The sequence below is a fragment of the Desulfovibrio sp. genome, assembly GCF_041907885.1.
Classification (GTDB): domain Bacteria; phylum Desulfobacterota; class Desulfovibrionia; order Desulfovibrionales; family Desulfovibrionaceae; genus Desulfovibrio.
In genome coordinates, this window is the sequence record NZ_JAYRGM010000022.1 from 1 (window position 1) to 48,032 (window position 48,032).

The 48,032-nt window shown below is 60.1% G+C and carries 33 protein-coding genes; 13 read left to right on the forward strand and 20 right to left on the reverse strand.

Annotated features, from left to right (window positions below):
- Positions 1–180: 180 nt before the first annotated feature.
- Complete coding sequence (locus ACE3NW_RS10500) at positions 181–1,671, forward strand: YifB family Mg chelatase-like AAA ATPase (protein WP_374283198.1); 1,491 nt, start codon at positions 181–183, stop codon at positions 1,669–1,671.
- A gap of 108 nt (positions 1,672–1,779) precedes the next feature.
- Here ACE3NW_RS10500 and ACE3NW_RS10505 read toward each other — a convergent pair whose 3' ends face one another.
- Complete coding sequence (locus ACE3NW_RS10505) at positions 1,780–2,913, reverse strand: D-alanyl-D-alanine carboxypeptidase family protein (RefSeq protein ID WP_374283134.1); 1,134 nt, start codon at positions 2,911–2,913, stop codon at positions 1,780–1,782.
- A gap of 487 nt (positions 2,914–3,400) precedes the next feature.
- Here ACE3NW_RS10505 and ACE3NW_RS10510 point away from each other — a divergent pair, with 487 nt between their 5' ends.
- A complete protein-coding gene (locus ACE3NW_RS10510) occupies positions 3,401–4,228 on the forward strand; it encodes a cyclopropane-fatty-acyl-phospholipid synthase family protein (RefSeq protein ID WP_374283136.1) in 828 nt (275 codons plus the stop codon).
- An 81-nt stretch (positions 4,229–4,309) separates the two neighbouring features.
- On the opposite strand, the gene ACE3NW_RS10515 is transcribed toward ACE3NW_RS10510, so the two are convergent.
- The 6 genes from ACE3NW_RS10515 to recA all read right to left on the reverse strand — a co-directional run bounded on the left by ACE3NW_RS10515 (position 4,310) and on the right by recA (position 12,381).
- Entirely contained in the window at positions 4,310–4,765 is a 456-nt protein-coding gene (locus ACE3NW_RS10515) for an AsnC family transcriptional regulator (protein WP_374283200.1), read from the reverse strand.
- Positions 4,766–4,833: 68 nt separating this feature from the next.
- Complete coding sequence (gene ahbD, locus ACE3NW_RS10520; protein ID WP_374283138.1) at positions 4,834–6,075, reverse strand: heme b synthase; 1,242 nt, start codon at positions 6,073–6,075, stop codon at positions 4,834–4,836.
- Positions 6,075–7,061, reverse strand: coding sequence for a porphobilinogen synthase (hemB, locus tag ACE3NW_RS10525; RefSeq protein ID WP_374283140.1), 987 nt, complete (start codon positions 7,059–7,061; stop codon positions 6,075–6,077). The genes ahbD and hemB overlap by 1 nt, the downstream gene beginning before the upstream one ends.
- A 288-nt stretch (positions 7,062–7,349) precedes the next feature.
- Positions 7,350–8,534 (reverse strand): 12,18-didecarboxysiroheme deacetylase, encoded by a 1,185-nt coding sequence (gene ahbC / locus ACE3NW_RS10530; protein ID WP_374283142.1) that lies wholly within the window; start codon positions 8,532–8,534, stop codon positions 7,350–7,352.
- A 10-nt stretch (positions 8,535–8,544) separates the two neighbouring features.
- Positions 8,545–11,220 carry an alanine--tRNA ligase gene (alaS, locus tag ACE3NW_RS10535; protein ID WP_374283144.1) on the reverse strand — a complete coding sequence of 892 codons (2,676 nt, stop codon included), beginning with the start codon at positions 11,218–11,220 and terminating at the stop codon, positions 8,545–8,547.
- Positions 11,221–11,298: 78 nt separating this feature from the next.
- The gene (gene recA, locus ACE3NW_RS10540; protein WP_215648310.1) at positions 11,299–12,381 is read right to left on the reverse strand and encodes a recombinase RecA; all 1,083 of its coding nucleotides are present in this window, start codon (positions 12,379–12,381) and stop codon (positions 11,299–11,301) included.
- Positions 12,382–12,593: 212 nt separating this feature from the next.
- On the opposite strand from recA, the gene ACE3NW_RS10545 reads away from it, so the two are divergent.
- From ACE3NW_RS10545 to ACE3NW_RS10565, 5 genes are all read left to right on the forward strand, one after another.
- Positions 12,594–13,763, forward strand: coding sequence for a tRNA(5-methylaminomethyl-2-thiouridylate) methyltransferase (locus ACE3NW_RS10545; RefSeq protein WP_374283147.1), 1,170 nt, complete (start codon positions 12,594–12,596; stop codon positions 13,761–13,763).
- Between the two features lie 333 nt (positions 13,764–14,096).
- The gene (dksA, locus tag ACE3NW_RS10550; RefSeq protein ID WP_374283149.1) at positions 14,097–14,459 is read left to right on the forward strand and encodes an RNA polymerase-binding protein DksA; all 363 of its coding nucleotides are present in this window, start codon (positions 14,097–14,099) and stop codon (positions 14,457–14,459) included.
- A 454-nt stretch (positions 14,460–14,913) separates the two neighbouring features.
- Positions 14,914–16,632, forward strand: a complete 1,719-nt coding sequence (locus ACE3NW_RS10555; protein WP_374283151.1) for an NFACT RNA binding domain-containing protein — start codon at positions 14,914–14,916, stop codon at positions 16,630–16,632.
- A gap of 37 nt (positions 16,633–16,669) precedes the next feature.
- Positions 16,670–17,410 carry a hypothetical protein gene (locus ACE3NW_RS10560; RefSeq protein WP_374283153.1) on the forward strand — a complete coding sequence of 247 codons (741 nt, stop codon included), beginning with the start codon at positions 16,670–16,672 and terminating at the stop codon, positions 17,408–17,410.
- 342 nt (positions 17,411–17,752) lie between these two features.
- Entirely contained in the window at positions 17,753–19,183 is a 1,431-nt protein-coding gene (locus tag ACE3NW_RS10565; protein WP_374283155.1) for a hypothetical protein, read from the forward strand.
- A 172-nt stretch (positions 19,184–19,355) separates the two neighbouring features.
- Here the strand turns inward: ACE3NW_RS10565 and ACE3NW_RS10570 are convergent, their stop codons facing one another.
- The 10 genes from ACE3NW_RS10570 to ACE3NW_RS10615 form a co-directional block, all read right to left on the reverse strand.
- Positions 19,356–20,567 carry an acetate kinase gene (locus ACE3NW_RS10570; protein WP_374283157.1) on the reverse strand — a complete coding sequence of 404 codons (1,212 nt, stop codon included), beginning with the start codon at positions 20,565–20,567 and terminating at the stop codon, positions 19,356–19,358.
- Between the two features lie 173 nt (positions 20,568–20,740).
- Positions 20,741–22,855, reverse strand: coding sequence for a phosphate acetyltransferase (pta, locus tag ACE3NW_RS10575; RefSeq protein ID WP_374283159.1), 2,115 nt, complete (start codon positions 22,853–22,855; stop codon positions 20,741–20,743).
- A 191-nt stretch (positions 22,856–23,046) separates the two neighbouring features.
- Positions 23,047–26,583: a pyruvate:ferredoxin (flavodoxin) oxidoreductase gene (gene nifJ / locus ACE3NW_RS10580; RefSeq protein ID WP_374283161.1), complete on the reverse strand. Its 3,537-nt coding sequence runs from the start codon at positions 26,581–26,583 to the stop codon at positions 23,047–23,049.
- 625 nt (positions 26,584–27,208) lie between these two features.
- Positions 27,209–28,918, reverse strand: coding sequence for an FAD-dependent oxidoreductase (locus ACE3NW_RS10585; protein ID WP_374283163.1), 1,710 nt, complete (start codon positions 28,916–28,918; stop codon positions 27,209–27,211).
- A gap of 97 nt (positions 28,919–29,015) precedes the next feature.
- A complete protein-coding gene (gene selB / locus ACE3NW_RS10590; RefSeq protein WP_374283165.1) occupies positions 29,016–30,989 on the reverse strand; it encodes a selenocysteine-specific translation elongation factor in 1,974 nt (657 codons plus the stop codon).
- Positions 30,990–31,126: 137 nt separating this feature from the next.
- Positions 31,127–32,125 carry a chemotaxis protein gene (locus tag ACE3NW_RS10595; protein WP_374283167.1) on the reverse strand — a complete coding sequence of 333 codons (999 nt, stop codon included), beginning with the start codon at positions 32,123–32,125 and terminating at the stop codon, positions 31,127–31,129.
- Positions 32,126–32,164: 39 nt separating this feature from the next.
- Positions 32,165–33,022 carry a 4-hydroxy-3-methylbut-2-enyl diphosphate reductase gene (ispH, locus tag ACE3NW_RS10600; protein WP_374283170.1) on the reverse strand — a complete coding sequence of 286 codons (858 nt, stop codon included), beginning with the start codon at positions 33,020–33,022 and terminating at the stop codon, positions 32,165–32,167.
- A 114-nt stretch (positions 33,023–33,136) separates the two neighbouring features.
- A complete protein-coding gene (locus ACE3NW_RS10605; RefSeq protein WP_374283173.1) occupies positions 33,137–34,150 on the reverse strand; it encodes a tRNA dihydrouridine synthase in 1,014 nt (337 codons plus the stop codon).
- Positions 34,147–36,084, reverse strand: coding sequence for a SulP family inorganic anion transporter (locus ACE3NW_RS10610; protein ID WP_374283175.1), 1,938 nt, complete (start codon positions 36,082–36,084; stop codon positions 34,147–34,149). The genes ACE3NW_RS10605 and ACE3NW_RS10610 overlap by 4 nt, the downstream gene beginning before the upstream one ends.
- A gap of 2 nt (positions 36,085–36,086) precedes the next feature.
- On the reverse strand, positions 36,087–37,208 hold the full coding sequence (locus ACE3NW_RS10615; RefSeq protein WP_374283177.1) for a hypothetical protein: 1,122 nt from the start codon (positions 37,206–37,208) through the stop codon (positions 36,087–36,089).
- Between the two features lie 450 nt (positions 37,209–37,658).
- Here ACE3NW_RS10615 and ACE3NW_RS10620 point away from each other — a divergent pair, with 450 nt between their 5' ends.
- From ACE3NW_RS10620 to ACE3NW_RS10630, 3 genes are all read left to right on the forward strand, one after another.
- The gene (locus tag ACE3NW_RS10620; protein ID WP_374283179.1) at positions 37,659–38,840 is read left to right on the forward strand and encodes a transglycosylase SLT domain-containing protein; all 1,182 of its coding nucleotides are present in this window, start codon (positions 37,659–37,661) and stop codon (positions 38,838–38,840) included.
- A gap of 156 nt (positions 38,841–38,996) precedes the next feature.
- A complete protein-coding gene (locus tag ACE3NW_RS10625; RefSeq protein WP_374283181.1) occupies positions 38,997–39,575 on the forward strand; it encodes an OmpH family outer membrane protein in 579 nt (192 codons plus the stop codon).
- Between the two features lie 391 nt (positions 39,576–39,966).
- Positions 39,967–40,950: an AEC family transporter gene (locus ACE3NW_RS10630; RefSeq protein WP_374283184.1), complete on the forward strand. Its 984-nt coding sequence runs from the start codon at positions 39,967–39,969 to the stop codon at positions 40,948–40,950.
- A gap of 96 nt (positions 40,951–41,046) precedes the next feature.
- Here ACE3NW_RS10630 and lipA read toward each other — a convergent pair whose 3' ends face one another.
- The 3 genes from lipA to ACE3NW_RS10645 all read right to left on the reverse strand — a co-directional run bounded on the left by lipA (position 41,047) and on the right by ACE3NW_RS10645 (position 44,245).
- Positions 41,047–41,946 carry a lipoyl synthase gene (gene lipA, locus ACE3NW_RS10635; protein WP_374283186.1) on the reverse strand — a complete coding sequence of 300 codons (900 nt, stop codon included), beginning with the start codon at positions 41,944–41,946 and terminating at the stop codon, positions 41,047–41,049.
- A gap of 64 nt (positions 41,947–42,010) precedes the next feature.
- The gene (gene lipB / locus ACE3NW_RS10640) at positions 42,011–42,694 is read right to left on the reverse strand and encodes a lipoyl(octanoyl) transferase LipB (RefSeq protein WP_374283190.1); all 684 of its coding nucleotides are present in this window, start codon (positions 42,692–42,694) and stop codon (positions 42,011–42,013) included.
- Between the two features lie 165 nt (positions 42,695–42,859).
- Positions 42,860–44,245 carry a BPL-N domain-containing protein gene (locus ACE3NW_RS10645; protein WP_374283192.1) on the reverse strand — a complete coding sequence of 462 codons (1,386 nt, stop codon included), beginning with the start codon at positions 44,243–44,245 and terminating at the stop codon, positions 42,860–42,862.
- A gap of 95 nt (positions 44,246–44,340) precedes the next feature.
- Here ACE3NW_RS10645 and ACE3NW_RS10650 point away from each other — a divergent pair, with 95 nt between their 5' ends.
- From ACE3NW_RS10650 to rpsL, 3 genes are all read left to right on the forward strand, one after another.
- A complete protein-coding gene (locus tag ACE3NW_RS10650; RefSeq protein ID WP_374283194.1) occupies positions 44,341–47,004 on the forward strand; it encodes a valine--tRNA ligase in 2,664 nt (887 codons plus the stop codon).
- Between the two features lie 118 nt (positions 47,005–47,122).
- On the forward strand, positions 47,123–47,467 hold the full coding sequence (locus tag ACE3NW_RS10655; RefSeq protein ID WP_374283196.1) for an SMR family transporter: 345 nt from the start codon (positions 47,123–47,125) through the stop codon (positions 47,465–47,467).
- 186 nt (positions 47,468–47,653) lie between these two features.
- Positions 47,654–48,025 carry a 30S ribosomal protein S12 gene (gene rpsL / locus ACE3NW_RS10660; RefSeq protein ID WP_008683436.1) on the forward strand — a complete coding sequence of 124 codons (372 nt, stop codon included), beginning with the start codon at positions 47,654–47,656 and terminating at the stop codon, positions 48,023–48,025.
- The last annotated feature ends 7 nt before the right edge of the window (positions 48,026–48,032 follow it).

Consider the following 48,032-nt stretch of genomic DNA (forward strand, 5'->3'; position numbering starts at 1 on the left):
AGTGGGCAGTTTTCCGGATGGTCACGCTGCCCTGATGTTGGTGGCTGCCCGCCTGCGCTATATGGCAGGCCAAAAGTGGGGTACGCAACGGTATATGAACATGAACCAAGAGATATCGGTTTAAAACTAGGGCATTCGATGCCAGGTACATTCCAGGCTTCATCGATTGGCTGCTACAAAATGTGCGAAAAATTCTGGACACTACCGGAAGTGGACTTCGTGCGTCAGGGCCTGCCCGGCTTTACCATGGTGGGGCTGGCAGAAACCGCCGTGCGCGAGGCCAAGGACAGGGTTTTTGCGGCCCTGCGCTCCTGCGGTTTCAAACTGCCGCCTGCGCGTGTTACGGTAAACCTTGCGCCCGCGTGGCGGCGCAAAAGCGGCGCAAGCTATGATCTGCCCCTGGCCGTGGGCCTGCTGGCGGCGGCGGGCATCATACCCGCCGAGCCCTTGCAGGGCATGTACTTTGCCGGAGAGCTGTCGCTCAACGGGGCTTTGCGCCCGGTAAGCGGGGTGTTGCCCCTGGCCCTGCTGGCGCGCCAGCAGGGAGCCGCCGGGCTGGTGGTTCCTCCGGCAAACGGCGCGGAAGCAGCGGTGGTGCGCGGGCTTCAGGTTTTTGCGCCAGAGGGGCTGGGGCGCTGCGCGGCCTTTCTGGCTGGCGCAGAACCGCTGGAACCCCTGTGCGAACCCGTGGCCGATACGCTTGCCCCCCCGGCTTACAGTCAGGATTATGCCGAAGTCAAAGGGCAGGAGGCCGCCAAGCGCGCGCTGGAAGTGGCGGCGGCGGGCGGTCACAATGTACTGCTTATCGGCCCGCCCGGCAGCGGCAAGACCATGCTGGCCCAGCGGCTGCCATCCATTCTTCCCCCGCTGGATTTTGAGGAATCACTGGAAGTTACAAAAATTTACAGTGTTTCTGGCAAATTACCGCCCGAAGCCGGGCTTATCCGTGTGCGGCCCTTCCGCGCGCCACACCACACCATTTCTGATGTTGCCCTTGTGGGCGGCGGCGGATACCCCCGCCCCGGCGAGGTGAGCCTTGCCCACAGGGGCGTGCTCTTTCTGGACGAACTGCCAGAATTTCGCAAAACCGCCCTTGAGGCCCTGCGCCAGCCCCTTGAGGGGGGCGTTGCCGCCATTGCACGGGCAGCCCACAGCGTGACCTTTCCTGCCGCGTGCATGCTGGTGGCAGCCATGAACCCTTGCCCCTGCGGGTACTACGGCGACCCCACGCACCAGTGTACCTGTCGCGAAGACCAGAGGGTACGCTATCAGTCGCGTCTTTCGGGCCCCATGCTTGACCGTATCGACGTGCATGTGGAGGTTCCCGCCGTGGCCTACGCCGATTTTCGCGGTGCTGGCAGCGGGGCCAGTTCTGCCCAGATGCGCGAGCGCGTGCTTCAGGCCCGTGCCGTGCAGCGGGCGCGTTACGGCAGCAATGGGCCGCGCTGCAATGCGGAACTTTCGGGCGCGCTGCTTGACAAATATTGCGCTCTTGATGCCGAGGGCCATGCGCTCATGGAGGCCGCCGTCAACCGGCTGTCGCTTTCTGCCCGTGCCTGCGCACGGGTGCTGCGCATGGCGCGTACCATTGCCGATCTGGATGACGCCGCAGCCATAGGAACCCGCCATCTGGCAGAGGCCGTATCGCTGCGGGTGCTCGACAGGGGCTAGCCGCACATCCCAGCCCGCAGTTCCGTGGGCTTGCTTATCTGCCATAAATGACAAAACGCCCGTGGGCTCAGGCTCACGGGCGTTTTTGCGCAAAATTCTGTTTGGGCGCTAGCTGGCGTTGTTGGCAACGCGGCGGGCAGCCTGGCCGTCGTTGCTGTTGTGGCGCTGGCGGGCGGCTTTTTCCACATTTTTCTTCTTGGCCTTTGCGGCCTTGGCCTGCTTGTCGCGGTTGGCGGCCTTGGCGCGGTGAACGGTCTGCGCGCCTTCGCCGTGGTCTGCCGCCACAAACTGGTGGTAGGCCTCGCGGGCGTTTTTGCGAATATCGGGGTGGTATTTTTCGCGAGGCAGGGTGTCCAGCGCGGCCACAACCGTGGGGGCCTCGTTGCTGCACACTTCAAAGCCAGCGTCCAGCAGGCGGAAGGCTTCAATGCTGCGCAACTGCGAATCGGGCGCGCCCATGATGACGGCCAGCAGGCGTTTGTCGCCCTTGAGCGCCGTAAAGATCAGGTTGTAGCCAGAGGCGTTGATCCAGCCGGTTTTCAGGCCGTCTGCACCGGGGTACTGGCCCAGCAGCGGATTTTTGTTCCAGGTGATCCGGCCACGGTAGTTCAGCACATGGGTATTGTGAAAACGCAGGGCGTCGGGGTAGGCGTGCAGATAGGCGCGCGCAAGGGTGAGCATGTCGCGGGCGGTGGTGTACTGCCCCTTGGCGGGCAGGCCGTGGGGATTGACAAAGCAGCTGTCGCGCATGCCCAGGGTGCGGGCCTTGGCGTTCATCATGTTGATAAAGGCGGGCACAGAGCCGCCCACATATTCCGCCATGGCGGTGCTGGCATCGTTGCCAGAAGAAACAGCCATGCCGGTGAACAGCTGTTCAAGCGTTACCTGCTCGTTTTCATTAAGGCCCATGCGCGAGCCGCCGGTGCGGGCCGCATTGCGGCTGACAATGGTGGTATTGTCCATGCTGGCCAGGCCAGCGTTGACCTGATCCATGGCAAGAAACATGGACATGACCTTGGTCAGCGAAGCCGGGGGAATGTGCTGGTCGGCATTCTGCTCAAAAAGTACGGCATCGCGGTCGAGGTCGTACAGAATTGCAGAGCAGACGCCAAGCGAACTTTCTGCCGGTATGGCCGGGGCGGAAAAAACCTGGCCCGCCTGCGCCAGCAGTGTGGCGCAAACCAGCAAGGTAAGGGCTAGGAGCGAGCGGAGCGGCGGGCAAAAACGACGGGTGCTTGTCATGCACAGTCCTTATGCGTTGGCTGAACGTCAAGCCTCAAGTGCGCTGCGCTGCGCGGCGGTAACGGTAAACCGTAGGGTCGCGGGCGTATGGATTGAGGAAGGCCACAGGGAAAAGTTTAGAGATTTACTAAACGGCGTAACGCAATGCTTGTGTACTAAAGATAGGCATTTATGGCAAGCATGCAGATAAACGCGTATTTGTATTGTCATTATTTGTAGTTGTATTGGTGCGCCAAATGTGCGGCCCGTCACGGGCAAAAAAGGGATTGTATGTCGTTGCAGCGGCGGCAGGTGGGGCACAGACCCGCACGCAGAATCTTAAAAATACTGAATGGGCTTGTTTGCCACACGGAGCCATTTTAGTTCTGAAACAAGAAGTGGAATGCCTTTGACTTGGGGATGACGTAGTGTGTTTTTTGCAAGATGTGCGCAGGGCAGGGCTTTTGCGATCTGGATGATTGCAGGCTTTGGAGCAAGGAAAAATTTAATGTGTTCTGTGCTGCATGCAGAAAAGGCCGTGGAGGCCTTTATTCTCAAAGGGCATTTGGCAGAAAGGGAGGTTATTGTGCTTGATATTCCCCGTATATTTACCATTACAGAAAGCGAACACCGCATTCACAATCCCTACACATCATCAAAACTTGCCACCCTTGGCGCGGCTTTGCGGTTGAAACCGGAAGCACGTGTGCTTGATCTGGGCAGTGGTTCGGGCGAGATGCTGTGTACCTGGGCGCGCGATCACGCCATTGTGGGCACGGGCATAGACATGAGCCCCCTGTTTTGCAAACAGGCAGAGCAGCGGGCCAACGAGCTTGGCGTTGCGGGGCGGGTCAGCTTTATCCACGCCGATGCTGCGGGCCATGTTGCCAGCGAAAAGGTGGATGTGGCGGCCTGCATCGGAGCCACATGGATTGGCGGCGGCGTGGCAGGCACCATAGAGCTTTTGTCGCGCAGTCTTTGCCCCGGCGGCCTGATTCTTGTGGGTGAACCCTACTGGCTGCGCCTGCCGCCCACTGAAGATATTGCCACCGGCTGCGGCGCAACCGGCATTGCCGATTTTCACACTCTGCCGGGCCTTGTGGCTTCCTTTGGTGAGCTTGGTTACGATGTGGTGGAAATGGTGCTGGCCGATCAGGCGGGCTGGGACAGGTACGAAGCCGCCAAGTGGCTGACCATGCGGCGGTGGCTTGCGGCCAACCCGCACGACGAATTTGCCGCCGAGATTCGCAACCAGCTCAGCACAGAGCCTGTGCGCTATGTTACCTATACCCGCGAATACCTTGGTTGGGGCGTTTTTGCGCTCATGGCCCGCTGACAGGGCAGACATGCCACAAAAAAGCCGGTGTGATCGGATTTTCCGAAAACACCGGCTTTGTGCTTTTGTCTGCGCCGCGAATCAGGCGTCTGCATCCATGCGAAAATCCACACGGATTTTAAACAGTCTGGTGGCTGGCAGGTTGAGAATGGCAATGCCCGTGTCTGCCGAAATGGCGTCCAGCGTTGCCTGGCTTTCCTCGCGTGAGGGGCTGATAAGCGTAAACCAGATGTTGTAGGCGTGCTCGCGCAGGTAGTTGTGCGTTACGCCGGGGCAGGCGTTAACCCGCGCCACAAAGTCATCCATCTTGTTGTCCGGCACTTTTGCGGCGCACAGGGTAGAAACAAAACCCAGTTTGGCCGACTGAAAGTTTGCGCCAAGACGGCGGATAATCTTGCGGGCCTTGAGGCCGCGCACACGTTCCAGCGCTTCTTCTTCGCCGATGCCAAGCATCTGGCCCAGGTCGGCGTAGGGGCGCGGCGTGAGCGGAAAGCCAGTCTGGATGATATCCAGCAGTTGCCGGTCCACGCTGTCCATTAGCGCTTCGGCAGTGGCAGGGGTGGCCGTGTGGGCCGTGGGCTGCGTCATGGAGTTCCTCGTGTGGTTCAGGGGTTTTCCTTGCGGCGCATCTTGGCCGGAATATAGGTACACAGGGGTTCCTCGCCCATGTGGTCGCCGTCCATGCTGTGGGCGCGGGCGCGGCAGCCGCCGCAAACCTTGTGGTATTCGCACACGCCGCACTTGCCCGTGTAGGTAGACTGGTCGCGGAACTGCAAAAAGTACTTGCTCTCGCGCCATATCTGCGGAAAGGGCGTTTCGCGCACATTGCCGCAGTTCAGTTCAAGGTAGCCACAGGGCTGCACCTGCCCCACATGGCTGATAAAGCAGAAGCCCGTGCCGCCAAGGCAGCCACGGGTGAGCGCGTCCATGCCAAAGGTTTCGGGCGTAACGCTGATGCCTTCTTCCTTGGCGCGCTGGCGCATGATGCGGTAGTAGTGCGGTGCGCAGGTGGCCTTGAGGTGCATGCTCGTACCCTTGCGAAAATCGTACAGCCAGTGCAGCACGTCTTCGTATTCCTGCGCGGTGATCACCTGATCGGCCAGGCCAGAGGCGCGGCCCATGGGAACCAGCAAAAAGATGTGCCATGCGGCTGCGCCAATGCGCTCGCACAGCTCGAAAATCTTTTTGAAACTGCTCAGGTTGTTGCGGGTGACCGTGGTGTTGATCTGAAAGGGCATGCCCACGGATTTGAGGTATTCGATGCCGCGCAGCGAGGCCTCGAATGCACGGGGAACCCCGCGAAAACTGTCGTGGCTGGGCGCGTCTGGCCCGTCAATGGAGATGGAGCAGCGGTTGACGCCGGCATCCTTGATTTTTTGCGCTGTTTCGGGGGTGAGCAGTGTGCCGTTGGGCGAAAAGGCGCAGGGCAGGCCCTTGCTGTGGGCATAGGCCACCAGTTCGTACACGTCGGGCCGCATCATGGGGTCGCCGCCGGTAAAGATGATGATGGGCTTGCCCACCTGCGGAAAGGTGTCGATGAGGGCCTTGGCCTCTTCGGTTGAGAGTTCGCCGGGGTAGGGTTCTGGGTGTGCCTCGGCGCGGCAGTGCTTGCAGGCGAGGTTGCATGAACGGGTTACTTCCCAGGCAATGAGGCGGCAGGCGGGGCTGCCGTCTTCAAGGGTGCGCAGGGGGGCGGAAATGCCGTCGGGGTGGCCGGATGCGGGATTGCCAGCAGCGCCCGCTGCATGGCCTCCTGGGTGTCCGCCGGGGTGGCCTCCCGGATGACCGCCCATATGCCCCCCTGGATGTCCGCCGGGGTGGCCCATGTGGTGGGGATTGTTGCTCATTATCGTGCCAGTCCTTCACGCAGGATGGTTTCTGTAAAGTAGGTGATGATCATGTCGGCCCCGGCGCGCTTGAGCCCCGTGAGCGATTCCAGCATCACGGCGCGTTCGTCAATCCAGCCATTGAGGCCAGCGGCGCGGATCATGGAATATTCGCCGCTTACCTGATAGGCGCACAGGGGTACGCTGGTATTGTCGCGCACCGTGCGGATGATGTCGCTATACGGCCCTGCGGGCTTGACGATAAGGGCGTCCGCGCCTTCCTCAAGGTCGGCAAAGGCTTCAAGCAGGGCCTCGCGGGCGTTGGCCGGGTCCATCTGGTACGATTTGCGGTCGCCGCATGCCGGGGCACTTTCTGCCGCTTCGCGGAAGGGGCCGTAGTAGGCCGAGGCGTATTTGACGGCGTAAGACATGATGGGCGTGGCCGTAAGCCCGCCCTCGTCCAGTGCCTCGCGTATGGTGGCCACGCGGCCATCCATCATGTCCGAGGGGGCCACCATGTCTGCGCCAGCGGCCGCATGGCTCACGGCAGTCTTGGCCAGCAGGGGCAGGGTGGCATCGTTGAGCACTTCGCCGTCGGGCATCAGAATGCCGCAGTGCCCGTGACTCATGTATTCGCACAGGCATACGTCTGTGATGACATAGAGCTTGGGCCAGCGGTGCTTGAGCAGGCGTACTGCCTGCTGCACAATGCCGTCTTCGGCATACGCGCCAGAGGCCTTCTCGTCCTTGGTTTCGGGAATGCCGAACAGGATAACGGATTTCAGGCCCGTATCCACAGCCCGCTCCACCTGTTTTTCCAGCTCGCCAAGGCTGAGCTGAAACTGGCCGGGCATGGAGCCGATTTCTTTACGAAAGCCCTTGTCGGCGGTTTCCACCACAAAGTAGGGCATGATGCAGTCTTCAACAAGCAGGGGCGCGGTTTCGCGCACCAGGGTGCGGAGTTCGGGGGTGGCGCGCAGGCGGCGGCCCCGGTGGAATGTGGTCATGGCTGTTGTCCTTTGTTCTGCGTGTGCAGGTCGGTGCTTGGCCAGCCTGTGCAGCAGGTGCTGCCGGTATTGCAAGTGTATGTGCAGCAGATGCGGGGCGCGTGGGCGCGGGCCCGCACTGCCAGATTGCCTGTTGTAAACTATGCCCTGCTTCGCGCTTAAAAAACAAGCGGCGCACCCGTGCGGAACGTAGCAGGCTACGACCGGGGCGCGCCGCCATGCTTGCACATTTAGCGGAAAAAGGGCTGCGTGTGCTCGCCGTTAAGCAAGCATTTCAAGCATAAACGGCTACTTGATGCCGATTTCCTCATCCGTCAGGTAGCAGGCCGGGTCCTGCGCCCATTCGTCGCCGTAGAAGGCTTCGGCACGGGCGCGGAAGTTGCCGCCGCAGATGTTCAGGAACTGGCACTTGGCGCAGCGTCCCTTGACGTGGGTTTTCTTGTCCTTGAGCTTGTGCAGCAGTTCGATCTGCGGGTCGTCCCAAATCTGCGAGAAGGGGCGTTCAAGCACGTTGCCAAAGGTGTGGTCGCGCCAGAACTGGTCTGCGTGAACCTTGCCGTCCCACGAAATACAGCCAATGCCACGGCCAGAGCTGTTGCCCTCGTTGTACTGCAAAAGCTCAAACACTTCTTCGGCCCTTTTGGGATCTTCGCGCTTCATGCGCATCCACACATAGGGGCCGTCGGCGTGGTTGTCCACGGTGAGAATTTCCTTGGGCTTGCCCGCTTCAAACAGGGCGCGGGTTTCGTCCATGATGAGGTCGAGCACCTGGCGGGTTTCGGCGTGGTCAAGGTCTTCCTTGATCAGTTCGGAACCACGGCCAGAGTACACCAGATGGTAAAAACAGGCGCGGGGTACTTCCAGATCATTGAGCAGGCGGAAGATGCCGGGAATTTCGGCCACGTTGCGCTTGTTGATGGTAAAGCGCAGGCCCACCTTCAGGCCTTCGGCCTGGCAGTTGGCAATGCCCTCAAGGGCTTTTTTGAAAGCGCCGGGCACGGCACGGAACTTGTCGTGTACGGCTTCCATGCCGTCCAGCGAAATACCAACGTAGGAAAGCCCCACTTCCTTGAGTTCGCGGGCCTTTTCCTTGGTGATGAGCGTGCCGTTGGTGGAAATGACCGCACGCATGCCCCTGGAGGTGGCGTGGCTGGCAAGCTCTACAAGATCCTTGCGCACCAGCGGTTCGCCGCCAGAGAACAGCATGACCGGCGCACCGTAGGCGGCCAGATCGTCGATCATGGCCTTGGCCTGCGTGGTGTTGATGTCGTCCGAGCCGTCCACTTCAATGGCGTGTGCGTAGCAGTGTACGCACTTGAGGTTGCAACGCTGGGTCATGTTCCAGACCACAACGGGCTTTTTATCTTTAGAGAACTGCAACAGGTGCGAGGGCAGTTTGCCCGATTCGCGTCCGTAACGCAGGGCGTCGGAAGGCTCGACCTGTCCGCAATACAGTTTGGAAATGCCTATCATGGCTTGATCCTTATTGTTCGATGCGTTGTTTCAGCACGGCAAAGGCCTCGTCAATTCCCTCGGCCTTTGTGCCGCCCGCCTGTGCCATGTCGGGTCTGCCGCCGCCGGAACCGCCGCAGGGGGCGGCCACATCCTTGATGAGGGCGGGGGCAGTGAATTTGCCGTGCAGGTCTTTGGAAACATACAGCAAAAGTCCAACTTTGCCGTCTTCTGCCGTGGCCAGACAGGCAACGGCATTGTCAGAAAGGCGCGAACGCACGTCGTCCATGATTTCGCGCAGGGCTTTTACAGGAACATTGTCCAGCTTGGCGGCCAGCAGGCGCACGCCGTTCACTTCCTGTGCGCGGGCGGCCAGGTCGGCCCCGGTCACAGGCGCGGCTGCGGCCTTTTCAGAGGCTTTGCGCAGCTTTTTAACATCATTTTGCAGGGCGCTTACGCGTTCGGCCAGCTGGCCGGGGCGCGCCTTGAGCTGGCTGGCAAGGGCCGCAAGCTCTGCACGCTGCTCCATGGCCTGGGCGTAGGCATTCCAGCCCGTTACGGCTTCGATGCGCCGCGTGCCTGCGGCCACGCCGCTTTCGGAAACAATCATGAAGGCTCCGGCCTCGCCGGTGCGTTCAAGGTGTGTGCCGCCGCACAGTTCAACCGATTCAGGTTCGCTCTTTTCCGCGCCGGAAACTGTGAGCACGCGCACAATATCGCCATATTTTTCGCCAAACAGGGCCATGGCGCCGGTTGCCATGGCTTCGGCCACGGGCATTTCCCTGGCGGCCACGGTAAGGTCGGCCATGATGGCGCGGTTTACATCGCGCTCCACAGCGGCCAGCTCTTCAGGCGTAAGGGCGGCAATGTGCGAAAAGTCAAAGCGCAGCCGGTGCGGATCAACCAGCGAACCGGCCTGCTTGACGTGCGAACCGAGCGCACGGCGCAGGGCCGCGTGCAGCAGGTGGGTGCAGGTGTGGTTGCGGGCCGTGGATTTGCGCTGGTCGGCATCTACCTTAAGGGTGACTTCGCCGCCCTTGTGCAGTTCGCCCTTGGTGACTTCAATTTCGTGTACCAGCAGGGTGGGCGCGGGCTTGTGGGTGGTGACCACCCTGGCCTCGCCCGAAAGGCTTGCAAGTGTGCCCATGTCGCCAGCCTGACCGCCGCCCTCGCCGTAAAAAGGCGTGGCTGCGGTGATGGCGTAGCCGGTATCGCCCTCGCCAAGGTCGTTCACCTGTTCACCCGCGCCGTTGAGCAGCAGGGTGATCTGGCTTTTTTCCGTAAGGCGCTCGTAGCCCACAAAGGTACTGGTTACGCCAGCATCCACCAGGGGTTTGAAAACATTTGCGCCGTCGGCCTGGCCCAGCAGGCCGCCCTTTTTCTGATGATCGCGGGCGCGCTTGCGCTGTTCGGCCATGTGCTTTTCAAAACCGGCGCCGTCGGCGGTAAAGCCGCGCTTTTCGGCCACGTCGGTGACGATATCGAGCGGAAAGCCGTAGGTATCATACAGCTTGAAGCAGAATTCGCCTGCGATCTGCGTTTTGCCAGCGGCCTTGAGGGCGGCCAGTTCTTCGTCCAGCAGCTCCAGACCTTTTTGCAGGGTAAGGGAGAAGCGCTGCTCTTCCTCATGCACCGCGCGGGCGATAAAGTCGGCGTGTTCGATCAATTCGGGGTAGGCATCGCCCATCACCTCGGTAACCTTGCGGGCCACCTTGTGCATGAAGGGCTCGTTGACGCCCATGAGCGTGGCAAAGCGCAGGGCGCGGCGGATCAGGCGGCGCAGCACATAGCCACGGCCCTCGTTGGAGGGCAGCACGCCACCAGCCACCAGAAAAGCGGCAGAACGGCTGTGGTCGGCAATAACGCGCAGGGCCGTGTCCACATCGTTGGTGTTGGGCGCGCTGAAGCTGTAACTTACGCCAGCCAGCGAGGCCGCGTACTGGATGATCTCCTGAAACAGGTCGCAGTCGAAGTTGGAGCGTTTGCCCTGGGCAACGGCGGCCATGCGTTCAAGGCCCATGCCCGTATCAATATTGGGATTGGCCAGCGCCACCCGCGTTCCGTCGGCAGACTGGTCAAACTGCGTGAACACGAGGTTCCAGATTTCAAGAAAACGGTCGCAGTCGCACTTGCCAATGCCGCATTCGAGGCCGCACGACATGTCTTCGCCCTGGTCCACGTAAATTTCGGAGCAGGGGCCGCAGGGGCCGGTGTCGCCCATGGTCCAGAAGTTGTCCTTTTCGCCCATGCGCACGATGCGGTCGGCGGGCAGCCCGGCAACCTCGGCCCAGATGGCGGCGGCTTCGTCGTCATCGCGAAACACTGTCACCCACAGTTTTTCCTTGGGCAGTTCAAGCTCAACGGTCACAAATTCCCAGGCCCAGGTAATGGCCTCGCGCTTGAAATAGTCGCCAAACGAAAAGTTGCCCAGCATTTCAAAAAACGTGTGGTGGCGCGCGGTGCGGCCCACGTTTTCAAGGTCGTTGTGCTTGCCCGAAACGCGCAGGCACTTCTGACATGTGGTGGCACGGCTGTATGCGCGTTTTTCTTCACCCAGAAACAGCTTTTTAAACTGCACCATGCCCGCGTTGGTAAACAGCAGGGTGGGGTCGTTGGGCGGAATGATGGGGCCGGATTCCACAATTTCGTGCTGGTAGCGGTGGAAAAATTCGAGGTAGCGGCGGCGTATTTCTTTGGCGGTGAGCATTTACTGGCTCCGTAATGGGGTCTGCGCGGGCAACGACCGCGCACCAACAGGGCGCGCGGTCGCAGATAATAATGGCCTTTATTCGTAAGTGGGCGCGGGGGCTTCCCCTTCGTCCAAATCTTCTACTGTGGGCGTGAATTCCTTGGGGTTTAGCCCCAGAAATTCCACAACCTTGGCTTCGATCTGGTTGCGCAGATCAAGATTTTCGTCCAGCAGCGCGCGTACTTTTTCGCGGCCCTGGCCGAGTTTTTCGCTGCCAAAGGCAAACCACGAGCCGCTCTGGTCGATGATTTTGGCTTCAATGCCAAGGTCGAGCAGTTCGCCAGAACGCGAGATGCCCTGACCATACAGAATATCAAAGATGGCGCTGCGGAAGGGCGGGGCAACCTTGTTTTTGACCACCTTGACCCTGGTGCGCGAACCAAACGATTCTTCCTTGTCCTTGAGGGTCTGGATGCGCCGGATGTCGAGGCGCACGGAAGAATAGAACTTGAGCGCATTGCCGCCGGTGGTGGTTTCGGGGCTGCCGTAGCCGGTCACGCCGATCTTCATGCGTATCTGGTTGATAAAGATCACGGACGTGCGCGACTTGTGGATGGTGCCGGTGAGGCGGCGCATGGCGTGCGACATCAGGCGGGCATGGCCGCCCACCTGTGATTCGCCCATGTCGCCCTCCAGTTCGGCCTGCGGAATAAGCGCGGCCACAGAGTCAACCACCACAAGATCAACCGCACCAGAGCGCACGAGCATGTCGGCAATATCCAGTGCCTGTTCGCCGTAGTCGGGCTGCGAAATGAGCAGCTCGTCCGTGTTTACGCCAAGGCGTTTGGCATACGACACGTCAAGGGCGTGTTCTGCGTCCACAAAGGCGCATGTGCCGCCCATTTTTTGGCATTCGGCGATAATGTGCAGGGTGAGCGTGGTTTTACCCGAAGATTCCGGGCCAAAAATTTCGCTGATGCGCCCACGCGGTATGCCGCCCACGCCCAGGGCCAGATCAAGGCCTATGGAACCTGTGGGAATAACAGGAATATTGACATGGGCGTCGTCGGAAAGCTTCATCACTGCGCCCTTGCCGTACTTGCGCTCAATGGTGGCAAGTGCGGTTCCCAAGGCCTCAGCGCGCGCGTTTTCCTGACTCATGGCTGGTTTTTTGGCCATAGCTCATTGCTCCGGGTAAGAATATCTTCAAGCTCATAAGTATAACAGAGCAAGCCCGGCAAGGCAAATGGTGCGTGTTTGAATGGCCTGCGGGCGCTCATGGCAATAATTGATTATAATTCTCAATAAAAGCAAAATCAAGGCCGAAAAGGGCGGGAAAAGGCCGCCAGCGCTACTTGCGCAGCGGCGCTTGCTGTCGTACAAGCGCGGGCATGAGCGATTCTCCACAAATCATTGTTTTGTTTTCTGGTGGGCTGGACAGCCTTTTGACTGCAAAACTTCTTGAAAGTCAGGGCCTTTCCGTCCGTTGCCTGCATTTTTATACGCCTTTTTTCGGGGGCGAGGCCCTGGCGGCCCGCTGGCGTAAAACGTATGGGCTCGATATCGCGTGTCAGAATGTGGGCCCGCAGTTTGCGGAAATGCTGCGCCAAAGGCCAGAGCACGGCTTTGGCAAGGTGCTGAACCCCTGCGTTGACTGCAAGATTCTGCTGCTTCGCGAGGCCCGCAAGTATATGGAAAGCGTGGGCGCGCAGGCGCTTGCCACCGGCGAGGTGCTGGGGCAGCGCCCCATGTCGCAGCGGCGCGACACGCTGAATGTGATTTTGCGCGACGCGGGCGTGAGCGATGTTTTGCTGCGCCCCCTGTGCGCCCTGCATCTGCCGCCAACCCCGGTGGAAGAAAGCGGGCTTGTGGACCGCTCGCGCCTGTTGGGCATCTGGGGCCGTGGCCGAACCGAGCAGCTGGCCCTCGCCAAAAAATTTGGCATTACGGAAATTCCCACACCTGGGGGCGGCTGCCGCCTTACCGAGCGCGAAAACGCCCGCCGTTACTGGCTGGTGCTCACGCGCCTGCCAGAACCCACCACAAGCGATTTTACCCTTGCCAACCTTGGCCGCCAGTTTTGGCACAGCCAGAATGATGCCCACTACTGGCTGTGCGTTGGCCGCAACAGCGCCGACAACGATCTGCTGGCCGCTGCCGCCGGGCCAGACGACCTTGTGCTGCGCATGCGCGATATGCCCGGCCCGCTGGCTCTTGCCCGCAATGGGGCATTATGGCCGCAAGAGGTGCTGCGCACCGCCTGCCAGATGACGGCCTCTTACGCGCCCAAGGCTGTGGCCACCGGCGGGGATGTTTTTGTGCGCGCCCGCAGGGGTGAGGAATTCAATGACGTGTGCGTTCCCACACAGCGCTGCGAAGACCTGTGGAACGAACCTGCCTGGGATGAGATCAAGGGTTTTATCCGCGCAGAGGCCAGAGAACGGCAGGCCGTGCAGGATGCGGCCAAGGACGCGGCCAGGGCTGCGGCGCGCGAGGCCCGCTATGAGGCAGAGCGGCTTGAGGCCGGGCTGCCCGGCGGCGAGGAAAGTTCGCAAGCCTGATTGTAACGCAAATGTCATTTCTTGCAGCATGTTGCCTGCCAAGCCCCGGTTCTGGATAGCTCCCAGCCGGGGCTTGCTGTTTGCGCTGCGCCTGCACGGTTGCACGCTTTACAGATTCTTGAGTGCGCAGCTTTACAAAGATTGCGCATGTAGCTATATGAGTCCATTGCATCAAAAGAGCATTTTCACTGCGAGGTGCTCTGAGCGGGCCATGCCGCAGCATGGCTGGCCGAAGCGGGATAAGCGGCACAAATCGCTTGTGCCAGCTCCCGTGCCCGGCTTACTCAGTAGACCGTTCATGCGCCCCCCAGCGGCGTCCGCCGGAGGATTTAAATGGATCACAAGGATTTGGAATACTTTCGCAAGCTTCTTTCTGGCATGCTTGAAGAAGCGAAGCAGAAGGGCGACAGCACCCTTGAAGAACTGACGGATAGCAACGAAGTGTTCGCCGACCCGGCAGACCGCGCCACTGCAGAATCAGACAGGGCGTTTACCCTGCGCATCCGTGACCGCGAGCGCCGCCTGATCCGCAAGATCCAGGCTGCCCTCACCCGCATTGACGATGGTACTTACGGGATCTGCGAAGACTGCGGCGACGACATCAGCGTCCCCCGCCTCAAGGCCCGGCCTGTGACGCGTTTGTGCATCAACTGCAAGGCCAAACAGGAAGAAGACGAACATCTTCGCGGCGATTAACGTCAGTTTGCCATAGCGGCACTGCTCTCTTTGCTTTTTTGGCCAGGCGGGTTACTGCGCCCACGCAAACCCGCTTGAGCCTGTCTGTGTGCGCGTATGCGCGCAAGGCAGAGGCTTGCCGTACAGAATCTAGCTGGCTTGCCGGGCTGTGCGCCCCACAGCACAACTGCGGCCTTGCGCCAGAGATGTGCCCAGCGTTTTGCGCCAGCCAGCCGCAGCGGTTGCCTTGCCGTGCGCGGCCTCTGCTGGCTTTGCCGGTTGCGCCCGCCGATGTCCAGCGGTGCGCACAGCAACATGGCCCAGCGTGCTGCCCTGCTTGCAGCCTGCCAACGCGTTGGGGCGTGCCCAGTTTTCTCAGCTGGTTTTTGCCAGTCCTGTAGCCGGGCCAGCGGCCCCTGTAGTGTCCCTGCCGTCACCCCATGCCCCACCTCATCCCGCAAGCCGGGTTTTTTCTATGGATGCCCACCTTTTTCGTCGTTGCTGCGAAGATCTGATCCCCCTGCTTGTGGGAGCGCGGATCGAGAAAATTCAGGTACCCGCTGACGGCCTTTTGGCCCTCATGATCTACAGCGGTGGGCGCAAGCGGCAGCTTTGCCTGCGCTTTGGGCGCAAGGATCCGTTTTGCTTTGTGACAGCCCAGCGCATCAGTGTGGGGCGCGCGCCCTCGGCCCCCATCATGCGGCTGCGCAAGTATGCTGCGGGGCGGCGCATTGCCGCCTGCGTGCCGCAGTGGAGCGAACGGCGTTTGTGGCTATTGCTGGGCGGCAATACTGATATCTCAAGCCGCGCGGCTGGCGATGGCGAATCAGCTGACGGTTCTGCCGCACAGGCCGTGGCCGGGCCCTGCCTCACATGGCTGCTGCTCGATCTGCGCGAAGGCGCAAGCCTGAAATTTCTTGCCGATGCCGACACACCTGAAGAAGACCAGCCCCCGTGGCCAGCGCCGGAAGAACTGGCGGCGGCCCTGCAAGACTGGCGGCAGTGGGCGGTGCTCACGCCTGCCCTGCGCCGTACCCTGGCCTGTCTGGACGAGCCGGAGCAGTGGGCCCTGCTGGAAGATCTGCGCCTTGGCGGCGGCGACCTTTTTTGTTACGGCGCGGAAAATCCGGCCACGGCCCCCGCAGAGGCCCAATCCCAGCCCGACGGCGCAGTTGACACCCCCGCCATGCCCCGGCCCGTACTTGGTATCAGCGCCTGGCCCCTGCCGTCTGCCCTGCAACAGGCTTTGCTGGGCAAGGATACCCAGAACGTTTGCATCAAGGAATTTTATGGGGCAAATGCCCTGGCGCTTTCAGAGTTGGCAGGGCAGGACATTGTGCTCTCGCGCCTTGCGCTGGATCAGGCCAGGGAGGCCGCGCAACCGCTTGACCGCCGCGTGCGCAAGCTTACAAAATTGCTCGACAAACTGCGTGAGGAAGAATCTCGCCTTGGCGGCATGATGGCCTGTCAGGCGGATGCGCTGGCGCTTCAGGCAGAGTTGTGGCGCTGGCCAGCAGATTTTCGTGCCGCCTCGGTGAGTGTGGCCGAAGGCCCGCACGGCCCGGCCCGCGAAATCAAACTGGATTTGCGCCGCTCTGTGCGTGAGGAAATGGCCCGCATGTTCCATACGGCACGGCGGGGGCAGCGCGGCATGGAGCATCTGGCAGACCGCCGCCTGGCACTGGAGGCAGAGCTGGCCTCACTGCGTCAGGCCCGGCACGACAGCCTGCTTGGCGTAACCGCTGGCAATGTGCCAAAGGATGCTGGCGAAAGCCGCGCTGCTGGCTCCGGCCTTGCGGCCACCCTGCCCAAGAATGTGCAGATGTTCATCAGTTCGGACGGATTTGTGCTCTTGCGCGGGCGTGATTCAAAGGGAAATCTGGCTGCGCGCAAGCTGGCGGCTCCCCACGATATCTGGCTGCATGCAGAGAACGGCCCAGGCTCGCACGTAATCATACGCCGCGCGCACGGCGGGCAGGATGTGCCCACCCGTACCCTGGACGAGGCCGGTGCGCTTGCCGCCAGCAAAAGCTGGCAAAGGGATGCTGCGCGGGCGCGCATACAGTATGCCGAGGTGCGCCACGTCAAGCCCATGCGTAACGCGCCAGCGGGCACGGTGCGCATAGACAAGTCGCTGCCCTCACGCGAGGTCGCGGTGGATACTACTCTTGAAGAAAGGCTGATGCCCGGCTAGCCATGGCCTGCCGGTTCAACATAGGGAGAGCGTTTGCATGGATTTTACGGTTGAAGGCAAGAGTTTTCGCGCTGTTAGCATTGGTGCGGTGGTGCTTGGCACAGCGCCGCAGGCCACCAGACAGGCCGTTGTTGTTTCTCTAAATGACGCCGCAGGCACGGCCCTGCGCCTGCCCCGTGGAGAAAAAGGCTGGCAGAGCGCGGCCCTGCGTCTGGAAAACGGCGTAGAAGTGCTGCTGCCCCTGCCGCAAGATGTTACGGTGGACACCGGCGAATCGCTGGTGCTGGGCTGCCTTGGCCCCGTGGCTGCGGCGCAGGAAGGCCCGCTGGGCGATAAGGCTCCCCTGGAAGTCTATGCCGTGCGCAGTGCAAACGCAGCCTCTGCCGGGGGCGAATCTGCCGCGCCGGGCTACTTTTTTGTTGATGCCGCCACGCTGATGAAGCGCTGTGGTCTGGCCCGCGCCACCCAATATGCGGTGGAAAAATACCCTCTCAAAAAAGTCTGCAAGGTCAGCGCCATTATCTTTATTGTGGGGTTGGTGTGCTTCAGCTTTCTCATGCATCTTTTTACGGAGAGTATGGACGAACTGGTGAGCCGTCTGCCCGAAGCCCTGCTGATGAGCGCAAAGTTCGGTGGTGTTTCTGCCCTTGTGGTGGCTGTTGGCGGTGGGCTTTTTGTCAAAAGCTCCAATGACTATAACAGCAAGAAGCAGTATGAAAACTACGCAAGGCAGTTTGAGCAGGCCATGGTCGAGGTGCTGGTTTCCCCTGCTGCCTGAGTTTTCTGGTTTTTGGTGGCGTGTGCAGCCATTGTTGAGGGTCGTCTTTGGGCGGCCTTTTTTATGAAATGCTGATAATTCCCCAAAAGCACAAATGCATAATTTTATTTTGCCCACAGCCGTAATATAATTGTATCAAACGTGTGTCATGTTGCGGCATTCCAGATACTTTTATTCAAACTTACAGGTAGTTATCGCCAATGACTCGGCATGCAAACTGAAACAATACTGTAATCTGCCAGTCCCTTTGCCCTGTGATGATTTGCCAGATAGTGCAGAGTTCGGCTGATCTGCCTTGGATGGCAGGTGCAGGGTGCAAAACTGATTGCGGGAGAACGCAAAATGCAAAAATGTAAGTTGTGGGTGTGCAGTATTCTGTTTGCTGCGGTAATGGCGGTTGCCTCTGTTTCTGGGGCATCAGACCTTGTTATGCTGCAAAGAGAGGGTTGGGATCCTACTGTCCGGCAGAGCATTAACGAAATGTTTGTTCTCTATGGCAAGGGCAGCCCCAATTATAACCCTTCCATACGGCCTTACGCTGTATTTGATTTTGACAATACTGTTTCAATTCTGGATGTGGAAGAACAGCTTGCCATCTATCAGCTCGAACACATGCGATTTGCCATAAAGCCAGAGCAGATGTACGCGGTGCTGACAACAGGCGTGGCGGATATCAATATGGATTTGGGCAAGGAATTTAACAACCTGACAGTGGCCAAGGTGGCGGCAGATGCCGCAGCAGCCTATAAGCGACTGTACTCGCAGGGTTATGTTTCGTCGGCGGGCGTTTACGGCGAAAAAATGCAAAAAATGCAGGCGGGCGACGACTGGAAGGAATTTGCCACCAAGGTGCGCTGGCTCTACGATGCCATTGGCGACACCATGGATGTCTCTGTCTCGTACCCATGGATCACCTACTGGTTTACGGGTATGACCCCGCAGCAGGTTTACGGCATGGCGCACGAGGCCTTTGTGCAGTACCGCAAGGCCAGCGCCGACCCCGCCTTTTGGCAAAAGCGCAAGTGGCAGAGCCCCGCTGGTTACAAGGGCAGCAAGGCCGGGCAAGTCTCGGTTTCGTACAAGCAGGGCATCACCGTATCTGCCGAGATTCAGGAACTGTTCCACGCGCTTGAGGCCAATGGTTTTGACGCCTGGGTGTGTTCGGCCTCGTTTATTGATGTTATTTCTGCTGCTGTAAGCCCCGAAGTTTTTGGCATTGAGGGTGTGGACGGCGTGCTGGCCATGACTAACAAGGAACAGAGCGGCAAGTACCTCAACGATTATGATTATGCTTTTCATGCCCAGACGCAGGGCAAGGGCAAAACGCTGAGCATTTCAAAGCTGATTGCGCCTTTGTACCGTGGTCGCGGCCCGGTTTTTGTGGCCTTTGACTCACAGGGCGACTTCAATTTTGTGAGTGAATATGCTGATACAGCCGTGGCCCTTGGGCTCAACCGCGCACGCAAGGACGATGCGGGTATTCTGGCCGCCGTTGCCCTGTATCAGAACAAGAAAAAAATCACCGTGGCCAAGGCGGTGCAGCAGGGCAATACCCGTTATCTGTTGCAGGGGCGCAATGAAAACGGCGGGTATTTGTGGCCTCGCCCCGAAGTGCAGCAACTTGGCAAAGACAAGCCCGAACTGCTCAGCAGCAAGGCCGAAGGCTGGCTGAAAATGCTTGAAAGCGGCACGCCCGTGCCCGTGCTGATCAACGACGCACCCAAGCTCACTGGCAAGCTCAAAACCTACGACGGGTACAAATCCATACGTTAGTGTAACGCCGCAGCCCCCCATACTGTTCATTTCTGTTTCAGGCTGTTGCAAAAAGTCTGCTGGTTAAAAGTGGGCATGTGCGCCCCTTTTTTTCCTCAAGCTTAAGCCATAACAAAAGGCCGCCCCGAAAGAAGGCGGCCTTTTCTATTGAGGCAAACCCTGTGGAGTGGGCTTACTTTTTCAGCACTTCCACCGTGGCAAGAGCGATTTGCAGCTCTTCGTTGGTGGGGATGATGATAACGGGAATTTTGCTGTCGGGCGTGGTGATAATGCGCGCACCGGGCTTGCGGGTTCCGTTTTCTTCCTTGTTGAGCTTGATGCCAAAGGCTTCGAGGCCTTCGCAGACCATGGCGCGCACGATGTCGTCGTTTTCGCCAATGCCGGCGGTGAATACCAGGGCATCCACGTTGCCTTCAAGCAGGAAGAAGTAGGAGCCAAGGGTCTTTTTGATGCTGCGCACAAGCAGCTTGAGGGCCAGCTCTGCGCGGTCATTGCCCTTTTCCACCTGGGCATGCACATCGCGCATGTCGGTGTAGCCGCACAGGCCCAGCAGGCCCGACTTCTTGTTCATCAGGGTGTCGGCCTCGGCGGGGGTAAGGCCCTTCTTTTCCATGATAAAGGGCACAATGGCCGGGTCAATGGTACCGCAGCGGGTTCCCATCACAAGGCCTTCCAGAGGGGTAAGGCCCATGCTGGTGTCAAAGCACTTGCCGTTTTTGACGCAGCTCATGGAAGAGCCGTTGCCAAGGTGCATGGTGATGGAGCGCAGCTCGGAAAGGGGCTTGCCAAGGAACTGGGCAGTGGCGTTGGCAATGTACTTGTGCGAAGTGCCGTGGAAGCCGTAGCGGCGGATGCGCAGTTCTTCGTACATTTCGTAGGGCAGGGCGTACATGAAGGCTTCCTTGGGCATGCCCATGCCGAATTCGGTGTCGAACACGGCCACGTTGGGAACGCCGGGGAAGAGCTTTTCAGCCACTTCAATGCCCATGAGGTTGGCAGGGTTGTGCAAGGGGCCAAGCACGGCGCATTCTTCCACAATCTGCTTCACACGCTCGTTGACCAGCACCGGGTCGCTCACGGCTTCGCCGCCGTGCAGCACGCGGTGGCCGATGGCGTAGATTTCGCTCTTGTCCTTGATCACGCCCTTTTCGGCGTCGGTCAAAAGGGCGATAACCAGTTCCATGGCTTCCACATGGGTGGGGAAGAAAGCCTCGCGAACCAGCTTTTCTTCTTTGTCCGTATCAGGAGCGATTTTGTGGGTAAGGCGTCCGCCTTCCTGGCCAATGCGTTCGGCAAGGCCAGTAGCGAGCACGGCGCGCGTGTCCATTTCGAGCAGCTGGTACTTGCAGGACGAAGAACCCGCGTTGATCACCAGAATTTTCATAACTATCCCTTTCTTCAACTTGTTTGTGTCTGATCGCGGGCTGGCGGTAGGTGGCGCATGCCTTGCGTCAGCGGTGTAATTATAGGCACAGGCCCTCAAAACGGCCTGGCATGGCGGCTTGCCGCAGGGGCAAACCGCCATGGGCCGAACGGTGGGCTGGTGGTATTGATTGGCTACTGCTGCTTGGCTGCGGCTTTTTCGGCTGCGGCCTGCACGGCAGTAATGGCAACGGTGTTGACGATATCGGGCACGGTGCAGCCGCGCGAGAGATCGTTGACAGGCTTGTTAAGGCCCTGAAGCACCGGGCCGATGGCCACGGCACCCGCAGCGCGCTGCACAGCCTTGTAGGTGTTGTTGCCCGTGTTGAGATCGGGGAAGATGAACACGGTGGCCTTACCGGCAACCTTGCTGTCGGGCATCTTGGTTTTGGCAACCGAGGGGTCAATGGCGGCGTCGTACTGCAAGGGGCCTTCCAGCGCGAGTTCGGGGGCCATTTCCTGTGCTATCTTGGTGGCTTCCACAACCACATCCACGTCTGCACCCTTGCCGGAAGTACCGGTAGAGTACGAGAGCATGGCCACGCGAGGTTCAATGCCAAAAACCTTGGCCGTGTGGGCCGAAGCGATGGCGATTTCTGCCAGCTGCTGGGCCGTGGGGTTGGGGTTGACCGCGCAGTCGCCAAAGGCCAGCACGCGGTCCTTGAGGCACATGAGGAAGACCGAAGAAACCACAGAGAAACCGGGCTTGGTCTTAACAAACTCAAAAGCCGGGCGAATGGTATGGGCCGTGGTATTGACCGAGCCGGAAACCATGCCGTCAGCGTCGTCCTTCTTGACCATCATGGTGGCAAAGTAGGTGGAGTCGCTCATGGTGTCGCGCGCCTGTTCAAGGGTGATGCCCTTCTTTTTGCGCAGTTCGTAATATGTATTGGCGTAGTCATCGAACAGAGCGGATTTGACCGGGTCGATAAGCGTGGCCTTTTCAATGTCCAGACCAAAGGCGCTGGCCTTGGCGCGGATTTCTTCCACGTCGCCCAGCAGAATGATTTCGGCCACATCGCGGCGCAGCAGAATATCGGTGGCGCGCAGAATGCGTTCTTCCGTGCCTTCGGCCAGCACTATGCGCATCTTGTTGGTCTTGGCGCGCTGGATCAGCTCGAATTCAAACATCATGGGCGTGATGCGGCTGCTGCGTTCACTGCCTATGCGGTTTTCGATTTCCTTGCCGTTAACGTACTGTTCAAACAGGCCCAGCACGCTGTTGATCTTGCGCAGGTCACCCGGTTCGATGGGGGCAATAATGCTCTGCAAGGCCATGAAGGATTTGTAGGTGTGGTGCTGGGTCATGAGAATGGGCAGGGGGGAGCCTGTCCAGCCCTCAATAAATTTGCACACCTGGTCAGAGGGGCGAATGCCGCCTGTGAGCAGCACGCCCGCGATATCGGGGGTGGAAGAAGACAGGCGCGAGGCAATGGCTGCCAGCAGCACGTCGGCGCGGTCGCCAGGGGTGACGATAAGCTGGTCTTTGGCAATGTAGCCAAGAATATTGTCCACATGCATGGCGCCGATCAGATAGTCACCCACCAGAGCGTCGAGGCGTTGTTCGCCAAACAGCACTTCCGCGTCCAGACCCTTTTTGACGTCAGCCATGGTGGGCTGGCCAATGGTGGGGTCGTTGGGAACAGAGAAAATAAGGGCGCGGTTGTCCTGCGTGCTGAAGTGGCCGCGCAGTTCGTCCAGCTCGGTCTGTGTGAGGTTGCGGCGGTTCACGATGGTGGCAACCACGTCCAGAGCGTAGGGCTCAAGGCTGTCCATGGTGATCTGGAGCGAATCGCGAATATCCTCGGCGCTCACATTGTAGCCGCTGGTAACCAAGAGAATCGGGCAGCCCAGGTTGGCGGCGATTTCGGCATTGAGCTCGAATTCAAAAACCGGGTCCTTGGCAAGAAAATCGGTTCCGACGCACAGAACGAAATCATAGGTTTCCAGCAGCTTTTTGTACTTCTGGATGATGTTTTCGATAAGCAGGTTGCGTGAACCCTGATTGATGATCTGACGGGCCTCGTGCTGGGTGTAGGCAAAGGTGTCAGCGTAATCAATGTTGAGCTTGAAGTACTCAAGCATCAGATGGATGTCGGGGTCGCGGTCGTCCCACAGAGGTTCGTTGATGATGGGACGGAAAAAGGCCACCTTGCGCATGCTGCGGGTGAGCAGCTGCATGGCCCCAAGGGCAATGGCGCTCTTGCCCGTCATGGGCCCGGTGGCGGTGATGTATAGACCGTTGTGCATAGTGCCTCCCCTGCTGTGCCGGCAGGCTGGCGGATTAACCCGAAAAAAAGGGCGCGAGGGCATTCCTCGCGCCCAGGCCTTTATCCTTTGATCCCAAGCGTGCGACGCAACCCGCGCCCGCAGCATGGGGCTGCCCCCCGGAGGAGTAGCGTATGCTGTCGGGCGCGGTGCGTCATAACGTCAGGCCCCTACTATTCAGCCGTGCTGGCGTCGGGGTAGGGCAGATCAGCCAACTGCTTGAGCATGGCGTAGCGTTCGGCGTAGGCATCGGCCAGTTCCGCACGCAGCTTCTTGGAGACTTCGGGAGCCATCTTTTCCAGCGAGGCAAAACGGGTTTCGCCGCCCAGGAACTCCTGAATGTCAGCAGTGGGAGCCTTGCTGTCGAGCTGGAAGGGATTTTTCTTTTCCTTCGCCAGTTCGGGGTTGTAGCGGTACAGGGGCCAGTAACCGGAAAGCACGGCCATTTTGGCTTCTTCCTGGCTCTTGCCCATGCCCTTGCGCAGACCCTGGTTGATGCAGGGAGCGTAAGCGATGATGAGCGAGGGTCCCTTGTAGGCTTCGGCTTCGCGGAAGGCCTTGAGCACCTGCTGCTTGTCCGCGCCCATGGACACGGAGGCAACGTACACATAGCCGTAGGTCATGGCCATGCGGCCAAGGTCTTTTTTGCCGGTGCGCTTGCCAGCAGCGGCAAACTGGGCCACGGCGCCAAGCGGGGTAGCCTTGGAGGACTGGCCGCCGGTGTTGGAGTACACTTCGGTATCCATCAGCAGCACGTTGATGTCGTCGCCGCTGGCGAGAACGTGGTCGAGCCCGCCGTAACCGATGTCGTAGCCCCAGCCGTCGCCGCCGAAGATCCACACGCTCTTCTTGGTGAAGAGGTCGTCCATGTGCCACAGTTCATGGGCCAGGGGGCTGTCAAAGCCTTCCAGGTTGGCCATGATCAGTTCGCCAAACTTGCGGGAGCCTTCGGCGTCGTCCTTGTTGTCCAGCCAACCCTGAAGGGCTTCCTTCAGTTCGGGCGAAGCGGCTTCGTCCTTGAGGGCTTCCTGAATCTTCATGGCCAGCAGGCCACGGCGCTGTTCGTAGGCAATGCCCATGCCGCAGCCGTATTCGGCGGCGTCTTCAAACAGCGAGTTGCCCCAGGCAGGGCCAAAGCCGTCCTTGTTGGTGCAGTAAGGCGTGGTGGGCGAAGAAGCGCCCCAGATGGACGAGCAGCCCGTGGCGTTGGCCACGATCATGCGTTCGCCGAACATCTGGGTGAGCACCTTGACGTAAGGCGTTTCACCGCAGCCAGCGCAGGCGCCGGAGAACTCGTGCAGGGGCTGCTGCAACTGCGAACCCTTGACGGTGTCACGCGCCATGAGTTCGTCCTTCAGGGCAATGTTGGCATCGGCGTAGGCCAGGTTTTCCTTCTGGGTGGCCAGCTGGGTGTCCAGGGGCTTCATGACCAGAGCCTTGACCTTGGCGGGGCACACTTCGGCGCACGAGCCGCAGCCCAGGCAGTCTTCGGCGTACACCTGAATGCGGAACTTCAGACCCTTGAGTTCCTTGCCGATGGCGTCCTTGGTGGCAAAGGAAGCGGGAGCGCCAGCCAGTTCTGCTTCGGTGGCGAGCACGGGGCGGATGGCGGCGTGGGGGCACACAAAGGAGCACTGGCAGCACTGGATGCAGTTTTCAACCTGCCATTCGGGCACGTCGATGGCGCAGCCGCGCTTTTCGCATGCGGAGGTGCCAAGGGGCATGAAGCCAGCCGGATCCATGGCGGACACGGGCAGCTTGTCGCCCTGCTGGGCCAGAATGGGACGCACAACGGCGCTGATGTATTCGTCGTCGTCGCAGTGGCAGGCTTCGGCGCCTTCGGTGGCAGTGGCCCAGGAAGCGGGGTATTTCACTTCTTCCAGAGCGTCCATGCCCTTGTCCACGGCGGCGATGTTCATGTTGACGATCTTGTCGCCCTTGCTGCCGTAGGTTTTCTTGATGGATTCCTTGAGCAGGCCCACGGCCTTTTCAAAGTCGAGCACGTTGGCAAGCTTGAAGAAGGCGGTTTGCATGATCATGTTGATGCGGCCGCCGAGGCCCACTTCCTGGGCAACCTTGACGGCGTCCACGTTGTAGAACTTCAGCTTTTTGCGGGCGATGACGCGCTTCATGGAGGCGGGCAGGTGCTTTTCCATGTCGGCGAGCGACCAGTTGGAGTTCAGCACAAAGGTGCCGCCTTCCTTGACGCCTTCAAGAATGTCGTACTGGGTCACGTAGGCGGCCTTGTGACAGGCGATGTAGTCGGCCTTGGTGATCAGGTAGGAAGAGGTGATCTGTTCCTTGCCGAAGCGCAGATGCGACACGGTGAAGCCGCCAGACTTCTTGGAGTCATAGGCAAAGTAGGCCTGGGCGTAGAGATCGGTGTTGTCACCAATGATCTTGATGGCCTGCTTGTTGGCGCCCACGGTTCCGTCGGCGCCGAGGCCGAAGAACTTGCACTGCACGGTGCCAGCAGGCACGGTGTCAATTTCTTCTTCCACGTCAAGCGAGGTGTAGGTGACGTCGTCGTTGATGCCCACGGTGAAGTGGTTCTTGGGCTGAAGGGCCAACATGTTGTCGTACACGGCCTTGGCCATGCCGGGGGTGAAGTCCTTGGAGCCCAGGCCGTAGCGGCCGCCCACCAGGGTGGGAGCTTCGCCCTTTTCGAGGAAGGCAGTGCAGACGTCCTGATACAGGGGGTCGCCCAGAGCGCCGCTTTCTTTCGTGCGGTCAAGCACGGTGATGCAGGTCACGCTGGAAGGCAGGGCGCGCAGCAGATGCTCGGTGGAGAAGGGACGGAACAGATGCACCTTCACAAGACCCACGCGCTGGCCCTGAGCGTTGAGGTACTTCACTGTTTCTTCGATGACTTCACAGGAAGAACCCATGGAAACGACAACGCGGTCGGCTTCGGGGTGACCAATGTAATCGAACAGGCGGTACTTGCGGCCGGTGATGGATTCGACCTTCTTCATGTTCTCAAGCACGATGCCGGGCACGGCGTCGTAATAGAGGTTCGAAGCTTCGCGGTTCTGGAAGTACACGTCGGGGTTCTGGGCGGTACCGCGAATGTGCGGATGTTCAGGATTCATGGCGGTGGCGCGGAATTCGGCCACCTTTTCCCAGTTCACCAGAGGACGGATGTCTTCGTAATCAATGGTTTCGATCTTCTGCACTTCGTGCGAGGTGCGGAAGCCGTCGAAGAAGTGGCAGAAGGGCAGGCTGGCGTCGATGGCCGAAAGGTGGGCCACCAGGGCCAGGTCCATGCATTCCTGCACAGAGGAGGAAGCCAGGAAGCAGAAGCCGGTCTGGCGGGCGGCCATCACGTCCTGATGGTCACCAAAGATGGACAGGGCGTGAGAGGCCAGGGCGCGGGCCGAAACATGAAAAACGCCGGGCAGAAGTTCGCCGGCGATTTTGTACATGTTGGGGATCATGAGCAGCAGGCCCTGCGAAGCCGTGTAGGTGGAGGTAAGCGCACCGGCGGCAAGCATGCCGTGTACGGCGCCAGCGGCACCGGCTTCGGACTGCATTTCACGCACGTTGACGATCTGGCCGAGCAGGTTTTTGGCACCCTTGGCGGCCATCTGGTCCATAACTTCGCCCATGACGGACGAAGGGGTGATGGGGTAAATGGCTGCCGTTTCCGACAGGGCGTAGGCAATGTGCGCGGTGGCGTTGTTGCCGTCCATAGTTTTCATATGAGCCATCTGTTCCTCCTTGGCGCCCACAGGCGCGCAATGTTTTTACAAAATCGGCTAGGGCTGGAAGGCCCCTGAGATAGGCCCCTGCACAGACAGGGACGGGCGACGGCAAATGCCGTGAAGTGAACACAAAGTGGAGGCAGGGATAGGAAACGTGGTAGGGAAACACTATCCAATCCGGCTTGGGCCGTCCACCAAAAAAGCTTGGTATCACTTGTTTTGAAGCCCGATGGCACATTCCTGGTTGCCCTGACGGAACGCGCGTTTTTCGCTTAACATAAAATTGTTTGTTTGAACAGTTTAATCGGGCCCGCAACAAAAAAAATTGTGACAATCGCAACGCACGGAAAACAGTGACAAATTGCACCGGCATGACCGGCGCGCGGCGTGGGCATGCAGCAAAAGATGTTCAAATACAGATTGTTAGAAATAGCAGTGTGAGTTGAAAAAAATGTCACAAATTTGTGATGCCGGGCATTTATTTTGCCGCAGGCTGTGTGGCGATTGTGCCAATGCCAGCGGCGCGCCTTTGATGGCGCATACTTATGGTACACACGATCAAAAACGCGCCGCTTGTATGTTTGCGCACAAACCTTGCCGCAATCGTTGCTAGCGGCAGGGCCTGGGTGGTCTAGACAGAAAGCCCCATCTTGATGGCAGCCTGCATGCCGCCGGTGGAATTGACCACATCGGTTATACCGTTGCGGGCCAGAACCAGCAGGCTGTCATAGGCCCGCAGGCCCGTATTGCAGATGATGGCAACGGGGCGGTCTTTGGGAACCTCGCCCACTCTGGCGGCGATTTCTTCCAGCGGAATGGCGTGCCAGTCGGGGTGTTTTTCCTGCACGGCCTTGCCTGCCGCCGCAGGGCGCGAATCAATAAAGAACACGTGGTTCTCGTTGCGCTTCTGCCACAGGTCCATGAACTGGTCGGCGGTTACAGGGGTAAAGCGACCGGCCAGAGCATTGTCGGCCACGTTGGCAACCACGTTGACCACGTCCATGGCCGAGGCAAAGGGCGGCGCGTAGGCTATTTCGAGATTCGAGATATCCTCGACCGTGGGCTTGGAATATTGCAGGGCAGCGGCCACCGCATCAATGCGGGCCTTGAGCGAATCGGGGTCGGCGCACGCGCCTTGCAGGCCCAGCACGCGGCTGGTGGCTTTGTCCACCACCAGTTCAAGGCTCATCATGGATTTTTCGGGGAAGAAATGGGCGTGGTCGAGCTGCTCCACACTGACGCTCATGGCGTCAAAGCCTTCCTTGCGGGCGCGGTCAACGGTAAGGCCCACGCCGCAGAAGGAAAGACCAAAGAGCTTGACGGCCCAGGAGCCTACAAAGCCGGGGAAGCTGGCGTTGCCGCCAGCCAGGTTGGTGCCGATGATGCGGCCCTGACGGTTGGCCATGCTGCCCAGGGGCAGATAGCCCATTTTGCCGGTGATAATGTTCTTGATAGCTACGCAGTCGCCGCCAGCGTAGATGGAGGGGTCGGTTGTGCGCATGTGTTCATCCACAACCACTGCGCCAAAGGGGGCCACTTCCAGCCCGGCATCCTTGGCAAGCTGGCCGTTGGGGATAAAGCCTGCGGCAAAAATAACCAGCTGGGCGGAAATTTCGCGCTTGTCGGTCACCACCTTGGTGACCGTGCCGTTTTCGCCTTCAAGGCGCAGCACTTTTTCAGAGGTGAAAACGTCCACCTTGTGGGTCTGGCAGTCGTTGGCAGCCATGCGCGAAAGGGGCTGGGAGAGCACGCCGGGCAGAATCTGGTCCATCATTTCCACAACGCTGACCTGCACGCCCCACATGTCGGCCAGGGCCACGGCAGCCTCCAGGCCGATAAAGCCGCCACCCACAATAACAGCCTCGCTCACCTTGCCTTCCTGGCAGGCCGCACGAATGGCCCCCGCCGCTTCAAGGCGGGTGAGGGAGAGCACGTTTTTCAGATCCTTGCCTTCAATAGGAGGCACGCGTGGGCTTGCGCCGGTGGCCAGCACCAGTTTGTCGTAGGGCAGTTTTTCTTCCTTGCCGCTCACAACGTCCTTGACCAGCAGGGTTTTGGCAGCCCTGTCAATGGCCATGGCCCGCGTTTGGGTGCGAACGGTAATGCCCTTCATGTCGCGGAAAAAATCTGTGTCGCGCACGGTGTGATATGGCGTGGAGCGCAGATCATCGAGGTTCTGTATTTCACCGGACACATAGTAGGGGATGCCGCAGCCGCCGTAGGAAATGAAGACGTTTTCGTCCACAAGCATCACTTCCGCATCGGGCATGAGACGCTTGCAGCGGCACGCCGCCTTGGGCCCAAGGGCAACACCACCAACTACCAGAATTTTTTCAGACATATCCGGGCTCCTTAGTGAAGAGTTATGAGCAAATGAGCATTACTCTATATTTGAGCATTATCATCAAGATGGCAAGGGCAATCTGCGAAATGGCGGGTCAACGCCCGCGATACCGGCGCTGGTCGCCCACGCGCACGGTTATACGCTCGTTGTCCATGTATTCAAGCAAGGCGATGAGGTATTTGCGCGAAAGCCCCAGCAGCTCCTTGAGCCCGCCCACATCAAGGTTGTCGTGGCTGGCAAACCAGCCGCGCACCCGTTCGAGAATATCTGCCAGCGCCGGGCCGTGGTAATACAGGCCATCCTTGATTTTTACGAGGTCGCCGGTTTCGCACAAAAGGCGCAGCACCGGCGCAGCCTCCTTGGGGGTGACGCCCAGCTCCTCAAGCACGTCCTTGGCATTGGGCGGGGTAAGCCCGCCGGTAACGTGGGCATCCAGCAGCTTTTGGCGCAGGCCAGCCTGATCGGCGGCCAGGCTGACAGTGTGCGATTGCAGGCGCAGCCCCTCACCCTCTGTAACCAGCAGGCCTTGTTTTATGCCCTGATCGAGCACTTTTTGCACCAGCTTGGGGGGCAGGTTGCGGCTCCAGCCCGTGCAGAGCGCGCCACGGGTAAATCCGGGTTTGAGCGGCTCGCGCCGGTGCAGATCGGCGCCGCGTTCAAGGCAGGCGGCCAGCAGTTTTTCAAAGGGAATCTTGGCAATCCATGCGCGGCCTTCCTTGTCCCAGCACAGGGCCTCGCCACGGGTGGAGAGCAGTTGCAGGGCGGCCTCCACGGCTGGTCGGGCCATGCCCGTCAGGGCGCGTAGCCGCGCGTCGTCCGCGCCTTCCGCGCTGCGCAGGGTCAGCGCGCCGCCCACCAGCTGGGCGCGGGCTTCTTCCCGCGCCTTGGCCTCGGCCTTGCCGCCGCCCGGGGTTTCTGCGGCATCGCGCAGATCGGGCAGCGACTGCAAGAGGCGCAGCTTGTCGCCCAGTTCAGGATCCTTTGCGCGCAGTTCGGGTGGCAGGGGGCTTACGAGCAGGCCGCCCGCCACCGTGCGCAGGGGCGAATAGGCCCGTAGCACGCAGTGGTCGCCAAAAACGCCCACCATGGGTTCCTTGAAGCGCAGCTCGGCCAGTGCGGTTTCGCCGGGGGCCAGCTTGTCCCTGTCGCGAAAAACAACCCTGGCGGCGCATTCACGCGTGCCGTGGTGAAAATGTATCTCAACCCTCTGGCGCATGGCCCGTGGGGAGGATGAAAGACAGGTGAGCCGCACCAGCCAGCGGTTGGAGGGAAACAGTTCGCCTGGGCGGGCCAGAACGTAGCCGCGTTCGATGTCGTCCACATCAAGGCCCTGCACGTTTACGGCGCACCGCTGCCCCGGCTGCACGGAATCGGCAGCCGCGCTGTGGCGTTGCAGGCCGCGTGCCCGGGTGGGCAGATCGGCTGGCATAAAGCGCAGCTCGTCGCCCAGGCTGCATACGCCAGAAATAACCGTGCCGGTCACCACCGTGCCGTGGCCTTTCATGCTGAACACGCGGTCCACGGGCAGGCGAAAAATGTCACTGCGCCGCTGGGCAGGCAGCTCTGCGGCGGTGCGGATCAGGTGGGCGCGCAGGGCATCCACGCCCGCGCCTGTGGTGGCTGAAACGGGAAAAATAGGCGCGCCATCCAAAAACGTGCCTTCCAGAAACCCGCGCACTTCTTCCTGCACCATTTCAAGCCAGTCTGCGTCCACCATGTCGGTCTTGGTAAGGGCCACAAGGCCGGTGCGTATGCCCAGCAGCGAGCATATTTCGAGGTGTTCGCGGGTTTGGGGCATGATGCCTTCGTCGGCGGCAATGACCAGCATGACCATGTCAACGCCCGCCGCCCCGGCCACCATGTTTTTGACAAAACGCTCGTGCCCTGGCACGTCCACAATGCCAAGGCGCTCCCCGCCAGGTAGATCCACCCAGGCAAAGCCCAGTTCGATGGTGATTCCCCGGCGTTTCTCTTCTTGCAGCCGGTCGCAGTCAATGCCTGTAAGCGCCCGTACAAGTGATGTTTTGCCGTGATCTATGTGTCCTGCTGTGCCTAGCACTACTGCCATAAGAGCTCCTTGGTGGTCTTGCAGCAAGTTTACACTCTGGCAGGGGCCTTTGCAAACCGCGACATGGCCAATAAGTAAAGGGAGGTTCCTTTGCAGGAGCCTCCCTCAAAATGCGTGTATGTCGGGAAGATTGGGGCCTAGGCCTGTTCCCTGGCCTTGATGAGTGCCATGGCCCGGTGGGCCAGCTGGGTAACTTCTGGCTTAGAAATCTGGTCGTCTGCACCCACGCTGACGCCCTTGTGGCGCAGCTTTTCTGTAATGAGCGAAGAAAAGAGCAGTACCGGCAGCTTTTTGAGCATCGAATCTTCCTTGATGCGCAGGGTAAGATTGAGCCCGTCCATAACCGGCATTTCAATGTCAGAGACAACCACATGCACATAGTCTGTGATGGGGCGGTTGCTTTCTTCAGCGCTCTTTTTGAAATCCAGCAGGCGTTCCCAGGCCGCACGGCCATTGGAAACCACCTCAACGGTAAAGCCGGCCTTTTCAAGCAGATCGCGCTGCATTTCGCGGATAAGGGCAGAGTCGTCTGCCACCAGGGCGCGGTAGCCCTCGTTGGTCCAGTCTTCGCCAAGGTCGTCGAGCCTGAGCCCCAGTTTGGGGTTGAGATTGGCAACCACCTTTTCGAGGTCGAGCAAAAAGATGATGCGGTCTTCAAGCTTGACCACGCCGATGACCGTGTTGTTGGAAACAGCGGCCACGTATTTGTTCGGCGGTTCCACCTGTTCCCAGCTGATGCGGTGGATGCGGTTGACGCCCGAAACCATAAAGGCCGTGGTGACGTTGTTGAACTCGGTCACGATGGTCTTTGGCTGGTCTTCGTTGCCGGGATGGGTTTTGCCCAGCCACATGGCCAGATCCACCAGCGGAATGATGCGCGAGCGCAGATTGAATGCACCCAGCACGCTGGGGTGCTGCACCTCCGGCAGGGCCGTAACCTTGGGCATGCGAATGATTTCAAGCACCTTGGCTACGTTGACACCGTAGAAGCCACGGTAGGGCTTGGCGGGGATGGGCTCGCCGTTTTCGTCCAGCTGCGGCGCGTCTTCAGACGGAGGGGTGAATTCTTCAAGATAGAATTCCACCACTTCCAGCTCGTTGGTGCCGGCTTCCAGCAAAATATTGGTCTGGGCCATGCTGCCTCCAGAAAAGTACCGCTTCAGGAGCAAACGGGATTAGAGCGACTGCAACCACAAATGAGCCGCGTCAATGAGACTTTTCGGCGTAGATGCGCCAGCCGTTAGACCTGCACGATTTTTTTGCAAAAAATTTTCTGCGGCCAGTTCTTCAACACGCTCCACAAGGAAGGTGTCAATGCCGTTCAATGCCGCCACGTCGGCCAGTCTGCGGGTATTGCCGCTTTGTCTTCCGCCTATAATTACCATAACATCCACAGAAGAGGCAATGTTGCGTGCCTCCTCCTGCCGCTCGCGGGTGGCATCGCAAATGGTGGAAAGTACGGTCAGATTGGCTATGCGCTGGCGCAGTTCGCCAACAATTTCCTGAAAAATCTGGCGATCCTGCGTGGTTTGCGAAGCCAGCACGTAGGGGCCGTTTTCTGCAAGGTGCAGCGAGGTCAGCTCGGTTGCGCTGCCAAAAACATGGGCTGGCCCGCAGGCATACGAAACAAGGCCGCGCACCTCCGGGTGGTCTGCCTCGCCAAAGAGCAGCAGAGTTGCGCCCTCTGCCGTGGCCCGGCCAATGGAAAGCTGGGCCTTTTTGACCTTGGGGCAAGTGGCGTCCACAATTTCAGCGCCGCTCTGTTCAAGCTGTTCTTCCACCTGCCGGGTAATGCCGTGCGCGCGTATCACCGCCACATCGCCGGGGTGCAGCTGCGAGGCCTCCTTGACGCAGACAACGCCGCGCGACTCGTATTCGGCCAGCACCTGCGGGTTGTGGATGATGGGGCCAAGGGTGCAGATGCGGGCAGGCGCGGAACCTGTTGCCTTGCGTTCCAGAGCCGTGTTCAGTTTTTGCAGGGCAAGGCTTACGCCCATGCAAAAGCCCGCTGTCCTGGCGCGGTAAACATCCATCATTCACTCCTTCAGGGGCTGCGCGGCAGGGGCAAACTCTTTTGGCCCGGCTTTTTGCAACCCGCAAATAATCTTTATTTGACGGCGCGTCACAACTGCTGGCGGCACGCCGATCTAGGTGTTTTGTTCTGCAGGGCTGCCCAGATACGTATCCAGCAGTGTGTCGAGCTCTTCCCAGTCATTACAGTGGCAAAGCTCCTGACGCAAGGCCCGCGCACCGGGCAGGGTGCGCACGTAGCGCGGAACCACAGAGCGCATCTTCCACAGGGCCGCCTTGCCGGGGCAGTGGGCGCGGGCAAGCTGCAAGTGGCGCGAAATCATGGCCCTGAGCCGTGGCCCGTCGGCCTGTTCCACGGGGCTGCCAGCCAGCAGGCTGGCGTGGTCGGCAAATATGGCGGGATTGTGCATGGCCCCGCGCGCGTACATCAGGCCGCTTGCGCCAGTGCTTTTAAGGCAGGCAATGCCGTCGGCAGCGGTAAAAAGATCGCCGCTGGCCAGCAGGGGAATGCTGAGGCGCTGGGCGAGGCTTGCAATGGCCTCCCATTGGGCTGTGCCGCCAAAGCCCTGGCGGGCGGTGCGCGGATGCAGGGTAAGCCAACCAGCGCCCGCGTCTTCGAGCCGCAGGGCAAGGTCTGGCAGCACCGGGCGGGTATCGTCCAGCCCCAGGCGCAGTTTGAAACCCACGCGTCCGCGCCCGGCAGCCTCAATCATGGCGCGGGCCACCACAAGGATATTTTCCGTATCGCCCAGCATGGCCGCACCCGCGCCCTGCCGCAGCACCTTTGAAACCGAGCAGCCCATGTTGAGGTCAAACCAGCCAAAGCCCGCCTCACGCAGCAGCTCCACGGCGCGGCCCAAAAAATACGCCTCCGCTCCAAAAAGCTGCACCACCAGGGGCTGGTCTTCGGGCAGGGTCATGAGCAGCTCGTTGGTTCCGGGGCTTTCGTACACCAGGCCCTTGGCGCTGACCATTTCTGTTACGCACACGGCAGCCCCGTATTCGCGGCACAGCAGCCGGAAGGGCAGATCGCTGTATCCGGCCAGGGGGGCCAGCCAGGGGCATTGCGGTCCAATGGGCAGGGTGTCTGGATTGGATGGACAGGTGGGAAGCTGAAAAACCTTGGTCACGGGCGCTCCTTGGTTGCGCGCGGATTTGCGGTTGCGGGCTCGGTATCGGCGGATTCCGGGGGCAGCACGTTGCCGTGCGTGTCGAGCGATACGCGGGCAGACTGCGTCATGTATTCGGGGGCGGCGCTGGCCCCGGCGGCATCGTTACGGGCAGTGGCGGATTGAACCGTGGCAGGGGGAGTCGCCCCGGCATCTGTGGCGGCTTCCGAAGTTTCGTCAGTATCGGCAACAGAGCACTGGCCCTCGCGGCAGACAAAGCGGTTGAGCATGGCAGCGGCAAGGCGCAGGCCCTCACCCGTGGTTTCGGCCACAAAACCGTTGCTGAGATACTCCAGCAGGCCGGTGCGCCGCAAGATGGCGCGCACTGTGGGGCAGCCCACCACAAGAATGACCGGCAGGCTACGGGCGTAGCAGCGTTCGATAAATTGCGAAAGGGCGTGTGCCCCGGAAGCGTCGATCCAGAAAACGCGCGAAAGGTGCAGCACCACCAGCTTGGTGGGTTCGCTGTCTTCGGCGTACAGCAGACGTTCTAGCTCGTGGATTGCCCCAAAAAACAGCGTGCCCTCAATCATGTACACGGTGATGCCCTGGGGCAGCTCTGCGGGGCCTTCTCGCAGCATGGGGTCGCCCTTGTGCAGCCTGTTTACGCGGGGATGGGCGGTTTTGTAGATGAACAGCGTGAGCGAAAGCAGCACGCCGATAAATATGGCTTTTTCAAGGTCAAAGAGCAGGGTGGAAAGAAAGGTGATAAGCAGTACGGCGCGGTCAATGCTGGTGGCCACCACGCACAGGCGTATGGCTTCCACGTCGATCATTCTGAACGAGATGAGCAGCAGTATGCCGCTCAGGGCGGGCAGGGGCAGCCAGCTGATGAGCGGGGCCAGCGCAAACAGCAGCGGCAGGGCCAGAATGCCCGAAAATACCGTGCCCATGCGGGTTCGCCCGCCAGATGTGACCACAAGGGCGCTGCGGGTAAACGAGCCGCAACCGGGAATGCCCGATGTGAGGCCCGCTGCAATGTTGCCAAGGCCCTGCCCGATAAGCTCCTGACTGCCGTCAAATACATCGCCCTTGATGCTTGCCAGCTGCTTGCCGATGGCCAGCGATTCCACCGTGCCCAGCATGGCAATGGCCAGCGCGGGCATAAACAGGTCGCGCACGGCATCAAGGCTAAACGAGGGCGGCAGCGAAAATGGCGGCACAACGCTGGGTATCTCGCCCACCAGCGGTACGCCGCGTGCGCCCACATCAAAAAGCGCGGCAAGCAGGGTTACAGCCCCAAGGGCCGCCAGCGAAGCGGGAAAGCGCCGCGAAATTTTTTTGAAGCTGACGGTAAGCACAATGGTGGCAATGGCGATGCCTAGGCTCCAGTAATTGACAAAGGGCAGGCCGTGCAGCGCGCCAAAAATCTGGCTGAAAAAGCCGGAGGGCTTGGGGCCGGTGAGGCCCAAGGCCATGTGCAGCTGGCCTGCGGCAATGAGCAGGGCGGCCCCGGCGGTAAAGGCAACCATGACCGAATGCGAGATAAAATTGACAAGGTCGCCCATGCGGGCCAGCCCCATGCCCACCTGTATGAGCCCGCACAGGAGGGCCATGCCAAAGATGTAGGCCATGCGCGCTTCTTCGGGCATGTTGATGATAAGCTCGCCCCCCACACTCACGGTAGCCAGGGTGGAGAAGATGATCATGGAGATGGCGTTGGTGGGCCCGGCGGCCATGAAGCGCGATGATCCCCACAGGGCTGCCAGCACCACCGGCAGCATGCAGGCATAGATGCCGTACTGGGGGTGAACCCCCGCAATGATGGCGTAGGCCATGGCCTGAGGCACAGCCATGGGCGTAACCGTGAGCGCTGCCGTCATGTCCGCCTTGAAATCCTGGGCGGAATACTTCCTGATGGTTTCAAGAAAGGGAAAAAGCGCTGCGGCTCGCATGGCTACTCCTCGCGGGTTACGTCGTCCTCAAGGCGTAAAACATCGTGTCCAAGCGCGTAGTGCATCAGGCGCGGCCTGTCTGCGGATTTTTTAAGCGAATTGATGATGCGCGTCATGCGGCGCGTGCCCTCAAGTACGCCGCCCAGATGCCCGGCCAGCTCGGTGAGGTCATTGCGGGCAAGGGCCTTTTCAAGCTCGACGGCCAGCATGCGGCCACGCGAGTGCTCGGGAAATTCGGCCAGCAGTTCGCGTGCCAGACGCAGGCTGCGGGCCTGGTTGGCATCGAGGTCTTCCACCAGTTCGCCGCAGTATTCCGCCTGATTGCGCATGACGTTGAGGGCATTGTTGCCGTAGTGGGCCATGGCTCCGGCGGCTTTTTCAAGCGTGTCGCGGGCCACGGCCACGCGGCGGCCAACGGTAAGCGAAACAATGCTGGCGCACTTGGAAAGAAAGCGCTCGTCAAAACTTTCAAAGCCGTATTCGCGCTTGGTGTACAGCATCACCAGCCCAAAGGGCGGCTTGTTGCTGCGTTCGCGCAGCACAAAGGCCAGGCGCGAGCGGTAGCCTTCCTTGTAGATGATGCAGTCAAACGATTCGCCGCCCATGGCCAGAGCCTGAAGATTGTTGGAAACCACATAGCGGGTGTGGCCCTCAAGAATGGCGCGCATGACGGGGTGCTCGCGCAGGCCTTCCTCAAGCATGGGGGTTACTATGGGTATGCTGCCGCCGTCCACCTGATTGGCCGAGCGGGCCACCCATTCGCCGTTGGCGTTGCGCAGGCGGCACACGTACATATCGGCATACAGGGCGTGGACAAGAATTTCTGCGCTCTGCCGCAGCACTTCGCCGGGCGGGGCCATGCGGTCGGCAATGGCAAGCAGGTCGTTTGAAACGCGCAGCAGCATTTCTGTGTCATTTTGCATGGCCGACACAGAGGTGAGCAGCATGAGCAGGCAGCGCCAGCTGCGCATGGGTACGCCCCGCAGGCAGGGGTGATAGCCGGTGTTGAGCGAACGCTTGGCGGCTGGCAACAGGGCAATGGCAGCCGCACGCATTTCGGGTGGCGCGTATTTGAGAAGTCGCTTGATCTCTTCGCGAATGTATTCGGGCGAGTGCTGGGCCACGATTTGCTCCATTTCCCCGGCGGTCAATGTGTACAGACGGCGGCAGGGTATCAGCCGCGTCGGTGTGCGTTGAAAAAATGATGCCCTGGCTAATCCGCCTGATTCTTTGGGGAAGTGCCGCGTCAGACGTTTGTTTGAAACCTTGTCGCGGCATTCTCGCGCGTGGAACGCAAGCCTTTTTTCACAGAAATAAGTATAGGTGGGAAAAAAGGTCTGGTCAACGGTAGCTCATAAAAGGGGCCGTCCTTTCTGAATTAAAGTACACTTTTTGTAAAGCGGTTTGTCGGAGGTTTGTGGAGATTTGGCAAAGGAATTGCAAGAAGGGCCATGGAAGATTCTCTGCTGTCGGAATTCCGACATCTGCCTGCCATGCGGTGGGCGGTGAGGTCAGCCTTATAACCGTCTGACGGCGGCAGGCCACCGGCTGTGCCGTTGCCCACGGGGATGCCCATGAAGCGACGTAAAACTCTTTTGCTCATATCTCTCGGTCTGGCGGCCGCACTGCTGGTGCTGGGCCTGTTGGCCGGTTTTGTGCCGCAAAGCGAAGGCCCGGAGCTGCGCCGCCGTGCAAGCGGCGTTGTGGCCCGTCTGCGTCCCGAGGACATGCCCGCGCCCATTGTGGCGCAAGGTGATGGTGCGCGGCTTTGGGCCGTGCGCAGGGCCGTTGCCGCTGGTTCGGATACTGCACGCGGCAAAGCCCCGGCAAATGCAGGTGAGGCAGCAGCGCAGGCCTCAGCAGCATCTGGCGGGCCCTCTGCCACAAAATTGGGCGGCAAGCCCATTGTTTCCTTTGGGCCGGGCGGGGTAAGCCTTGATACGGGCGCACCGGCCATCACGTTCATGGGCGACGCGCAGGGCGATTTTGCGCCGCTGCTGGCGCTGGACGGAGCCTCGGCACCCCTGCTGGTGAGCAACCAGCCCCGCGATTACGGCGACGCCCTTGATGCGACAGGCCGCCCCTTGCGCTGGGTTAGCCCCAGGGCCATGCTGGCGGGCTATTCGCCCAGGGTTGTGCGCAGGGCCGCCATTGAGGTGCTGCGTCACGGAGCCGTGTTTGAAGACTACAAGCTCGACATTGACGACAGCGACATTGAAAAGCTGCACGCCAGGGCGCGCCGTTACCAGAATCTGGTAGAAACCTTTGCGCGCCGTTACAACATAAGCACCGAGCTTTTGTACGCCATTATCCACAGTGAAAGCGATTTTTCGCCCACCCTGGTGAGCAACAAGTCTGCCATGGGCCTCATGCAGGTAGTGCCCGATACCGCCAACGACGAGGTGAGCCGGTATCTTTATGGCCGTATGGGCGATGTGGGTTTTGAAGAACTGCGTGTGCCCGAAACCAATATACGCTACGGCACAACCTATCTGCACATTCTGTACACCCGCTATTTTGCCGGCGTACACAACCCTCTTGCGCGTGAGTACTGTATCATCGCGGCCTACAACATGGGGCCAAACGGCTTTTTGAAGCTTTATGGCAAGTCACTGGAAGAAGCCACGGACAAAATCAATGCCATGACCGCCGATGAGCTGTACCGCGACCTGGCCACGCGCCTGCCCGCGCGTGAAACGCGTTACTATCTTGCGCGGGTGCAGCGCATGAAGGTTCAGTATGCCTCGTTGCGCTGACCATGCCCCGGCTGGGGCATGGGGTAAAATGGGCTGCTGGTGGGGTAATTTGCGCGAAAAATGGTTGTAGTGCCTATAAAAACAAAGTACATGTTCATCAACGCCGAGCCCCCCAAACCTTTGCCCGGCCATATTTTGAGAGGAGTGGTCACAACCATGCGAATTCGTTTTATTATGCCGCTGGCTCTGCTGTTGAGCTTCATGCTTTTTGCCTGCCAGCAGGCCGACAACAACGCACAGCCCAAGATGGCGGTAGTGGATATGGCGCGTGTTATGCGCGACAGCGAGCTGGGCAAGGCCGGTGTTAAGTTCCTTGAAAGCCTTCAGGGCGACATGCAGACCAAGCTTAACGACATCCAGCAGCGCCTGGAAGCCAACCCCAAGGACGCCGAAGCCCAGAAAGAGCTTCAGGCTGTCTACATGGCTGCCCAGCAGCGCATGCAGGTGGAACAGCAGAACGTAGTTAATCTGCTGTATGACACCATTCAGCGCGTTATCAACACCTACCGCACCGAAAAGGGCTACACCGTCATTATCAGCACCGAAGCCGCCGCCGCCTTTGATTCCAAGAGCGACGTGACCAACGAAGTGCTGGAACTGGTGAACAAGCAGAAGATTGACTTCAAGCCCGTGAGCCCCGAAGCCGCTGCCGCCCCCGAAGCCGCTGCCCCCAAGACCGAAGCCCCCAAGGCGGACGCTCCCAAGGACGACAAGGCTGCCAAGGCCAAGAAGTAAGCCAGAAATACCAATGAATCTTTCGGCTGTTTATGACGGCTGAATGTTTGAAGGAGCCCTTCGTCGCTGACGGGGGGCTTTTTTGTTGCCTCGACAGGCAGCAAGCCAGTCGGCTGGAAGTGCGTGAGAGCCGATGCACGGGCAGGGCCCGTGGCAAGGGGACAGGCATGGCATTGGGGACAAGCAGTGAGAATGCCGACGCGTCAGCTACTCCTGGCTGGACCAAGGTGGTTGCAAGTGGTACACTGTTAAAACACTAAAATTATAAAGCTTAAAAACTGTTTGAATGACCAAACAGTTTTTACTGGACAACCGGCAGCACCCGCGCCATAGTTCCCTTGCCCACGGCAAGGCCGATGGGCAAATTTGCTTTCGCACAAAGGGTTGATCCATGTTTCAAGCGCTGTTTGCCGTTTTGCCGGTATTTTTGATCATTGGTGCAGGCGTGTTGCTGCGCAGCCGCGATGTGCTGCCCGAAAACGCGGGCCCGGTGCTGGGCATCTACGTGCTCAAGCTGGCCCTGCCCCTGCTCATTCTGCATCTGCTGGCGGGCGCAAGCCTGAAAGATCTGGGGCACTGGGCTTTTTGGGGCGGGATTTTGGGTTCCCAGTTTGTCATGTATTGTCTTGGGTATGTGGCCGACAGGGTTTTTTGTCGCCGAGGCGTGGGGCCCGGCGTGATTGCAGGGCTTTCGTGTTCTGCCTGCAACGCAGCCTTTGTGGGCCTGCCCATTGTTTCCAATCTGTTTCCCGGCAATGCCTCGGCCATGCTTATTGCAGGGCTTTGCACGCTCACGCCCAACCTTGTGATGATCATTGGGCAGTCGCGGCTCGATGCCCTTGCCGGGTCGCTGGCCTGGAACGGCGGCAACCCACTAAAATTTCTGGGCAAACTGCTACGCGTTTTTATCATTGGCAACCCCATTCTGCTCTCCACGCTTGCGGGCATCGGGCTTTCTGCCTCCGGCCTTGGGCTGTGGGCCCCCATTGACCGCGCCGTGAGCCTTGTGGGCTACACGGCTGCCCCCTGCATGCTGCTGGCGCTGGGGCTTGATCTGCGGCAAAAACTCATGGTGGCCACGCGTCAGGCGCACGGCCACGCCATGCTGCGCCTGAGCTGGTTTATCCTTTGCAAGCTGGTGGTGCATCCTCTGCTGTGCTGGGCAATGCTGGCAGCGCTGGGAGTTTCGGGCCTGTGGCTTGTGATCAGCGTTATCATCAGTGCCACGGCCACCGCCCTTGTGGTGACCGTTATCGCCGAGGTTTACAGCACCGTGCCGGAAGAAGCCGCGCTCACGGCTGTGGTTGCCAACGGGTTGAGCATCTTCACCCTCACAGGCTTTGTGTGGGGTTTTCAGGCTTTAGGAATGGTGTAGCGCGCAGGCTCTGCGGCTACGCAAAAAGGGGGTTTTGTTCCGGCCAATGGCAGTGAACAAAGCCCCCTTTTGCTTTGCAGCAGTCAGAATCTGTGCTCAGGCAAAACTGGCTGCGTGGTAGCTGCTGCGCACCAGCGGGCCGGAAAACACATGCTTCAGGCCCAGCGATTTGCCATAGGCGGCATAGGCTTCGAACTGTTCTGGCGTCACATAGCGGTCAAGCCTGTGGTGTTGGCGCGTGGGCGGCAGATACTGGCCGATGGTCACGATGGAGCAGCCAGCCGTGCGCAGGTCGGCAAGCACCTCGCGCACCTGATCGTCTGTTTCGCCAAGGCCCACCATAAGGCCGCTCTTGGCCGTCATGCCGCTGTCGTTGACGCGGCGCAGCAGCTCAAGGCTTTGGGTGTAGTCGGCCTGTGGCCGCACCTGGGCATAGAGAGCGGGGTGGGTTTCCACATTGTGGTTGATGATGTGGGGTTTGGCATCCATGACCGTGCGCAGGGCATCACCTCTGCCCTGAAAATCGGGAATCAGCACCTCAACGGTGCTCTGCGGCAGGGCATGACGCAGGGCCTCAATGACCGCCGCAAACTGGGCAGAGCCGCCGTCGGCGAGGTCATCGCGCGTTACGGATGTGACAACCACGTGCCTGAGCTCCAGGGTTTGGGCCGCCTGAGCCACGCGCTGCGGTTCGGTGGGGTCTGGGGCTCCGGGCTGGCCGGGATGGATGTTGCAAAAACGGCAGTTGCGCGTGCAGGTTTCGCCCAGAATCAGAAACGTGGCGGTTCCGGAAGAAAAACACTCCTGCCGGTTGGGGCAGTTGGCCTCCTTGCAGACGGTGGACAGCCCCTGTTCGTTCAGCAGGGCAGAGGTGGTGAAAAAGCGCCTGTCCGAAGCCAGGGGGCGGCGCAGCCATGCGGGCTTGCGCAGGGGGGCGTTGCCCTCGTTGCTTTCGTTGCCCGCATTTGGGGGTGCGCTGGAATTGGGTTGCGTCATGCTTGGTATCCTGCTGGCAGGGCGTGGCCTGCCGCCATGGCGTGGTAGTGTGGATCGGGCCAGCCTAAGCCTGCACCGCAAGCAGGGCTTCGCAGTCCTCTGCCGTTTGCAGCGGCGGTTGGGCCTGCTCAAAAACTTGGCAAAAGGCCTCGAGAAAACGGCTTTTCACCTCTGCCATGCAGGCCGGTGGGCCGGTTTGCTCGCGCTGCACCGAGGTGGCAGTTACGCCGTCGAGACCGCAGGGCGTGATGATGTTGAACAGCGAGAGATCCCTGTTCACATTCATGGCCAGCCCGTGCAGGGTAACATGGCGCTGCACGGCAATGCCCAGCGAGGCTATCTTGCTGTTGCCCACCCACACACCGGGAAAGCCCGCCTTTCGTGCCGCCTCGATGCCAAAGTGCTGCACGGTGCGGATGGCGGTTTCTTCCACATCGTTCACATAGGCCCTGACACCGCCCGTGCGTTTTTTCAGGTTGACGATGGGGTAGGCCACCAGCTGGCCGGGAAAGTGACAGGTAATGTTGCCGCCCCGGGTGCTGTGTACCACATCCACCGGTGTACCCCACATGGCCGCGAGGTTGGGGGGCAGATTTTCCTGACCGGAATTTTTGCCCAGGGTTACGGTGGGCGGGTGTTCGAGCAGCAGCAGAATGTCGCCGCCGCCCCGCAGCACAAAGGCCTGCGCCAGTTGCTGTATTTCAAAGGCGCGCCGGTAGCCGGTGCAGCCAAGGTCGAATGCGTACATACGGGCCAGTGTGCTGAGGTTGGTAAAAAAGCCCTCATACCCGCATGCGTTGCCCCGTCCAGCAATCAGCAGAGCGGCCAGTTGGGGCCAGCCAGGGCCAGATCTGCCGAATTTCGCGGGGCTGCCGGATTTTGCAGGGCTGGCATGGGCCCGTGTGCGTCAGGTTCAGGCCAGATCGCAGGGGGTGGCTGTCTGTGAAAGATAGATCAGTTCTTCCACTATGCCTAGCAGTTCGGCAACAATGCCGCCCCCGTTCATGGGATGCCCGAACAGCGATTCTCGCTGATGGTCGAGGCCGCGCTTGTCCACCGCATCGGGCATGGTGGGCGAGAGGGTTTCTGCCAGGCGGCAGGCCAGAAAGTACTCTTCTGCCACCGAGGCAAACAGGCTTTCAAGCTTGGCAAAGCGCGGGGCGTTCTGCTGCCAGTAGGCCAAGGCCGCTGCCGAGGGCTCAAGGCTCGCCGCCGTACACAGGGCCGCGTGCAGATTGTTGCACGACGCGCCTGGCAGGCCGGTGCGCCAGCCCCACAGCCAGTGCGTGCGGGCAAAAAAGAGGTGGTGAGCCACGGCCATATCAAGAAGCTCACGCATGTGACGCAGGGCATCCAGCAGGGGGCCGCCCGTGCCTTCGGGCCACGCGGCGCAGGGGTGGCGCAGCTGCCACAGGGGCACGTCTGCGCGGCTTGGTTCAAGGCCGGTCATGCTGTGCAGCAGCTGGGCCAGCCATGCGTTGGCATCGGGGCTGTGCGGTGTTTCAAGGTGCGAATAGCTCAGCACATAGCGTCCCTTGCCGTACTGGCCGCTGACAACCATGGGCTGGCCTTCAAGAAAATCTGCCGAAAGATTGACCCCGTACAGATCGCGCCAGTGCGAAAAAACCTTGGAAGGAATGCTTTGCAGGGTAAGATCGGCCAGCCAGAAATCCTTGTCGGGAAAACCGTAGGAGGCCAGCACTGTCACACGTTCGTCTTTTTCGGGGGCAAAGCGGCCAGGCCACCATACCGGCAGTGATGGCAAAAAGTCGCACTGCGGGGCCTCGGCCTTGGGCTGGCGTAAGGCCGCACGGCGAGCGCCGATGCAGGCCGAGATCATGCCTTGGGTGAGGCTGTCGGGCTTTTGTGTGCCGTCTGGCAGATCAAGCCTTTGCGGTGAAAATTCGTGCCCAGGGGTAATATGCGCCCGTACATGCCCAGAAATGAGGTGGTAGAGGCGTTCGGGGTAGGCAGCCCGCGCCCACGGGCAGAGGTTGAGGCCGTGGGCCGGGTTGGGATGGGTGAGGGCAAGCCCCGCGCCGCCGCAAAATCCCAGATAGTTGCCGCCGCGTTCTACCCACAGGCGCACGGCCTCGCGCCCGGCAGGGGTGAGGGCCGCTGCCTTGAGGCGGGCATTGCCGCCGGGAACCAGCAGAAGCGATACGCCCGCGCCGCCTTGATGCTGGCCGACATCGGGGCTTGCAGCCCCCGGCTTGCCTAAATACGCGCCTTCGGCTATTTCTTGTCCCTTAACCAGGCGGCAGGGCAGCCCCAGCGCGCGAACAGCGCGCCAGGCCATGAGGCCCCAGATGTGGGACGCATCCCATAATATGCAGATTGGCTGTGCGGCAAACATAATGCCGCAGTATTGCCGCCTTTTACGGAGAAAGCAAGATGGCGGATACGCTACCCAAGGGCTATGAGCCCCATGACGTTGAAGCCCGGTGGCGCAAGCACTGGGAGGATGACAAAACCTTTACGCCCGACCCGGACGCCCCCGGCGAGCCGTATTCCATTGTCATTCCGCCGCCCAACGTCACGGGCGCGCTGCACATAGGGCACGCGCTCAACCATACCCTTATCGACGTGCTTTGCCGCCATGCCCGGCAGAAGGGCAAGAACGTGCTGTGGGTCCCCGGCACTGACCATGCGGGCATTGCCACCCAGAACGTGGTGGAACGCGCCCTGGCCAAGGAAGGCAAAAGACGCAAGGATCTTGGACGCGAGGCCTTTATTGACCGGGTGTGGGAATGGCGCGACGAATACGGCCACCGCATTCTTGATCAGGCCCGCGCCCTGGGCGATTCCGTTGACTGGACGCGCCTGCGCTTTACCATGGACGAAGGCCTTTCTGCCGCTGTGCGCAAGGTTTTTGTGCAGCTCTACAATGACGGTCTGATCTACAAGGGCGACTACATCATCAACTGGTGCTCACGCTGCCACACGGCCCTGGCCGACGATGAAGTGGAACACGAGCAGAGCCGTGGCAAACTGTGGAAGGTGCGCTATCTGCTGGCCGACGGCAGCGGGCATATCACCATTGCCACCACGCGGCCCGAAACCATCCCCGGTGACACCGCCATCTGCGTGCATCCCGAAGACGAACGCTACGCGGGCCTTATTGGCAAAAAAGCCGTGGTTCCCGTGCTTGGGCGCGAGATTCCCATTATCGCCGATGCCTACGTTGACCGCGAATTCGGCACGGGCGCACTCAAGGTGACGCCCTGCCACGACCACAACGACTGGATGCTGGGCAAAAAGCACGATCTGGTTTTTCTCAAGGCCATTGACGAAAATGGCGTCATGACCGCCGAGGCCGGAGCCTATCAGGGCCTTGCCAAGGAAGAATGCCGCAGCCGCATTGTGGCCGATATCGAAGCCGCCGGGCAGCTTGAAGGCATTGAAGAGCTCGACCACGCCGTGGGCCATTGCTACCGCTGCCACACTGTGGTTGAGCCGCACGTTTCCACCCAGTGGTTTGTGGCCGCCACCAAGATGGCCCCCGCCGCGCGCGATGCCGTGCCCGGCATGACCAAGATTTTTCCCGAAACCTGGCTCAAGACCTACTATCACTGGCTCGACAACATCCGCGACTGGTGCATCAGCCGTCAGATATGGTGGGGTCACCGTATCCCGGCCTGGAACTGCGAAGCCTGCGGCGAAATGGTGGTGGCCGAAGAAGCCCCCGCAGTCTGCCCCAAGTGCGGCGGCGCGCTCAAGCAGGAAGAAGACGTGCTGGACACCTGGTTCTCGTCTGCCCTGTGGCCTTTTTCGACCATGGGCTGGCCCGACGACACCAAGGATCTGCGCCGCTGGTATCCCACCTCGGTGCTGGTGACAGGTTTCGACATCCTGTTCTTCTGGGTGGCCCGCATGATGATGATGGGCATCCATTTCATGGGCGAGGTTCCGTTCAAGGATGTGTATCTGCACGCCCTGGTGCGCGATGCCTCTGGCCGCAAGATGTCCAAATCCACGGGCAATGTCATTGATCCGCTTGAAATGATAGGCAAATACGGCTGCGATTCGCTGCGCTTCACCCTTACGGCATTTGCCGCCATGGGGCGCGATATCCGTCTTTCAGAGGAACGCATCGAGGGCTACCGCCACTTTGTGAACAAGCTCTGGAACGCGGCCCGTTTTGCCCTCATGAATCTGCCGGAAGAAGCCCCGGCCCCCGTGGCCCCGGAATCTGTCCCCGGCCTGCACCACCAGTGGCTGCTGCACCGGCTTGAAATGGTCAAGCAGGACATGGACAAGGCCCTGGCCGACTACCGCTTCAACGATGCGGCCCAGCTGGGTTACAAGTTTTTGTGGAACGAATTCTGCGACTGGTATCTTGAGCTCATCAAGCCCGACATGCAGTCTGAAGATCCCAAACGCAAGGCCGAGGCCCAGTATGTGCTGTGGCTGGCCCTGCGCGAACTGCTGGTGCTGCTGCACCCCATCATCCCCTTTGTGACCGCCGAAATATGGGCCGCGCTGCCCGTGGCGGCAGGGGCCACAGCTACGGACATCGCCCGCGAGCTGTACCCCGAAACGCGCACCGCCTGCCAGCGCCCTGTGGAAGCGGGCCGCATGGAACTGATTCAGGGCATTATTGTGGCCGTGCGCACCATCAAGGCCGAGCTTGGCATCAGCCCCAGCCACAAGGTCAGCCTTATGCTGCACCCTGTGGACGAGGCCCAGGCCCAGCTGCTTGAGGCCAACAGCCAGTGCATGGCAACGCTGGCGCGGCTGGAAAACCTCACCATCGGCGCTGATGTACACGCCCCCAAGGCTTCGGCCTCGGCGGTGGTGGAAGGCTGCCAGGTCATTGTGCCCCTCAAGGGCGCGGTTGACCTTAATGGCGAGCTGGCCCGGCTGGACAAGGAAATCGCCAAGCTTGAAAAAGACGTGGTGGGCGTGAACATGAAGCTGAGTAACGAGAGCTTTGTGAGCCGTGCCCCGGCAGATGTGGTTGCCCGCGAACGCGAACGCGCCGAAAAACTGCTGGATGCCAAGGAAAAAATGCAGGCCCTGCGCGCCCGCTTTGCCGAGGCCCTTACGGAAGAATAATCGGCTGCGACCCTTGATGTTTCCGGTCTGAATTCGCGGCGCGGACAACGGGCAGTGGCCTGTTGTCCGCGCCTTACTTGCTGCGGGCGGGCACGGCCCGACCCCTGATGAGGTATGTATGAATCCTGCCGCCACAGCGTATTTGCAACTGGGCGGGGCCATTCTGGTAGAGGTGGCGGCCACGGCCTTTCTCAAACAGTCGGATGGCATGAGCCGCCTGCTGCCCACCCTGGCCTCGCTGTTTGGTTACGGCATTTCGTTTTTTCTGCTTTCAAAGGTGCTTGATATTGTGCCCATGGGCATATCCTACGGCATCTGGAGCGGCGTTGGCATTGTGCTGGTTTCGCTCATGGGCCTGCTGTTTTTTGGGCAAAAGCTCGATCTTGCCGCCTGCCTTGGCCTTGGGCTTATCGTGCTCGGCGTGCTGGTAATAAATTTTTTTTCTGGCTCCATGCCTCATTAAATCGGGGTTGCGGGCAAGGGCTGCACGCTAACAGCCTGTTTTTCTGCCAGGGTTTGGTGTAAAAATAAAATTTTTGTTCGTGTTCCGTGCGGGGCCTGCCTATTGACAGCACCTGGCAGACACGCTATGTCCTGTCGTTCGAAAAAGCTCTTTTTTTGAGCGCAATATCCCATATGGAGGGAAATAATGCCCACGATTAACCAGCTTATCCGCATCGAGCGGAAGGCCGTGGTGAAGCGTAAAAAGACCCCCGCCCTGCAGGCTTGCCCGCAGCGCCGTGGCGTTTGCACACGCGTGTACACCACCACCCCGAAAAAGCCTAACTCGGCTCTGCGTAAGGTCGCCCGTGTGCGCCTGACCAACGGTATCGAAGTTACGGCCTACATCCCCGGCGAAGGCCACAACTTGCAGGAACACTCCGTGGTGATCATCCGCGGCGGTCGTGTAAAAGACTTGCCCGGTGTCCGTTACCACATCGTGCGCGGTACTCTTGATACGTCCGGCGTGGCCGACCGTCGCAAGAGCCGTTCCAAGTACGGCGCCAAGCGTCCCAAGTAGTTATTTT

What these genes read in the sequence shown, in the direction of transcription:
- ACE3NW_RS10500 (WP_374283198.1), top strand. Translation starts at nt 181, where the DNA reads ATGTGCGAAAAATTCTGGACACTACCGGAAGTGGACTTCGTGCGTCAG.
- ACE3NW_RS10505 (WP_374283134.1), bottom strand. Translation starts at nt 2,913, where the DNA reads ATGACAAGCACCCGTCGTTTTTGCCCGCCGCTCCGCTCGCTCCTAGCC.
- ACE3NW_RS10510 (WP_374283136.1), top strand. Translation starts at nt 3,401, where the DNA reads ATGTGTTCTGTGCTGCATGCAGAAAAGGCCGTGGAGGCCTTTATTCTC.
- ACE3NW_RS10515 (WP_374283200.1), bottom strand. Translation starts at nt 4,765, where the DNA reads ATGGACAGCGTGGACCGGCAACTGCTGGATATCATCCAGACTGGCTTT.
- ahbD (WP_374283138.1), bottom strand. Translation starts at nt 6,075, where the DNA reads ATGAGCAACAATCCCCACCACATGGGCCACCCCGGCGGACATCCAGGG.
- hemB (WP_374283140.1), bottom strand. Translation starts at nt 7,061, where the DNA reads ATGACCACATTCCACCGGGGCCGCCGCCTGCGCGCCACCCCCGAACTC.
- ahbC (WP_374283142.1), bottom strand. Translation starts at nt 8,534, where the DNA reads ATGATAGGCATTTCCAAACTGTATTGCGGACAGGTCGAGCCTTCCGAC.
- alaS (WP_374283144.1), bottom strand. Translation starts at nt 11,220, where the DNA reads ATGCTCACCGCCAAAGAAATACGCCGCCGCTACCTCGAATTTTTCCAC.
- recA (WP_215648310.1), bottom strand. Translation starts at nt 12,381, where the DNA reads ATGGCCAAAAAACCAGCCATGAGTCAGGAAAACGCGCGCGCTGAGGCC.
- ACE3NW_RS10545 (WP_374283147.1), top strand. Translation starts at nt 12,594, where the DNA reads ATGAGCGATTCTCCACAAATCATTGTTTTGTTTTCTGGTGGGCTGGAC.
- dksA (WP_374283149.1), top strand. Translation starts at nt 14,097, where the DNA reads ATGGATCACAAGGATTTGGAATACTTTCGCAAGCTTCTTTCTGGCATG.
- ACE3NW_RS10555 (WP_374283151.1), top strand. Translation starts at nt 14,914, where the DNA reads ATGGATGCCCACCTTTTTCGTCGTTGCTGCGAAGATCTGATCCCCCTG.
- ACE3NW_RS10560 (WP_374283153.1), top strand. Translation starts at nt 16,670, where the DNA reads ATGGATTTTACGGTTGAAGGCAAGAGTTTTCGCGCTGTTAGCATTGGT.
- ACE3NW_RS10565 (WP_374283155.1), top strand. Translation starts at nt 17,753, where the DNA reads ATGCAAAAATGTAAGTTGTGGGTGTGCAGTATTCTGTTTGCTGCGGTA.
- ACE3NW_RS10570 (WP_374283157.1), bottom strand. Translation starts at nt 20,567, where the DNA reads ATGAAAATTCTGGTGATCAACGCGGGTTCTTCGTCCTGCAAGTACCAG.
- pta (WP_374283159.1), bottom strand. Translation starts at nt 22,855, where the DNA reads ATGCACAACGGTCTATACATCACCGCCACCGGGCCCATGACGGGCAAG.
- nifJ (WP_374283161.1), bottom strand. Translation starts at nt 26,583, where the DNA reads ATGGCTCATATGAAAACTATGGACGGCAACAACGCCACCGCGCACATT.
- ACE3NW_RS10585 (WP_374283163.1), bottom strand. Translation starts at nt 28,918, where the DNA reads ATGTCTGAAAAAATTCTGGTAGTTGGTGGTGTTGCCCTTGGGCCCAAG.
- selB (WP_374283165.1), bottom strand. Translation starts at nt 30,989, where the DNA reads ATGGCAGTAGTGCTAGGCACAGCAGGACACATAGATCACGGCAAAACA.
- ACE3NW_RS10595 (WP_374283167.1), bottom strand. Translation starts at nt 32,125, where the DNA reads ATGGCCCAGACCAATATTTTGCTGGAAGCCGGCACCAACGAGCTGGAA.
- ispH (WP_374283170.1), bottom strand. Translation starts at nt 33,022, where the DNA reads ATGGATGTTTACCGCGCCAGGACAGCGGGCTTTTGCATGGGCGTAAGC.
- ACE3NW_RS10610 (WP_374283175.1), bottom strand. Translation starts at nt 36,084, where the DNA reads ATGCGAGCCGCAGCGCTTTTTCCCTTTCTTGAAACCATCAGGAAGTAT.
- ACE3NW_RS10620 (WP_374283179.1), top strand. Translation starts at nt 37,659, where the DNA reads ATGAAGCGACGTAAAACTCTTTTGCTCATATCTCTCGGTCTGGCGGCC.
- ACE3NW_RS10625 (WP_374283181.1), top strand. Translation starts at nt 38,997, where the DNA reads ATGCGAATTCGTTTTATTATGCCGCTGGCTCTGCTGTTGAGCTTCATG.
- ACE3NW_RS10630 (WP_374283184.1), top strand. Translation starts at nt 39,967, where the DNA reads ATGTTTCAAGCGCTGTTTGCCGTTTTGCCGGTATTTTTGATCATTGGT.
- lipA (WP_374283186.1), bottom strand. Translation starts at nt 41,946, where the DNA reads ATGACGCAACCCAATTCCAGCGCACCCCCAAATGCGGGCAACGAAAGC.
- lipB (WP_374283190.1), bottom strand. Translation starts at nt 42,694, where the DNA reads ATGTACGCATTCGACCTTGGCTGCACCGGCTACCGGCGCGCCTTTGAA.
- ACE3NW_RS10645 (WP_374283192.1), bottom strand. Translation starts at nt 44,245, where the DNA reads ATGGCCTGGCGCGCTGTTCGCGCGCTGGGGCTGCCCTGCCGCCTGGTT.
- ACE3NW_RS10650 (WP_374283194.1), top strand. Translation starts at nt 44,341, where the DNA reads ATGGCGGATACGCTACCCAAGGGCTATGAGCCCCATGACGTTGAAGCC.
- ACE3NW_RS10655 (WP_374283196.1), top strand. Translation starts at nt 47,123, where the DNA reads ATGAATCCTGCCGCCACAGCGTATTTGCAACTGGGCGGGGCCATTCTG.
- rpsL (WP_008683436.1), top strand. Translation starts at nt 47,654, where the DNA reads ATGCCCACGATTAACCAGCTTATCCGCATCGAGCGGAAGGCCGTGGTG.